Origin of the sequence: Aeribacillus sp. FSL K6-8394 (assembly GCF_038008865.1) — a bacterium.
Lineage (GTDB): Bacteria > Bacillota > Bacilli > Bacillales > Aeribacillaceae > Aeribacillus > Aeribacillus composti.
The window spans coordinates 115,344-173,014 of sequence record NZ_JBBPAA010000001.1 but is presented as its reverse complement, the minus strand read 5'-3'; the positions used below and the strand labels follow the sequence as shown (position 1 = coordinate 173,014).

At 39.1% G+C, this 57,671-nt stretch carries 61 protein-coding genes, 1 pseudogene, 1 riboswitch and 1 other annotated feature (1 of these 64 only partly in view); of the genes and pseudogenes, 19 read left to right on the top strand and 43 right to left on the bottom strand.

Going from position 1 to position 57,671, the window contains the following annotated elements; all coding sequences use genetic code 11:
• Nucleotides 1-18: 18 nt before the first annotated feature.
• From NSR00_RS00800 to NSR00_RS00780, 5 genes are all read right to left on the bottom strand, one after another.
• Nucleotides 19-276, bottom strand: a complete 258-nt coding sequence (locus tag NSR00_RS00800; protein ID WP_340786258.1) for a stage VI sporulation protein F — start codon at nt 274-276, stop codon at nt 19-21.
• Between the two features lie 169 nt (nt 277-445).
• Nucleotides 446-577, bottom strand: coding sequence for a YjcZ family sporulation protein (locus NSR00_RS00795; protein ID WP_340786255.1), 132 nt, complete (start codon nt 575-577; stop codon nt 446-448).
• A gap of 136 nt (nt 578-713) precedes the next feature.
• On the bottom strand, nt 714-920 hold the full coding sequence (locus tag NSR00_RS00790) for a hypothetical protein (protein ID WP_340786252.1): 207 nt from the start codon (nt 918-920) through the stop codon (nt 714-716).
• The gene (locus tag NSR00_RS00785) at nt 901-1,053 is read right to left on the bottom strand and encodes a hypothetical protein (RefSeq protein ID WP_186439289.1); all 153 of its coding nucleotides are present in this window, start codon (nt 1,051-1,053) and stop codon (nt 901-903) included. The genes NSR00_RS00790 and NSR00_RS00785 overlap by 20 nt, the downstream gene beginning before the upstream one ends.
• A gap of 73 nt (nt 1,054-1,126) precedes the next feature.
• The gene (locus NSR00_RS00780; protein ID WP_340786248.1) at nt 1,127-1,594 is read right to left on the bottom strand and encodes a hypothetical protein; all 468 of its coding nucleotides are present in this window, start codon (nt 1,592-1,594) and stop codon (nt 1,127-1,129) included.
• Between the two features lie 272 nt (nt 1,595-1,866).
• Between NSR00_RS00780 and NSR00_RS00775 the strand changes: the two genes are divergently transcribed.
• The 4 genes from NSR00_RS00775 (at nt 1,867) to NSR00_RS00760 (ending at nt 5,841) form a co-directional block, all read left to right on the top strand.
• Nucleotides 1,867-2,586, top strand: a complete 720-nt coding sequence (locus tag NSR00_RS00775) for a hypothetical protein (protein WP_340786245.1) — start codon at nt 1,867-1,869, stop codon at nt 2,584-2,586.
• A 397-nt stretch (nt 2,587-2,983) separates the two neighbouring features.
• Nucleotides 2,984-4,021, top strand: coding sequence for a hypothetical protein (locus tag NSR00_RS00770; RefSeq protein WP_340786243.1), 1,038 nt, complete (start codon nt 2,984-2,986; stop codon nt 4,019-4,021).
• A gap of 17 nt (nt 4,022-4,038) precedes the next feature.
• The gene (locus NSR00_RS00765; protein WP_340786241.1) at nt 4,039-5,010 is read left to right on the top strand and encodes a CgeB family protein; all 972 of its coding nucleotides are present in this window, start codon (nt 4,039-4,041) and stop codon (nt 5,008-5,010) included.
• An 84-nt stretch (nt 5,011-5,094) separates the two neighbouring features.
• Nucleotides 5,095-5,841 (top strand): sulfotransferase family 2 domain-containing protein, encoded by a 747-nt coding sequence (locus NSR00_RS00760; RefSeq protein ID WP_339199232.1) that lies wholly within the window; start codon nt 5,095-5,097, stop codon nt 5,839-5,841.
• 130 nt (nt 5,842-5,971) lie between these two features.
• Here the strand turns inward: NSR00_RS00760 and rfbD are convergent, their stop codons facing one another.
• Genes rfbD through rfbC form a run of 3 tightly spaced genes read right to left on the bottom strand, consistent with a single transcriptional unit; the run spans nt 5,972 to nt 8,360 of the window.
• Nucleotides 5,972-6,823, bottom strand: a complete 852-nt coding sequence (gene rfbD, locus NSR00_RS00755) for a dTDP-4-dehydrorhamnose reductase (protein ID WP_340786237.1) — start codon at nt 6,821-6,823, stop codon at nt 5,972-5,974.
• Entirely contained in the window at nt 6,820-7,800 is a 981-nt protein-coding gene (gene rfbB / locus NSR00_RS00750) for a dTDP-glucose 4,6-dehydratase (RefSeq protein WP_327862833.1), read from the bottom strand. The genes rfbD and rfbB overlap by 4 nt, the downstream gene beginning before the upstream one ends.
• Complete coding sequence (rfbC, locus tag NSR00_RS00745; protein WP_327862832.1) at nt 7,797-8,360, bottom strand: dTDP-4-dehydrorhamnose 3,5-epimerase; 564 nt, start codon at nt 8,358-8,360, stop codon at nt 7,797-7,799. The genes rfbB and rfbC overlap by 4 nt, the downstream gene beginning before the upstream one ends.
• A 179-nt stretch (nt 8,361-8,539) precedes the next feature.
• Here rfbC and NSR00_RS00740 point away from each other — a divergent pair, with 179 nt between their 5' ends.
• On the top strand, nt 8,540-9,313 hold the full coding sequence (locus NSR00_RS00740; protein WP_340786235.1) for a sulfotransferase family 2 domain-containing protein: 774 nt from the start codon (nt 8,540-8,542) through the stop codon (nt 9,311-9,313).
• Nucleotides 9,314-9,360: 47 nt separating this feature from the next.
• On the opposite strand, the gene NSR00_RS00735 is transcribed toward NSR00_RS00740, so the two are convergent.
• Genes NSR00_RS00735 through gmd form a run of 8 tightly spaced genes read right to left on the bottom strand, consistent with a single transcriptional unit; the run spans nt 9,361 to nt 17,837 of the window.
• A complete protein-coding gene (locus NSR00_RS00735; RefSeq protein WP_340786232.1) occupies nt 9,361-11,097 on the bottom strand; it encodes a DUF4214 domain-containing protein in 1,737 nt (578 codons plus the stop codon).
• A gap of 26 nt (nt 11,098-11,123) precedes the next feature.
• On the bottom strand, nt 11,124-11,828 hold the full coding sequence (locus NSR00_RS00730) for a sulfotransferase family 2 domain-containing protein (protein WP_327862829.1): 705 nt from the start codon (nt 11,826-11,828) through the stop codon (nt 11,124-11,126).
• A gap of 21 nt (nt 11,829-11,849) precedes the next feature.
• Nucleotides 11,850-13,484, bottom strand: a complete 1,635-nt coding sequence (locus tag NSR00_RS00725) for a hypothetical protein (RefSeq protein WP_340786226.1) — start codon at nt 13,482-13,484, stop codon at nt 11,850-11,852.
• A gap of 34 nt (nt 13,485-13,518) precedes the next feature.
• Complete coding sequence (locus NSR00_RS00720) at nt 13,519-14,019, bottom strand: hypothetical protein (protein ID WP_340786223.1); 501 nt, start codon at nt 14,017-14,019, stop codon at nt 13,519-13,521.
• Entirely contained in the window at nt 14,016-15,053 is a 1,038-nt protein-coding gene (locus NSR00_RS00715) for a glycosyltransferase family 4 protein (protein WP_327862826.1), read from the bottom strand. Before NSR00_RS00715 ends, NSR00_RS00720 begins: the two co-directional genes overlap by 4 nt.
• A 6-nt stretch (nt 15,054-15,059) precedes the next feature.
• On the bottom strand, nt 15,060-16,175 hold the full coding sequence (locus tag NSR00_RS00710) for a DegT/DnrJ/EryC1/StrS family aminotransferase (protein ID WP_327862825.1): 1,116 nt from the start codon (nt 16,173-16,175) through the stop codon (nt 15,060-15,062).
• 37 nt (nt 16,176-16,212) lie between these two features.
• Entirely contained in the window at nt 16,213-16,851 is a 639-nt protein-coding gene (locus NSR00_RS00705) for an acetyltransferase (RefSeq protein WP_340786218.1), read from the bottom strand.
• Nucleotides 16,852-16,856: 5 nt separating this feature from the next.
• Nucleotides 16,857-17,837 carry a GDP-mannose 4,6-dehydratase gene (gene gmd, locus NSR00_RS00700; protein WP_327862823.1) on the bottom strand — a complete coding sequence of 327 codons (981 nt, stop codon included), beginning with the start codon at nt 17,835-17,837 and terminating at the stop codon, nt 16,857-16,859.
• Between the two features lie 246 nt (nt 17,838-18,083).
• On the opposite strand from gmd, the pseudogene NSR00_RS00695 reads away from it, so the two are divergent.
• The 3 genes and pseudogenes from NSR00_RS00695 to NSR00_RS00685 form a co-directional block, all read left to right on the top strand.
• Nucleotides 18,084-18,460, top strand: a pseudogene (locus NSR00_RS00695) (transposase); the annotation flags it as partial.
• Between the two features lie 560 nt (nt 18,461-19,020).
• The gene (locus NSR00_RS00690) at nt 19,021-20,244 is read left to right on the top strand and encodes a glycosyltransferase family 2 protein (RefSeq protein ID WP_339199208.1); all 1,224 of its coding nucleotides are present in this window, start codon (nt 19,021-19,023) and stop codon (nt 20,242-20,244) included.
• The gene (locus NSR00_RS00685) at nt 20,241-21,188 is read left to right on the top strand and encodes a GDP-L-fucose synthase family protein (RefSeq protein WP_327862821.1); all 948 of its coding nucleotides are present in this window, start codon (nt 20,241-20,243) and stop codon (nt 21,186-21,188) included. The genes NSR00_RS00690 and NSR00_RS00685 overlap by 4 nt, the downstream gene beginning before the upstream one ends.
• Here NSR00_RS00685 and NSR00_RS00680 read toward each other — a convergent pair.
• Both NSR00_RS00680 and NSR00_RS00675 read right to left on the bottom strand, forming a co-directional pair.
• On the bottom strand, nt 21,182-22,297 hold the full coding sequence (locus NSR00_RS00680) for a glycosyltransferase family 4 protein (RefSeq protein WP_339199204.1): 1,116 nt from the start codon (nt 22,295-22,297) through the stop codon (nt 21,182-21,184). The two genes, NSR00_RS00685 and NSR00_RS00680, sit on opposite strands and share 7 nt — an antisense overlap.
• Nucleotides 22,294-23,298 carry a mannose-1-phosphate guanylyltransferase gene (locus NSR00_RS00675; RefSeq protein ID WP_340789098.1) on the bottom strand — a complete coding sequence of 335 codons (1,005 nt, stop codon included), beginning with the start codon at nt 23,296-23,298 and terminating at the stop codon, nt 22,294-22,296. Before NSR00_RS00675 ends, NSR00_RS00680 begins: the two co-directional genes overlap by 4 nt.
• 258 nt (nt 23,299-23,556) lie before the next feature.
• On the opposite strand from NSR00_RS00675, the gene NSR00_RS00670 reads away from it, so the two are divergent.
• The 3 genes from NSR00_RS00670 to NSR00_RS00660 all read left to right on the top strand — a co-directional run bounded on the left by NSR00_RS00670 (nt 23,557) and on the right by NSR00_RS00660 (nt 25,151).
• Nucleotides 23,557-24,636 carry a glycosyltransferase family 4 protein gene (locus tag NSR00_RS00670; RefSeq protein WP_340786213.1) on the top strand — a complete coding sequence of 360 codons (1,080 nt, stop codon included), beginning with the start codon at nt 23,557-23,559 and terminating at the stop codon, nt 24,634-24,636.
• 125 nt (nt 24,637-24,761) lie between these two features.
• Nucleotides 24,762-24,926, top strand: coding sequence for a hypothetical protein (locus NSR00_RS00665; protein ID WP_327863314.1), 165 nt, complete (start codon nt 24,762-24,764; stop codon nt 24,924-24,926).
• Nucleotides 24,927-24,953: 27 nt separating this feature from the next.
• Nucleotides 24,954-25,151 carry a hypothetical protein gene (locus NSR00_RS00660; RefSeq protein ID WP_339199195.1) on the top strand — a complete coding sequence of 66 codons (198 nt, stop codon included), beginning with the start codon at nt 24,954-24,956 and terminating at the stop codon, nt 25,149-25,151.
• A 415-nt stretch (nt 25,152-25,566) separates the two neighbouring features.
• Here NSR00_RS00660 and NSR00_RS00655 read toward each other — a convergent pair whose 3' ends face one another.
• The 5 genes from NSR00_RS00655 to NSR00_RS00635 all read right to left on the bottom strand — a co-directional run bounded on the left by NSR00_RS00655 (nt 25,567) and on the right by NSR00_RS00635 (nt 29,999).
• On the bottom strand, nt 25,567-26,787 hold the full coding sequence (locus NSR00_RS00655) for an IS110 family transposase (protein ID WP_340786205.1): 1,221 nt from the start codon (nt 26,785-26,787) through the stop codon (nt 25,567-25,569).
• A 289-nt stretch (nt 26,788-27,076) separates the two neighbouring features.
• Nucleotides 27,077-28,372 (bottom strand): glycosyltransferase family 2 protein, encoded by a 1,296-nt coding sequence (locus NSR00_RS00650; RefSeq protein WP_340786202.1) that lies wholly within the window; start codon nt 28,370-28,372, stop codon nt 27,077-27,079.
• Between the two features lie 14 nt (nt 28,373-28,386).
• A complete protein-coding gene (locus NSR00_RS00645) occupies nt 28,387-29,109 on the bottom strand; it encodes a sugar nucleotidyltransferase (protein WP_340786200.1) in 723 nt (240 codons plus the stop codon).
• A 67-nt stretch (nt 29,110-29,176) separates the two neighbouring features.
• Entirely contained in the window at nt 29,177-29,518 is a 342-nt protein-coding gene (locus NSR00_RS00640) for a DUF1360 domain-containing protein (protein ID WP_327863316.1), read from the bottom strand.
• A 94-nt stretch (nt 29,519-29,612) separates the two neighbouring features.
• A complete protein-coding gene (locus tag NSR00_RS00635; protein ID WP_063387508.1) occupies nt 29,613-29,999 on the bottom strand; it encodes a CotO family spore coat protein in 387 nt (128 codons plus the stop codon).
• A 485-nt stretch (nt 30,000-30,484) separates the two neighbouring features.
• Between NSR00_RS00635 and NSR00_RS00630 the strand changes: the two genes are divergently transcribed.
• A complete protein-coding gene (locus NSR00_RS00630; protein ID WP_339199994.1) occupies nt 30,485-31,612 on the top strand; it encodes an IS110 family transposase in 1,128 nt (375 codons plus the stop codon).
• A gap of 208 nt (nt 31,613-31,820) precedes the next feature.
• Here the strand turns inward: NSR00_RS00630 and fabI are convergent, their stop codons facing one another.
• The 13 genes from fabI to NSR00_RS00565 form a co-directional block, all read right to left on the bottom strand.
• On the bottom strand, nt 31,821-32,597 hold the full coding sequence (fabI, locus tag NSR00_RS00625) for an enoyl-ACP reductase FabI (RefSeq protein WP_063387507.1): 777 nt from the start codon (nt 32,595-32,597) through the stop codon (nt 31,821-31,823).
• A 98-nt stretch (nt 32,598-32,695) separates the two neighbouring features.
• Nucleotides 32,696-33,508: a bifunctional hydroxymethylpyrimidine kinase/phosphomethylpyrimidine kinase gene (gene thiD, locus NSR00_RS00620; RefSeq protein ID WP_340786195.1), complete on the bottom strand. Its 813-nt coding sequence runs from the start codon at nt 33,506-33,508 to the stop codon at nt 32,696-32,698.
• Nucleotides 33,509-33,522: 14 nt separating this feature from the next.
• Nucleotides 33,523-34,536: a ThiF family adenylyltransferase gene (locus NSR00_RS00615; RefSeq protein ID WP_311067326.1), complete on the bottom strand. Its 1,014-nt coding sequence runs from the start codon at nt 34,534-34,536 to the stop codon at nt 33,523-33,525.
• Nucleotides 34,533-35,300, bottom strand: coding sequence for a thiazole synthase (locus tag NSR00_RS00610; RefSeq protein WP_063387504.1), 768 nt, complete (start codon nt 35,298-35,300; stop codon nt 34,533-34,535). The genes NSR00_RS00615 and NSR00_RS00610 overlap by 4 nt, the downstream gene beginning before the upstream one ends.
• A 6-nt stretch (nt 35,301-35,306) precedes the next feature.
• A complete protein-coding gene (thiS, locus tag NSR00_RS00605) occupies nt 35,307-35,510 on the bottom strand; it encodes a sulfur carrier protein ThiS (RefSeq protein WP_094245355.1) in 204 nt (67 codons plus the stop codon).
• 7 nt (nt 35,511-35,517) lie between these two features.
• Nucleotides 35,518-36,630, bottom strand: a complete 1,113-nt coding sequence (thiO, locus tag NSR00_RS00600) for a glycine oxidase ThiO (protein ID WP_340786191.1) — start codon at nt 36,628-36,630, stop codon at nt 35,518-35,520.
• A gap of 1 nt (nt 36,631) precedes the next feature.
• Nucleotides 36,632-37,246 (bottom strand): thiazole tautomerase TenI, encoded by a 615-nt coding sequence (gene tenI, locus NSR00_RS00595; protein WP_340786188.1) that lies wholly within the window; start codon nt 37,244-37,246, stop codon nt 36,632-36,634.
• Nucleotides 37,247-37,369: 123 nt separating this feature from the next.
• Nucleotides 37,370-37,478, bottom strand: a riboswitch (TPP riboswitch).
• Between the two features lie 54 nt (nt 37,479-37,532).
• A complete protein-coding gene (locus NSR00_RS00590; RefSeq protein WP_340786186.1) occupies nt 37,533-39,386 on the bottom strand; it encodes a monovalent cation:proton antiporter family protein in 1,854 nt (617 codons plus the stop codon).
• A 25-nt stretch (nt 39,387-39,411) separates the two neighbouring features.
• Entirely contained in the window at nt 39,412-40,776 is a 1,365-nt protein-coding gene (mgtE, locus tag NSR00_RS00585; protein WP_063387499.1) for a magnesium transporter, read from the bottom strand.
• Between the two features lie 104 nt (nt 40,777-40,880).
• Nucleotides 40,881-41,780 carry an RluA family pseudouridine synthase gene (locus tag NSR00_RS00580; protein WP_340786180.1) on the bottom strand — a complete coding sequence of 300 codons (900 nt, stop codon included), beginning with the start codon at nt 41,778-41,780 and terminating at the stop codon, nt 40,881-40,883.
• Nucleotides 41,781-41,794: 14 nt separating this feature from the next.
• Nucleotides 41,795-42,589, bottom strand: coding sequence for an NAD kinase (locus NSR00_RS00575; protein ID WP_063387497.1), 795 nt, complete (start codon nt 42,587-42,589; stop codon nt 41,795-41,797).
• Nucleotides 42,590-42,609: 20 nt separating this feature from the next.
• A complete protein-coding gene (locus NSR00_RS00570) occupies nt 42,610-43,239 on the bottom strand; it encodes a GTP pyrophosphokinase (protein WP_063387496.1) in 630 nt (209 codons plus the stop codon).
• Nucleotides 43,240-43,251: 12 nt separating this feature from the next.
• Entirely contained in the window at nt 43,252-43,620 is a 369-nt protein-coding gene (locus tag NSR00_RS00565; protein ID WP_130157355.1) for a UPF0738 family protein, read from the bottom strand.
• 112 nt (nt 43,621-43,732) lie between these two features.
• Between NSR00_RS00565 and NSR00_RS00560 the strand changes: the two genes are divergently transcribed.
• The 5 genes from NSR00_RS00560 to NSR00_RS00540 all read left to right on the top strand — a co-directional run bounded on the left by NSR00_RS00560 (nt 43,733) and on the right by NSR00_RS00540 (nt 47,051).
• Entirely contained in the window at nt 43,733-44,323 is a 591-nt protein-coding gene (locus NSR00_RS00560; RefSeq protein WP_340786176.1) for a CYTH domain-containing protein, read from the top strand.
• Nucleotides 44,323-44,925 carry a lytic transglycosylase domain-containing protein gene (locus NSR00_RS00555; protein ID WP_082830278.1) on the top strand — a complete coding sequence of 201 codons (603 nt, stop codon included), beginning with the start codon at nt 44,323-44,325 and terminating at the stop codon, nt 44,923-44,925. The genes NSR00_RS00560 and NSR00_RS00555 overlap by 1 nt, the downstream gene beginning before the upstream one ends.
• Before the next feature lie 297 nt (nt 44,926-45,222).
• A complete protein-coding gene (locus NSR00_RS00550) occupies nt 45,223-45,633 on the top strand; it encodes a globin domain-containing protein (RefSeq protein ID WP_063387493.1) in 411 nt (136 codons plus the stop codon).
• Nucleotides 45,623-46,507, top strand: coding sequence for a ClpXP adapter SpxH family protein (locus NSR00_RS00545; RefSeq protein WP_063387492.1), 885 nt, complete (start codon nt 45,623-45,625; stop codon nt 46,505-46,507). The genes NSR00_RS00550 and NSR00_RS00545 overlap by 11 nt, the downstream gene beginning before the upstream one ends.
• Nucleotides 46,508-46,877: 370 nt before the next feature.
• Nucleotides 46,878-47,051, top strand: a complete 174-nt coding sequence (locus NSR00_RS00540) for a hypothetical protein (RefSeq protein WP_162536160.1) — start codon at nt 46,878-46,880, stop codon at nt 47,049-47,051.
• A 170-nt stretch (nt 47,052-47,221) separates the two neighbouring features.
• On the opposite strand, the gene pepF is transcribed toward NSR00_RS00540, so the two are convergent.
• From pepF to mecA, 4 genes are all read right to left on the bottom strand, one after another.
• Nucleotides 47,222-49,039 carry an oligoendopeptidase F gene (gene pepF / locus NSR00_RS00535; protein ID WP_063386997.1) on the bottom strand — a complete coding sequence of 606 codons (1,818 nt, stop codon included), beginning with the start codon at nt 49,037-49,039 and terminating at the stop codon, nt 47,222-47,224.
• Nucleotides 49,040-49,123: 84 nt separating this feature from the next.
• Complete coding sequence (locus NSR00_RS00530) at nt 49,124-50,317, bottom strand: competence protein CoiA (protein ID WP_340786173.1); 1,194 nt, start codon at nt 50,315-50,317, stop codon at nt 49,124-49,126.
• A gap of 290 nt (nt 50,318-50,607) precedes the next feature.
• A complete protein-coding gene (gene cls / locus NSR00_RS00525; protein WP_339211161.1) occupies nt 50,608-52,113 on the bottom strand; it encodes a cardiolipin synthase in 1,506 nt (501 codons plus the stop codon).
• Between the two features lie 118 nt (nt 52,114-52,231).
• Entirely contained in the window at nt 52,232-52,894 is a 663-nt protein-coding gene (mecA, locus tag NSR00_RS00520; RefSeq protein WP_340786169.1) for an adaptor protein MecA, read from the bottom strand.
• A gap of 268 nt (nt 52,895-53,162) precedes the next feature.
• Between mecA and NSR00_RS00515 the strand changes: the two genes are divergently transcribed.
• The gene (locus tag NSR00_RS00515) at nt 53,163-53,819 is read left to right on the top strand and encodes a TerC family protein (protein WP_063387001.1); all 657 of its coding nucleotides are present in this window, start codon (nt 53,163-53,165) and stop codon (nt 53,817-53,819) included.
• Between the two features lie 50 nt (nt 53,820-53,869).
• Here NSR00_RS00515 and spxA read toward each other — a convergent pair whose 3' ends face one another.
• Entirely contained in the window at nt 53,870-54,265 is a 396-nt protein-coding gene (gene spxA, locus NSR00_RS00510) for a transcriptional regulator SpxA (protein ID WP_063387002.1), read from the bottom strand.
• 340 nt (nt 54,266-54,605) lie between these two features.
• Nucleotides 54,606-54,824, top strand: a binding site (T-box leader).
• 47 nt (nt 54,825-54,871) lie between these two features.
• Between spxA and trpS the strand changes: the two genes are divergently transcribed.
• Nucleotides 54,872-55,864, top strand: coding sequence for a tryptophan--tRNA ligase (trpS, locus tag NSR00_RS00505; protein ID WP_066248353.1), 993 nt, complete (start codon nt 54,872-54,874; stop codon nt 55,862-55,864).
• Between the two features lie 114 nt (nt 55,865-55,978).
• On the opposite strand, the gene NSR00_RS00500 is transcribed toward trpS, so the two are convergent.
• On the bottom strand, nt 55,979-56,731 hold the full coding sequence (locus NSR00_RS00500) for a YjbA family protein (RefSeq protein ID WP_340786162.1): 753 nt from the start codon (nt 56,729-56,731) through the stop codon (nt 55,979-55,981).
• Nucleotides 56,732-56,867: 136 nt separating this feature from the next.
• Nucleotides 56,868-57,671: the 3' end of a peptide-binding protein gene (locus NSR00_RS00495; RefSeq protein WP_340786161.1), read on the bottom strand. 843 nt of this gene lie beyond the right edge of the window; the window shows 804 of its 1,647 coding nt (coding positions 844-1,647); its start codon lies beyond the right edge, outside the window; the stop codon is at nt 56,868-56,870.

The window sequence follows — 57,671 nt, the reverse complement described above, 5'->3', positions numbered from 1 at the left end:
AGCACACCCGCTGACGCGCTATTTTTTCTTATTGTCCAACATATTGGCAATGGTGTTAAAATCCATATTTTCTTTTCCGTTTACAATCGCATTGACAATTTTATTTTCTAATTCTCTTGAAACCGGCCGATTTGCCAATTGCGCAACCCGCTTGATCACTTTTCTGACAGTTTCTTCATCATTGAAATTGGCATTTTGCAAAGAATTGGCCAGTTCGAGTACATCCTTCATATTGACGCCGGTTTTTTTCTCAATATTTTTAAAAATATGATCCATTCTGAAATTCGTCCCCTCCTAAATTGTCGAAATGACCTGTATAACAGGCCTTAATATTTTATGAAAATGAAATGAAAACGTGATGAAGAAAAAGTACAGTCCGCCTTCTAAAAGGCGGACATCCATCCGTGACCAGCACTCACCATTAGTATTGTAAAAGAATTACAGATTAGTATTTAAAACAGGAAAAACCAACGATAATCAACAAGATGAATAAAATGACGATTAGCACAAAGCTGTTATTATGAAAACCGCCGCTATAAGGATAGCTGTATCCACCATATCCGTAACCAAAGCCCATTTTTCTGCACCTCCTCCTTTATTCATCACTATACTGTATGAAGCAATTCCTCATTTGGAGTGGACACATAAGATGGGCAAGTGCGGATTTTTTAGGTGGGGTTTCAACCTGTTTTGATTCCCTTTTCATTTCCCTATCAAATTTGTTTTTCAATCTTTTCGATCTCTTTTTCAAATTTTGCCGCCGTTTTTTCAAGGTCTAAAAGCTCCCTGTCTTTTTTCATCATCCAGCTTGAACATTTTTGCTGCACTTTGTCATGTTCTTTGTACATACCTTCGATCCATTTGACGAATTCCTTTTCGAGCTTGTTCGTATATCCAATTTTAAAATCCTTTTTTCCCACAGCCGCAGCCACCAGAAGTCGTTGAATTGTAAATTTTTATTCCGGAAGGATGCATTTTCTTTTTCATCATCTTCTTTTTGATCGCATTTTCTTTCGTCGATGAACCGGAAAAAACTTTTATGTTTTCTTTCAAGAGGTTTCTCCCCTTTCCCTCAAAATAAGAACCTTATTCATCGTATGAAGAATAAGGTTAATCTGTGTTCTTTCTAATCGTTTTTGACCACATCGTCCATCATCAAAAAATGAAATTCTCTTTGGTTGTTCTTTTCGTTTTTTTCTTTTATAAAATATTCTTTCCACTCATGAGGCTCAACTCTTCCTTGAATAGCTTTCGTTTCTTTTAAATTTCGGAAAAACCAATCTCCCTGCTTCTTTTCATCAGCCTTTTTTTCATATTCATACGGATGGTGATTTTTTTCAGCTAATTGCTTTTTTAACGCCTCGATTTTTTCTAAAAGTTTTTTTTGTTCCTCCCACTCATGATTTCGATCATTGCTTTGGCGGTGCTGTTCGATCGTTTCCTTTAGCTTCTCGTTTTCTTTGATGATTTTTTCAAGTTCCCGTTCTTTTTCCTGCAATAATATTTCTAATTCTATCGATTCTTTTGCTTTTTCTTTATAAAACGCAAGCTCCGCTCTCATCCGCTGCAAAAATTCTTTATTTATTTGCGCCATCTTCCTCACCTCTTACTGTAAATGTATGAGCTCAAATGAAAAATGTTGACAAAAGCCCAAGAAAAAGATGCATATGACTTTTGTATATTGACTTGTGCGTATAGGCAAATATAGAGATTCTCTCTCATTGCTTCAAAGAAAGGGATTTTTTTAGCAAAACAAATTCAAAATTTCCGCTCCTGTCACTGCACATTTAACCAGTTTGCTCATAATATACAGTAGTCCGACACCTAAGAAGGTTTTGGAAATCAGAATGATTAGGAGGTAACAGCATGAGCCATTTGGGACATGATACAGAAAGATTATGTATTCGCGTTCCGAAAGTTTATGACTGGGTGAGCCGTCAAATTGATCTTCCTCAGTTAAGCTTTAGAGATTTATCATCCATCGGTTTTGATTGCGAAGGAGTGACAGGTACATCGGAAGATCCGTGTGCGCTGTATGATGATGGGCCTGTAAATGTCAATTGCTACTTGTCAGACAGTTTAGGAAATCCCGTTGATCCAAATTCTCCAAACGCTATATCAGTGACAGAAATTGTTCAGCCGCAAGGTCGTCAATCAGTAGTCGTTCATTTGCCAAGGGATGGAAAAATTACCCTTCAAAAAGTAAAAGTGCTCATCAGAGGGTATATTGTCGTTGCGATCTCCGATTTGCAAGGATCTGTCACTTGTGTGTCAGATGCTATTCCATTTGCAACGGTTCAAACCTTCTTCCTTTGCGCACCACCCGGCACAACATTAAACAGCCATGTTTCCTTTTTTGAAAGCGACGCGAACATGATTTGTGATAATACATCATTCAGCCAACTAGATATTTCCATCATGATTTGTCTAGATGTGCAAATGGAAGCCCAAGTGAAGCTTGAGGTGGAAGGGAAATTTTGCAAACCCCGTCGCGATCTGCCTACAACTCTTACATGTTCGGCCGTGCAAGTTCCGCCGCAATGTCCGGAAATTTTCCCTGGTGACGACTACGACTTGGATGACTAAATCAACTGGAAAAGGGGATGTCCTCCCCTTTTTATTTTTCCTCTCATTTTTCCGGGAAAGTGTTTAAAGAAGTAAACATACATATGTATAGAAAAACTGTTCTTTCAAAGATGGTTTTGTTGAAACTTAAACGAGAACAGCGCTTTCGAAAGTTTTCGTCCCTTTATACGGATTTTGAACCGCTTATGCGCCAAATTCCGTATACATATGGGATTTAAACCAATGATCAGAATCAACTGCAGGCTTGGTCAAAATCAGATAGAATGACTAATTTCTTCCATTTATATCCTGTTACAATTATGTTTTAAAAGCGCTTCTTTTTGAAAGAAATGGCTAATAACTGTTTTCTATTTTCAAGAAAAAAGCAAAATATTTATTTGTCCGAGGAGGCGATTCAATGAACAAAACAAAACGGGGCAAACAGGATTATTTACAACTTCAGCAGCAGCTTATCCACTATAAGTCCGAAATTTCGAAATACAAACACGAATTGGCAAGCGTTCAGAATAAACTTCTTCAAGAACGGGAGAAAACAGATTATTACAAAGCAGTCATCCGAACCGGCGAACAATATCGCATCGCAAAAGAACAATTTGAACAAGAAATCCAATACGTTCAATCCAAATTGAAAGAAGCTGAAAAAAATGCTGAGAAGATGAACATGCAGCTTTCCATTGTTGAAGAGGAACGAAACGACCTATTAAAACTGTTAAAAGCAGCAGTTACTAACCTATTAAAAGAAAAGCAATCTTCTGACGAAAAGATCAATCAACTATTGTTGGAAAAAGAACGATTGATTACACAACTAGATAAAAGGCTTGAAAAAGAACAATTTCGCATCGATTTATTGACAGCTGAACGAAATGAACTTTTAAATACTTCTCAATTTTTATTCCAATCACTATACGAGAAACACGTTGAACAAAAAGAGGTTGATGCGGTAGGAAAGGAAAACACCGCCTTTATGGACGATCCGATTCGCGCTCGTTTTATACACTCGATTGTTCTTCCTCATGAAAACGGTGATCCGGTAACGATTCTTGGCCATGCCGAGATAGAAAACATTACAGAACAAACTTTGCACCATCCTGTATTATGCATTAAAATCCACCCTCATCAACATGTTCAATTCAGCGGAAAAATTATTACAACAAAAAAACAAAACGAAAATGATTTCAACTATAAAACTGATTCTTCCATGGAATGGAAGTATTTGCACCCTGATTGGCGAAAACAAATTCAAGAAAAAGGGGAATACTGGCTAAAACCTAGTGAAAAAATGGCGATCGAACCATACGAAAAAATTTCCTTTGAAGGATTTCACATTGTTTTCCCTTTAGATGATTTCGATGAAGCGCTAGTCATTGAAGGTTTTGTATATTGCCAGGAAAAGAAAAACGGCATTCCATTTGAAAACAAAATTATTATAAATTAAAAGGCGGTCATGTTTTAATGAAAATTCTCTACATTCCATCTGGCCATAAAGGAATTTACACGTTTTTTGACCGATCCCTTTTTCGCGCCTTTAACAAACTGTCCATTCCATTTGTCGTTCACCACCCTTTAGAGCCGATTCAAAAGCTTACAGAATTGCTACTTAAATTTCAGCCAGACCTTGCTTTAACAATGATTGGCGACAAAATTCCGCTGCAAAAACTAAAACTTATGAAAAAAAGAAACGTTCTTGCCGCAGTTTGGCTGACAGAAGATCCTTACTATTTAAAAAAAACAATACAATATGCTTTTTGGTTTGACTTTGTTTTTACTGTTGATCGATTTAGCGCCGGCTGGTATCAAAAACAGGGAATTCAAAACGCCTTTTATTTGCCGCTTGGAACAGATTTTTCTACATTTTATCCAAAACAAGCGGCACCTCTTTTTAAAAGCGATATTTGCATCATCGGCTACCCGTATGAGAACCGAAAAAAACTCGCGGAGCTTCTGATCAAGGAAACGCCTTACCGAGTAAAACTAGTTGGATTATGGAAATTAAATCTTTCGAAACATCAACAAAAACGGGTATCTGTCCATTACGGTTGGGTTTCTCCCGGCATCGCTTCATCCTATTACAACAGCGCGGAGATCAATGTCAACACTTTAAGGCCCATCAACGATTCCCATAATGACACGCTTGACTTCATACCATTTCGATCATTGAACAATCGGACGTTTGATCTTGCAGCGTGCGGAGCTTTTCAAATTGCTGAAAAAAGCGATGACTTGGAAGATTTTTTTATGGAGGAAGAAGAAATTTGCATTTTTTCTGACTTTCAAGAAGCCGTACAAAAAATAGATCGTTATATGAAAAACAAGCAGAAACGGGAACGAATCGGCCGAAATGCACAAAAAACCGCCAAAAGCCGTGATTCATTTGAAAACAGATTGAAACAAATGATTGACTCGATTTCTGGAAAAAATGAGTAATTGATGTATTTTTTTTCTAAGAAACACATTCACTCTTCAAATGCATAAAACATAAAGTATAGATACTTTAAGGAGAGTGAGCAAATGTATAAAAAACACATGAGGCTTCCGCTCGTTATTTTCATGCATATTCCAAAAACCGGAGGACTTACTATTAGAAAACTGATGGAACAACAATACCGTCTGAAAGAAATTATGCTTATTCGATCTGATCTCGATCTTAATCAACAAATGAAACAGGCGGATAACACACAAATAAAGGCTCTCTATGGACACAATCGGTTTGGAATTCATCAGCATATACAAAAGCGGTCCTTTACGTATATCTCCATGCTAAGAGATCCTGTTGAACGGGTTATTTCCACTTATTATTTTATCTTAGAACGCCCGCAAAATCGATTGCACCAATTGGCGAAAAAAGTCACCTTCGAACAGTTTGTCCAAGAAAAACATCCTGAATTTCATGTTCCGGTAAACAACCACCAAACGAGATTTATGTCCGGTAAAAAAATTCCTGACTTAAAGCTTGCGCTAAAAAATATGGAGCAGTTTTTTTCAGTTGTCGGCGTTACGGAAAAATTTAACGAATCGATTTTTTTAATGAAAAAACATTTAGGTTGGAAAAATATTTCTTATCAAAAGGTAAATCAAACTAATAACAGACCGAAAAAAAGTGATCTTGACGATTCTTTGATCCAGCTCATTGAGTCAAAAAATCAGTTGGATCTTGCCCTTTATAGTAAAGCAAAAGAAAAATTGGAGAAGATGCTGGATGAGCTTACAGCTAAAGAAAAACAAGAATTGAACAAATATTTGAAGAAACAAACTTGAGGGGGTGTCTAATAAGTCATTTTTACGGCTTATTGATGCCCCCTTTAATGTATTAGAAACGTTGATATATCGGTGTTATGATTTTTTGTTTTCAATGGGGATTTGACTTTCTGGACAGCCCCTTGTTTCGTTAATGTCCCCTATTGTTCACCATATACTCCTTCAAAGCCTCTTCCCACGAACGCAGGCCGGCAAATCCATTTAGTCTTAAAGCAAAATTGTCAAGGACGGAATAATGCGGACGTTTTGCTTGTCTATTTATTTCTTTTGTTGTGCAAGGGATGATTTTGATATCTGTGTAGCCTGCTTTGTTTAAAATTTGGTTGGCAAATTGAAACCATGAACATTCTCCGGCATTGGAAATATGGTACACCCCGTATTTTTCCGTAACCATAAGCTCGATCAATTTTTCGGAAAGATCTTTCGTGTATGTTGGCGAACCGATTTGGTCATTTACAACTTGAATGTTTTTCTTTTCTTTCGCCAATTTGATCATCGTCTTGACAAAATTTAACCCTTTTTCGCCAAACAGCCATGACGTTCGGACAATAAACCATTTTGAATGGAACTGTTTGACAAATGTTTCTGCCAGCAGTTTTGAATGTCCGTATATATTGAGCGGTTTTGGAACATCGAATTCGTTGTAAGGGCGATTCTTTTCCCCATCAAAAACGTAATCTGTGCTGATCAACATCAGCTTCGCTCCGACTTTTTCGCTCAATACCGCAACGTTTCGCGTACCTATTCCGTTGATCAAATAAGCTAGATCCTGCTCTCTTTCCGCCAAATCTACATTCGTGAAGGCAGCCGCATGAATGACAACATCAGGTTCAGCCTCTTGAAATGCTTTATAAACTTTGTCAAAATTCGTAACATCTAGTTCTGCTTTGCCAAAAGAAAAAACTTCATACCCTTTCTGTTTTATAATTTGTGTCAAGTCTGTCCCTAACAGCCCTTTGCCTCCCGTAACAACAATTTTCATCCCTTCTCACCTTTTTTTAGCGGCTTCCACCACGATTCATGCTCCACATACCATTGAATCGTTTTCTTTAAACCATCCCTGAATAAGCGGTTCGGCCTCCATCCAAGCTCTTTCTCAATTTTCTCAGGATTGACCGCGTATCTGAAATCGTGCCCCGGACGATCCTGCACATATTCGATCCATTCATCAGATAAATTCAATTGCTCCAAAATTAGCTTGGCGATTTCATTATTTGTACGTTCATTTCGGCCGCCGACATTATATATTTCTCCCGGCTTTCCTTTATGAAGGATCAAATCAATAGCTGCAACATGATCTTCTACATATATCCAGTCCCGGATGTTTTCTCCGGTTCCATAAATCGGCAGCCTCTTTCCCTCCAATGCGTTTGTAATAATTAGCGGAATCAGCTTTTCTGGATATTGAAAAGGGCCGTAGTTGTTGGATGATCTTGAAATATTAACGTTTAACCCGTACGTTTTATAATAGGATCGCACAAGAAGATCAGCCCCTGCTTTGCTTGCAGAATACGGGTTGTTCGGTTTCAGCGGCGAATCTTCCGTAAAACAGCCGAATTTAGTAAGGGATCCGTATACTTCGTCGGTAGATATTTGGACAAACTTTTGTATACTGAAATCTTTTGCAGCTTCCAGAAGAGTTTGCGTTCCAAGCACATTTGTACGGACGAAAACTTCCGGCTCGCGAATGCTTAAGTCTACATGGGATTCGGCGGCAAAGTTGACAATGGCGTCAATTTGTTCAGATTCAATGATTTGTCGGACGAGCTTCCGATCCTGAATATCGCCTTGAATAAACATATAGTTTTGATGCGCTTTTATATTTCCTAAGTTTTCCAAATTCCCCGCATAAGTCAATAAATCAAGATTCACCAGCTTATAATCGGCATATCGCGCGATCATCCGGCGAATAAAATGACTTCCGATGAAGCCGCATCCGCCTGTAACAAGAATGTTCACGGCCAACTCCTCCAGACAAAATCGTTTTCTGCCTCACGAAGCGGAGGAAGACTTGCATCTTTTACCGAAAGAATCGGTTTTTGAACAGGCCAGCTGATTTGAAGTTCATCATCATTCCAACAAATTCCGCGGTCGAATTCCGGTGAATAAAATTCATCCACTTTATAGATTACTTCTGTTTCTTTGACGATGGTGCAAAAACCGTGGGCAAAGCCTTTCGGTACAAGAAGCTGTCTTTTGTTATTCTCTGATAAAATAAATCCTTCCCACTTTTTGAAAGTCGGCGATCCTTTTCTAAGATCAACGACCACATCCCAAATAGCTCCCTTTATGACGCGAATCAGCTTTGTTTGCGCTTTTTCAGAAAGCTGATAGTGCAGACCACGCAAAACTCCAGAAGAGTTGGAAAAAGAATGGTTATCTTGGACAAATTTGAAAGAAAATCCAAGCTTTTGCAGCGTTTTTTCGTTAAATGCTTCCATAAAATATCCGCGTTCATCCAGAAAAACGTCTGGTTCAAACAGAAAGACATCCGGGAACATCGTGTTTATGACATTCATTGCGCGTTCCTCCCCATATCTTCATTTTATGAACGCATCAACGGTTTCATGAACTGCATCCGCCTCTTAAAAGAGAAAGAAATTAAAGGAACAACCTAGAACTTTCATACATTGCTAAAAATATTGTAATTATATATAAAACAGCAAATGATAAAAAATTGTAAAAAAGGCGGATGAAAATGGGAACAATGATTCATATTCAAAAAAAAGCCCCTTTAGTAATTCATCTTCATATGCCGAAAACCGGCGGAACAACATTAAAAAAAATCATCAAAAAAAATTACCCGAGAAGTAATGTTTTCGACGTATACTTAGACCATCAACAATTGGAAACACGGCTTCAGGAGATAGCTGAAAAAGATGTCAAATGCTTGCAAGGTCACATGCCTTTCGGAGTTCATCATGTTTTCAAGCAGCCAAGCACTTATATTACACTGTTAAGAGATCCGGTTGATCGGATCATTTCAGAGTATTATTTTATCCGAAGCATTCCCTGGCATAATTCTCATTTAAAAGTTTCAAAGATGAGTTTGGAAGAATATCAGGAATCACCAATGAATCAAAATTTGCAAACTCATTACATTTTAGGGGGAAAGTTTGGTTCTCCTCTATCAGAAGAAGATTTTGAACAGGCAAAAAAAAATATAGAAACATATTTTTCTGTTGTCGGCATTACGGACATGTTTGATGAATCTTTATTTTTGTTGATGAAACAATTTCAATGGGCGAACACGCTTTATACGAAAGCAAATGTCACAAAAAAAAGACCCGCAAAACATGAAATTTCCCAGGAAACAATTGAAAAAATCAAAGAAAACAATAGAACAGATATAAAACTTTATGAATTTGCCAAACAGCGATTAACCGATCGAATTTCCTCTTTAGATTTTTTGACAAAAAAACATTTGAAAATTTTTAAGAAAAAAATAAACGAGTATAAACAATTACATTAATATAGCAGAGGGAAACGGAGATGAGAGTTCAGAGAAATTAGCGAGCTTTAACCTATGAGCTCATGCATCAATGCCAAATATTCGCTTGATACATCTGACCACGTTCGCTCCAAAGTTGAGCGAAAGGCCGCCAATTGTTTTGGCAGGAGATGATTGTGCTGTTTCCACAAGTTGAAGAGCGCCCGTTCAATCTCTTCTATTTGATAAGGATTAAATGGGACAAAAACGTTCAAATCATGAACTATCTCTTTTACCACTTCCATATTGCTGACAGCAACAGGAGTCCCCATAAGTAATGATTCCAGCATTTGAAACGGGCAGCTGCCTTCAAAAAGCGTTGGAACAACTGTGCCAATGGCATATTTATATAGAAGGGAAATATCAGCCCACGGCAGCCTCCCTAAAAAAATAATCCGGTTTCTGAAGCCCGCTACTTGCTCCTTCTGCAAAATATCTTTTATCTTTCCAGCTAAAGGGCTGTTTACATAATGATCAGTGAAAACAAATTTCAGATCTGCTTCTGGATAATTTTTACTAAATCGCAAAAACGCTTCAATAAGCCTTTCTATATTTTTATGCCAGCGAAACACTGTTGGATATGTCATATAATTTCCATACAGTTTATATTTGTTCCTAAATGCTTCTTCCGTTGTTACAGCGGATGAGCTGTACTCCTCCCTCGGCGCAGCAAGTCTGATTACGCACGTTTTCTCAATAGGCAGTTTTAGCACACGCAGCCCTTCATGATTTCTGATAAATTCGGAATGAAATACAATTTTTTTAGCTTTCTCTGCTACCTTTTTTACAGTTTCATGAAATTGATCGTAAAAGATTTTATTTTGTTTATACATGCCTTGAAAATGTGTGTAAACAAGATCATGCAGACAGAGAATCATCGGCTGTTTTAAATCAGCTGCCTGTTTCATCCCGGCGTATGGGACGATCCAGCCATCAACCATTACGTTTTCGTTCAGCCAGCCAATTGTTTCAAATTGAATCAACTTTATTTGTGCAGGAAATACTTTTAACAAAGTTTGAAACGCCTGTTGGATTACGCCATAATTAAGCGCCTCTATTGCTATTATTGTTTTAATACGGCCGTTGTTTTTTAACATTCCTTCAAGAAGTCTTATGACAAAACGCCCAATCCCTTCGCCGTCAAAATTGTGAATCTTTATAGAGTAACAGAGAAATACTCCTATTGTTACATTGTTCGAAAATGATTTTTCCACCTTGCTCCTTCCTTTATGAAGATGTTCTCTTTCTGGCTGGACTTTGGAAGCGAAAGCAAGAGCCATTAAAAGCTTTCGAAATTCTTCTGAATAGATGAGACGAAAGATGATTTTGATTCGGGAAATGCCTTGTTGAAGCCGCTGAATTTGATCATTCCATTCTTCTTGTCTTGGCTTGCGAAGAAGAAAATGTTCATAGATTTTAAGTATGAAGTCTTCATTTTGGGTACACAGACACTCTCTGATAAATTTTAATACTGTTTGTTCGTTGTTTTTCAATTGATTGTTTGCATATAATTTTTTAGCCTCTTTGCTTTGCATCATTTTTAGAATTATTGCAAACTTTTTGCGACTACTAGAAGCCTGTGTAGCAAGAGCCTGCAAACTATCTTTTTCCGGCTCCCGCTCAAGTATTTGTCTGTATAGCTCCCAAACGAAGTCATTTCCATCCAGCTGAAGCACTTTTGACAAAAAATGCACAATCGTCTTGTCGCAATGGCCATACATTTTTTGTAATTGTTTGTTTCTTTTTCGCAATTCGGCAAAATTCATTTGAAGGCATCTCCTTCCATCCAAATTCAAATGGATGCAAAATTTCTTTTAAATTGATTGAGCTCACGCTTCGTTTGATCATCTAGCCCTGCTATTTTTTTTAAAAGCTTATTTTTAGCAAAATTATACACTTTTAAATCAATTTCATTTTTTTTACATATTATTTCAATCGTCGATTTTGGCAAGTGTTCTCTTAAAGGCCGATTGCGGTTGACATTACTTTTTTCCACAAAGACTTCTTGCCAATGAAACTTCTTTTTCATAAAAAACAGTGACTCGGCAAAAAGTTCCGTAATGCCCACGACAGAAAAATAAGTTGTTAAAATCATTTTCGCTTTTTCAAAACTTGGAGGATCATCCCCACAAATAAAACGGGTTTGCAAATTGCTATAGGTCAAATTGAATATGTCATCGTTTAAATAATCTTCAAAACTGCCGTCATAAGGGTCGAAGTAGGGGCTTTTATAGCGGTAATAAAACCATGAAGTAACGTGTTCAACCGGTTCTCTCAACATTGTGATATAAGTGCATTTTTTAGATACATAACGATGCGCGCCAAAAGGCAGATGACCTAAAATTGTCTCAGCTCGTTCCAGATCCATTTTTAGTTTAGATAAATCCCCTTTTTCATAATGAAAATTGTTTTGATATTGTTGTTCGATCACTTTTGTTAAAGTCGTACCGCCTGTTTTTGGGATGTGAAGAAAAATGAGAAGTTCATTTCCATTCACTTTGCTCACCCTTTTCTCAGATTAATCCAGTTTTTCGACGATTAAATTCTTTAACTCAAACGTATGATTTCCATTCCAGACAAACCTAATTTCCTTCAATAGTTCAGCTGTTTGTTGCGATATTTCCGCAGAAAACGCAACAATATTTTTTCCTTGCTTTAAATTGGAAACAGCAGTTGATCTAATCAATTGAAACTCTGGATTCCAAACTCCGATCGAAAAAACTCCAACAGATGAAGGAAACGATTGTCCACTGATCAATTCAAGAGAAAAAGAATACCGGCCAGGGGACATCTTCTGAATATATTGTCCTATCAACATTCCTACCGGATCTGAACCTTTTTCAGCCCTCTTCGCAATAAATTCGCCCTTGTGGTCGTAAATCATTTTTCCCGTTGTTCCGCTGATGTTCTCCATACTGAAAACTGTCCGTTGCCCCATTATGACCGGCAAATCCGTTTGAATATCAGGGCTTCGGAATAAGGTATTTTTTGATAGATTTGTAATCGTTGTTTGTGCACGCTCTTCTTTTCGACGTTCCCGAATGTACGGCCTTATGCGGCGGAAAAATATTTTCGTTCTAGTTAATGCTGCTTGGCGGCTGAATATTTTTCCAAATACGTTCGATTGATCGTTCGCAAGGTTTTGCAAAGCTTGAATATTGTTCATTTTGCTCAAGACAAACTGTTTTATTTCTTTTGGATTTGCACACATGCCGATTTTTTTCAGTTCATTGTCGTTTATACCGTGATCGCGTGCTTCTTGAGCCAGACCTGATTTTTCAAGAAAAACGACTGGCACTCCCATTTCAATCGCTTCAATCGGAGTGTAATGCAAATGGTAGTTGGAGCCTAAACCGAAATAAACGAAAATCCGGCTTTCTGTAATTTTCGAATAAAATGACAAATCGTCCAAATGGCCAAGAATTTTGTCGGATATGCCTTTAACTGCATTTTTAGAATTTTTTCCAAGAACAACGAATGGAATCTCTTGAAATTCATTTATAAAATTTTCGAAAATCCCCCTTGCTGCAGGATTACTGTCCAAATAGGAAATCGTCGTGCTTACATATGGTTTGGAAAATGGACCTTTCCATGCAAATTCAAGCCTTTCTTTTGATACAAATGCATTTAAATAAAATTTATTTTTGATGATTCTCTTATCTTCCCGATCATCTAAAGAATGTAATATCGGGCACCAAACATATCGTTCGGATGCAGTGATTTGACCGATATCTACATGAAGACGGTTCATTTGCTCCGTATAAGTTGTATAATCTCCATGGCCAAAAACACGGAATACAATGTATCCATGAAACCATTTGCTAATATTTTGCAAAATTTCTGGGTAGTTTGAAACAAATATGCAATCGATCCATTGATTGATCAGTTTTGCTTCTTCTGTTGACAAATTTCCTTTTTTTCCTAATATGTTTATTCTTCTAATCTGTTCCACAATATTGGTGGGAAGCGTGCATGACTTCCTCCAATGCGGATAAAGCCGGTCTGTTTCATCATCGTAGCGGCTGTCAAATTTTAACCAAAACCGGTCTCCCAAACATGGAATGACTTCGGCGCCGGCCTCAATTAACAACGGAATTTCCTCATATCGCAGCGTTTGATGAGTGCAAAGCCAATAAATCCTTGGTGCAATCATTCTGACACCTCCAAAATTCGGTCTTTTCTTCACATCAACAGATGAGTTTCTCGATGACTTTGTCCCAGCATTTATGTTCAGATAAAGGATGGGACAATATTTCACAGTCTTTCTTCCAATGTCTCTGGATGAATTCACGATCTTTAATCGACGGTGTATAAATGGCTGAAACATCAGCAATTGATCTTGCTCCAAAGTGAATCACTTTATCGATCATACGCGGCTTTAAATTCTTTTTTTCCAACTCCTGAAAAAAAGAACTGGTGTTCATAAGCCACCATGTTTTGCTCGAATGATCGACGAAACAGGCCGGAATTTCAAGTGCAATAATTTGATCAAAAAAACATTGAAGATGAAGCAGCCTGATCGACTTCACGTGGTCAATCAAAGCTTTTGAATCTGTCCAATCAAAAGGGATGTGGATAATTTCCGTTTGATGTCCGAATTGACTTATTTTGTTTACTAACTTCCTGGCTAATTCTTCTATACAATCTTTTTGGAAAGGTATAAAGTTTTTCACAACAGCGATTCTCAACTCAATAACCTCCGAACAACATGGTTCCAAGAAATGTCCATTGATTTCAATTTTTCATATCCTGCTTCACCGAGCTTTTTAGCCAGTTTCCTGCTGAAATAAAGTCTATCAAAACATTTGGCAAGTTCTTTCGGATCCGGTTGTGACACGAGTCCGTTTTCTTCATGTTCAATCAGTTCGAGTGTGCCGCCGGAATCAGTACAAGTAATAACAGGTTTTCGAGAGTAATAGGCTTCTAAAGAGGGATATCCGTAAGAATCCTCTTGATATGGGATATATAAGCAGGAGAGCGCTTTTGCCATTAATGCAATTTTCTCCTGTTCCGTGATCCATCTATTTAGAATCCAAACTTTGTTTGCTAAGCCATTCTTTTCGATCATTTGTTCTAAAAGAAATGCCATTTCTTTTGATTCGGTTTTTCCTGCAATAATGAGCTTTACACCTGACCTAGTGTATTTCATGGCTTTTATAGCTAATTGCTGCCTTTTATGATGAACGATTCGGCTCGGATAAAAAAGAAAATCACCGTACTTATCGCAATAAAATGCATCAGGATCATATAAAGGAGGATAGAGCACTTCAGCATCAATATGATTAAATGTTTTTAAGCGGTTCTTGACGGTATGCGAGTTAGCAAAGATTTTTTTTGCTTCCGAAAAGGCCAAATTGTCCGCTTCTATCATTCTGTTTCTAATATTCCTTCCGCTATCAGTATTCGGAATATCTTGATAGCGGGTTCCCCAAAAATCGTAAGCCCCTCGATGATGATGGATAAACCAGATCACTTTCTGCGGATGCTTCACCAAATAGCTTGGGGGTCTGATGGCAATGAACCGATCTATATTTTCGCTTATTGGAAAAGAACGAATTGCTTTCATTTGCTGAAGCATCGTCGGGTAGTAAGAGAGAAAAGGTATTTTTAACATTTCCGTTTGATGGCCATACTCTTCTAGCTTTGCCTTTAGCCAATCAGCTATGAACGTAGCGCCGCCCCTCACATAAGGTACATACGTGCTTCCGATTAATATCTTCATCATCTTTTATCCTTTGCAATGGTATAAAATACGTTCTGCTATATATTGAATTTCTTCTTCTGTTAAGAGAGCATGAGTTGGCAAATTCACTCCCCGCCGCGCAATGTTTTCAGCAATTGGAAAACGGCCTTCCGTCTCTTGATATGGCGGCAATGTATGCATTGGATAAAAAATTGGCCTCGTCTCGATTCCATCATTTCTCAAGAGATTCATAAACTGGTCTCGATCTACTTTTGCGCGGTTTTTCAGCAAAATCGAATACATCCAAAATGAATGACGGGCCCAACTTTGTTCCTTTGGAGTTTCAATAAATTTTCCCAGCGGTTTTAAATAGTGGTCATATAAAGTGGCAACGGTGCGGCGTTTCTTTAAATGAAATTGAATGTTCTCAAGCTGCCCGAGGCCGACAGCGGCTTGAAGATTTGTCATGCGGTAGTTGTAGCCGATGACAGGAAACCAATATTTTTTTGTTGGATCCATTCCTTGATTTCGAAGCAATCGGATTTTCTCATCCAACTTATTATCATTTGTCGTAATCATGCCTCCTTCTCCCGTTGTAATTATTTTATTGCCAAAAAAACTGAAACAGCCTATATGTCCGATTGCTCCAACTTTCTCTCCCTTGTATTCGGCACCATGTGCTTCAGCTGCATCTTCGATAACATACAAATTATATTTTTCAGCAAGTTTCATTACTTGCTCCATATTAACCGGGTGTCCGTATAAGTGAACGACCATAATTGCTTTCGTGCGATCGGTAATTTTTTCTTCCATTTTTTCCGGATCGATATTCCATGTTTTCTCCTCGCTGTCAACGAATACAGGGGAGGCTCCGCAATATGAAACAGCATTGGCTGATGCGATATACGTTAATGTCGGAACAATCACCTCATCTCCTGGTTTTATGCCGCATGCCAGTAAAGCAAGGTGCAGGGCAACAGTCCCGTTGGCACATGTGATGGCGTATTTTGTTCCGCAAAATTCAGCGAATTTCTTTTCAAATTCATCGACATATTTTCCAACCGAAGAAATCCATGTTGATTCAAGGCAGTCCAATACGTATTTTTTTTCATTCCCGTTCAAAAGCGGGTGTGCTAACGAAATGTTATAACGATTGCTCATGTTGTTCACCTTTCTACATTCATCCCTGATTTTTGTGTCAAGGCTTGTTTTCTTTGAATATCCTTGCCGGAACGCCGGCAGCCTTTTTATAATCAGGTATATGCCGAATGACCACAGCTCCGGCTCCAATAACCGACCATCTTCCAATTTTTACATTTGGAATCACTTTGCTTCCAGTTCCGATGAACGCCCCTTCTCCAACATGTACATTTCCAGCAACATTCGATCCAGGTGCTATATGGGTGTGGCTTTCGATGACAGCATCGTGATCAACTGTTGCACCAGTATTGATAATGGCATTATCACCGATAACTGCATCTGCATTTATCACCGCCCCAGGCATTACCGCAACCCCTTTGCCCATCTTGACAGTCGGAGCTATATAAGAAAACGGGCTGATGACATTCAGGTGCTGAAATCCTAATAAGGATAGCTGTTCGAATGCTTCTCTCCTCTTTTTATTGTCTCCGATGGCAACAAACGCATTCTGGATGCCTTTTTTAAGGAGTCCGGGAAGGATGCTGTCATCACCTATTACGGGCACTCCTTGCACGTTGGACTCTGTTTTCGATGGGGCTGTGCAGCCGGCTATCTCAAATTGGCTGCTGCTTTTTAGCATATCAATAATGACCTTCGCATGACCTCCGGCACCAATGATCACGATTTTTGTTTTCATGGACTTCACCTATTAACTTTTTTTAACTGTGATGAATATTTTTCTAAATCATAGTCAACCATCATTTTCACCAGCTCTTCAAAAGATACTCTCGGTTTCCAGTTGAGCTTTTTCTTCGCTTTTGTCGCATCGCCAAGCAGCAAATCGACTTCAGCAGGCCGGAAAAATTTTGGATCTTGGATGACAAATTCTCGCCAATCAAGACCGACATGATTGAAGGCAATATTGACAAATTCTTTTACTGTATGGGTTTCTCCGGTGGCGATGACATAGTCATCAGGTTTTTCCTGCTGAAGCATCAGCCACATTGCTTCCACATAGTCACCGGCAAATCCCCAGTCCCTTTTGGACTCCAAATTCCCAAGCCTTAGTTCTTTTTCCAAGCCCAGTTTAATTTTCGCCACCCCATCTGATATTTTTCGTGTAACAAATTCAAGGCCTCTCCTTGGCGACTCGTGATTAAATAAAATGCCTGAACAGGCAAAAAGAGAATAGCTTTCCCGATAATTAACAGTAATCCAATGACCGTATGCTTTTGCAGCAGCATAAGGACTCCTTGGATAAAAAGGGGTTGTTTCCGTTTGCGGTACTTCAGCCACTTTCCCATACATTTCGCTGCTTGAGGCTTGATAAAATTTTGCGTTTGGGTTTACGTTCCTTACAGCTTCGAGCATGTTGACGACACCCAGTGCAGTCACACTGCCTGTAAAAAACGGCTGGTGCCATGAATCGCCGACAAATGATTGAGCAGCTAAATTGTAGACTTCATCAGGCCGGGCAATCTTCATTGCATGAATAAGAGAATATAAGTCTTGTACATCACCGGGAATCATGTCAATTTCTTTTTCGATATGTTCAATATTTTGGTGATTTGGCGTTGCACTTCTCCTTTTTAATCCATATACTTTATATCCTTTCTTCAGCAAAAACTCGGCTAAATAAGATCCGTCCTGCCCAGTTATACCGGTAATCAACGCTTTTTTCAAGTTATCATCCCCATCCATATCAAAAGCCATTTCTACGTGCTAACAATATATGTTTTAAAAAGAAAAGCGTATAAATGATCAGCCTATTTTCAGTTATGTCCATATAATTGTGTAAAAAGGAAATAGAAAAAGAGCCATGTTGTTTCCCCTTTGGTAGAATAAACTGTGGACAAAACACTACACATAAGGAGGAATACAACAATGGCTCAAAATCATATTACTGAAAATGATGAACTTTTGCACGGGGCATGGCTGCTATTGGAACAAGTGCTGGCCAAATGGGAGGAAAAAGTGCCAAAAGCCATGCAGATCCTCGAAGAAGGATTTGAAGACGCCACAGCTGCATTGGACTAACCGGACCGTTAGCGGCGGCGCCTGCGCACGACCAACTGGGTAGAACGGCTGACGAAGAAATCCGCCGTAGAGAACGGGTGATTCGCATCTTTCCGAACTGGGAATCGGTGTACCTCCTCGTTGGTGCCGTGTTGATCGTTATTGACGAAAAATGGATGTCCGGACGTAAATACTTGGATATGTCCGAATATTGGCAGTGGCGGAAAATGAAAGAGCAAGAAGCTCGATCGGTGAATCAGAAGGCTTCGGCGATCAAGAGAGTAGGATAACCCCTTCGCTGTGTCAAGGAGAACATGGAATATCGGAGCGAAGCGAGATATGCCGCAAAACTCCTTGGCACGTCTGTTCCTTGACAACATGATCGTTTGTCCGGGAAGGCGACCGGCTGGGAGACTTGCCGGACTTACCTTCTATACGTCAAGCCATCAGGTCCATGTTTTCTATCAAAGGTGTTTTCTGCAAGAAAAAAAATACAGAGTGTTGCAGTATATCTTTATCAAAATTTTGAATAAATATACATATATGTGATCTATCCATCAAGGGCTTGACATGGATCCTCTGTAACCATGATTCTTTAGCCAAGCGCCAGCTTCAACAGTTTTGGCAAAACCAAAAAAGGTTATCATGGCTCCTCCATGTAAAGCACCATTGCATATCACTGCATAAGGATTTTGCAATTCTCTGCACTTTTATTTTGCAAAAAACATCAAAGGGGAATTTACACAATAATTTGGACTTGACCCTATTTCCATCTCTCACATATGAAGAAGTTCACCCATATATATAGATAGGCTTTTTATGATCTTAAATTTTTTTGAGGAGGTACATGATGCAAACAGTTCCCCATGTTACCATTATCACTCCATCTCTCAATCAAGCTCATTTTATCGAAGACACAATACAAAGCGTGCTGTCTCAAGATTATTTCTCATTGGAACACATTGTCATTGATGGCGGTTCAACGGATGGAACTCTTGACATTTTAGAAAAATACCGCCAAACAGACTTGCGATTTCGGTATATTTCTGAGCCGGATAATGGACAGTCAGAGGCAATCAATAAAGGGCTGAATTTGGCTAAAGGGGACATCATCGGCTGGCTGAATTCCGATGACACGTATTGCCAGAATGCTGTTTCAAACGCAGTGAAAGCATTTGAGCAACATCCAGAGTGGACAGTTGTGTATGGAAAAGCGTTTATTATAAATGAAAAAAACGAAATCATCCGCTCCTATCCTGTTCGTCCTTTTACTATGAATCAATTATTTCATTCTTGTTTCATATGCCAGCCGGCAGCATTTATCAAAAAAACAGCTTTCGATCGTGCCGGCGGGGTCAATGAACATCTTGATTTTTGCATGGATTACGATTTATGGATTCGAATGGCAAAAAGGAAAGAAACGTTTGGGTTTCTAAATAAATATTTAGCAAACACCCGATTTTATGCAAACAGCAAAACAGGTGCGAAACTATTTGATGCCGGCTTTCCTGAAATTATCGAAACGCTCAAACAGCATTTCGGGGCAGTGTCCAAACAATGGATTCTTTTTTTTCTCAACCATTTCCGGCACAAAGGGTCTTACCAATTTCTGTATTTATTCAAAAAATATTCGCTGCTTGGAAAAAGTTCAAAAGTACATTTGTCAAAGAAGGTAGATTACCTTCCAAGTTTTTCCGCGACGATCAATTCCAATCCTTCAGAGCCTGTTCAAGCCATTTTATTTAAAGGTGAATTAAAAAAATTTCGCACATGCCGCATTGAGATTGTCCACAATGGAAAAACGGTTTATCATTCAACTATTCGAAAAGGATCTTTTGAACTTGTGATTCCTCTTTTCATAAAAAACAGGGAGATAATTGAAGTGAAATTGAAACGGCCTCATGACCAGTATTACGCAGGAGAAACAATTTTTCGGCTGGACCATCTCCTTCCTCTATCTAAAAAGGAATGGGAATTTTACCAAAATTTTGAAAAGGGAGCTCGTGAAATAACGAAGTGGGTTCATCAACATTTTCCTGATGCACACTTTCAAGAAAAGGATGAAAATACATGAACATAAAAGAATTAAAGATCATTGTGACTGGAGGATCTGGTTTTCTTGGAAAACATGTTGTCAGCTGCCTGAAAGAACGAGGATGCCAAAATATCTTTATTCCAAGAAGCCGCGACTACGATTTACGAAAAGAAAGCGACATTATCAATATGTTCAAAGATTTCAAAACAGACATTGTCATTCATTTAGCAGCTGTTGTCGGCGGCATTGGAGCCAATCAAAAAAAACCGGCAACGTTTTTTTATGACAATTTAATTATGGGTGTTCAATTAATGGAACAAGCAAGAAGGTTCGGCGTAAAAAAGTTTGTCACTGTCGGCACAGTCTGTTCTTATCCTAGGCTTGCACCCGTTCCCTTTCAAGAAAAAGACTTATGGAACGGCTATCCTGAAGAGACAAATGCACCTTACGGCATAGCGAAGAAAGCACTGCTTGTACAAGCTCAAAGTTACCGAAAGCAATTTGGTTTTAATTCCATCTTTTTAATCCCTGTCAATTTATACGGTCCATGGGACAATTTCGATTTAGAAACATCCCACGTCATTCCCGCAATCATCCGCAAATGTTTGGATGCAAAAGAACTAGGAAGCGAACACATTGTTTTATGGGGCTCCGGCCATGCAACGAGAGAATTTCTTTATGTGAAAGATGCTGCATGTGCAATTGTATTGGCGACGGAACTTTATGACGAGGGACTGCCTGTCAATATCGGAACAGGGAAAGAAATATCTATTAAAGCGCTCGCTCATTTAATTAAAGAGTTGACGGAGTTTGAAGGAGACATCTTATGGGATGAAACGAAACCGGACGGACAGCCCCGCAGGAAGTTGGATATCCGTTTGGCAAAAGAAAAATTTGGCTTTTCAGCCAAAACCGATTTAAAAACAGGTTTGCAGCAAACGATTGAATGGTACCGAAAACATAGGGACTTCACCAATCAATGATTTTTTATTTGATGAAAGATTTCAAGCAATTTTTGTCCGCTTTTATCCCATGAAAAATTTTTTGAGCGGACTTTTCCTTTCGCAATCACCTTTTTTCTTATCTTTACATCCATTATTTTCACGAGTTTATCTGCTATATCGTTCGGATCATACGGATTGAACAAAAGTCCCGCTGATTGGACGATTTCCGGTATGCTCCCGGCGTTTGCTGCGGCGATGGGGGTACCGGTTTTCATCGCTTCAACTAACGGAATGCCAAATCCTTCAAAAAGAGAAGGATAGATGAGGAAGCTAGCGAGATGATACATGTACGGTATATCTTTTTTCGGCACATATCCTAAAAAGGAGATTTGTTCGTCTAATTGCAGCTTTTGAACGAGACTTTGGATTTTGTCAAACTGTTGAAGATCAGCTTTTTCATAACCTGTAAAAACAATGGATATTGAATAGTTGTGGTATTTTTTTGCAACGGATAACGCCTTCAGCAGATTCAGATGGTTTTTATGAGGCCAGAAATTGGCTGGATATAGACCGAATTCAACCGGAAGCTGATATTTTTTTTTGATGCGTTCGATTTTTTGTTTCCTGATAGGCTGCTGAAACTCTTTCGGAGCATCTCCATAAATGACATCTATTTCTTTTTTATTTACTTCGAATTTTTCGATTATTGTCCGTTTAGAAAAATCTGAAATCGTTATAATGCGGTCGGCATGTTCGAGGGCATCTTTTATATCGCGATTGCGTTTTTCCCTTTCACTTTGTTGAAAAAACTCCGGAAAATATTCATGCTGAACATCGGGAATTAAAACACAAACCGGAATGTGAACAACTTTTGGAAACCTTGTAAACAATGGGCACAATAAAACATCAATGTTTAATTGATCAATCCAAGTCTTCAACTGTTTTTCCGTAGAATTGTTCATGGAAACGCTCAATTTTTTTACATTACATCCTTCGATGTTGAACAAATGCATCTGAAATTCGTTCAGAAACAGATAAAATTCATGCTCAGATGTTCTAGACATTCCCTCTATTAAATTGGCAGCAAACTGCTCCATCCCGCCCATTTTTCCTGACCAAAATTGAATCATGTTTACCGCAATTTTCATGTTCCGTCATCTCGTTCCTTTAACAACCTTTTGATTTCATGTTCTTTTGATTTATGACAAATTAAGAGACCATCTTTTGTTGAAGCGACAATCAAATCTTGAATTCCAATCAATAACGCATGCTTTTGATCGACTTTTACAAGACAATTTTTTACATCACTGGCCGTGACTTGCCCTATCAAAATGTTTTCTTCCTCTGATGAGGAGTAAAAATGTTCCAATGAACTCCATTTCCCTACATCATTCCACTGTAAGTCAACAGAAATTGTGTAAATGTTGTCCGCTTTCTCTAAAATGGCATAATCAACTGAAATTTTCGGCAAGGACTTATACACTTTTTGGACATGCTCATCGTCTTTCGTAAACGGCTCCCACAATTCAGGTTGAAACTTTTCCAAATAGTACGCAATGGTCGATGGTTTCCAAATAAAAATGCCGCTGTTCCAAAAAACATGATCCATTTGATACAACGTTTTTGCCAGAGCGTAGGAAGGTTTTTCAATAAATGCTTTCGCCCTGAATACCGAATCCTCTTTCTTCACGCATTGAATGTAGCCATAACCCGTTTCCGGCCTATCCGGTTTTATGCCAAGCGTCACGATCGTATTAGACCTGCAAGCTATTTTTTCGGCAGCTTTCAAAACCTTTAACAGCTCATTAGCATCTGGAATATAGTGATCTGCAGGTACAGCAGCAAATACTTCATCATCCTGTTTTTTTAAAAATGTTCGAGCGCAAAAAGCCATGCATGGTCCAGTATCTCTTTGGGCGGGTTCGATGAGGATCTGTTCATCAGAGATGCCCAATTGATCTTTTATCAAATTTTTATATTGTGCTGTAGTAATAATATATATATTTTCAACCGGCATCTGCCCGGAAAAACGTTTATATGTTTGCTCTAGCATCGTTTCATCCTGTTTGGTGAGCGGAAGAAATTGCTTAGGTTTTTCCTTTGTACTCCAAGGCCAAAATCTTGTACCTTGTCCTCCAGCCATTATCACGACTTTCAAAAAGCAACACCTCGTTTCGAGTTTCACAGTATTTTACGCAAGGCATAGATTTTTGTTTGAATAAACCGCCTTGAATAAACAGATTTAGGCGCTGAAAGAAGGAATCCTTAAAGTGATAGAGCAAGTATCATGCCGTTTTTCATAAAATTATATATAAGAACAGACATTGGCGATGGAGAACAGCGGATTTTTAAATATTTACATTTTCTTTTTTTAAGAATTTTATGAAATAGAAAGGGCGTATCTCGCATGAAAATATTGTTTACTTTTTATATTGCGGGAAGCGGCGTCGAAACGTTGAATCGTCAACGTTTTGCCGCTTTAAAAAAATACGGGGTCGAAAGCCATGTATTATATTTAACAAAAGGTTCCGGATGGAAAAATATAGAGGCAAGCGGAATGACAGCGTTTGTCACCAATGATGAACAAGAGATTAAGCGGATATTTGAAATAGAAAAATACGACTTGATTTTTGTTTGTGCAGACTACCTTTTTTTGTCAAAAATTAGAAAACTAGGCTTTAACGGCAAGATCGTATATGACATTCAAGGGTTTGGAACAGAAATCGATCAACTGTTAAAAAAAGCTAAACCGTTCGTTGAAGAACATGCCACTGCCATTTTATCCCCCAACACATCCCACTTAATTACAAAAATAAAGAAAGCTTTTCCGGATAAACAGCTTTATAGCTTTCATAACGGCATCGATACGAAGTTATTCTCCAAAAAAGAAGTGGAAGCTCCTCAAAAAAGGATTATAGGGTGGGTAGGCAGAATAGAGGAGAACAAAAATTGGAAACTTTTTCTCCGCCTTGGGAGACATTTGTTAAATCAACAATTTGACATTGAATTATGGATGTTTGAGGACCCCACTTTAAGCATGGATGAACAAAGAAAACAGTTCGCAAGGTGGCTGAAACGTCTCGAGCTAACAGAGCATGTAAAAATGTTCGCAAATATCCCCCATGGTGAAATGCCAATCTATTACTCTAAAATCGCAAAATCAGGAGGCTTTTTTTGCTCAACATCGCTGTTAGAAGGATTCGGATATGCTCCGTTGGAAGCGATGAGCTGCCAATGTCCCGTTTTATGTACAGATTCAGACGGAGTGAAAAGCTTTGTCATTCATAATCGGACAGGAAAAATCATCCCAAAAAACCGCCTTCAAAAAGCGGTTTTAGAAGCAAAGGATATGTTAACTAATGCACCTCTCCGTTCAAAATTGGTTCAAAACGGTCTGAATTTAATTCAACACGAATTTTCACTTGAAAAATATGGTGAATCTTTTATCAAAATGCTTAAACATCTCGGATATAAACAAAAAGAATAGGCTTGTGAAAATTAATTAATAATTATAAATGACTATACTTTTTGATCGACTTTGAATATACGTATAGTATTAGGAAGTTCCATCTGAGCAGCACTTCCTAATTTTATAAATAGGAGGGGTATGCTTTGCCACAAACTGTAGAAGAGTGCCGGGAAAAATTAGAACAAACACGTTTATCGCAGCAGCAAACAAGAAATAAACTACTTGAATGCCGGCAAAAGCTAATCGATTGTAGAGAAGAATTAGCACAGTGTAGAGAAGAATTACGAGAATGCAGAGAAGAAATTTAAACTATTTTAAATAGGAGGGTGAAAGAATTGCCGAGTCCTGAACTGATTCAATGCCGAAATGAATTACGGCAGGAAAGAGCAACGTTAAGGGAGATCAGAAACGAACTGCGCCAATGCAGGGAACCATTAAGCATCTGTCGAAGCGAACGGCGCGAGTGTAGAGAAGCGCTTAGAGAATGCCGAAATCCATACACCATTGCTGCAATTGAAAGCATGCATCTATAAGAAAGGCGCTGACCAAGTCTTTCAGGTGTAAGAAACCAAAAAAAACAAGCTGATCCTGTCAAAAATTCCGGTTTCTTACACAATTTTTGGATAAAGAATGCCGAAATATTTTTCCTTAAAATTAAACACAGGGGCTGTCTAATAAGTCGATTTTCCGGCTTATAGACGCCCCTTTAATGTTTTAGAAACGTTGATATATCAATGCTTATGTCGTTTTCAATGGATTTTGACTTTCTGGACAGCCCCTATTTCTTACCTCTAGTCAAGTGTTTTTTATTAAATAATTTGGTTAATATAGATTTTATTTTGGAAGGAAGGGGTACCCCTTCCTTCCAAAATAAATTTTCGCATGACAAATAGACCTCACGATTTCCATTTTTTTCGCCAGGTCTTTGTGATATAATCTTACTTACGATTACTGATGCATTGTTGCCTTTTCGTAATCGTATTTCAGATTATGTGTGATAAGGTGATAAGCCGATTTCAAGAACTTATTCACGCATGCTATGGACGCAACTTTATGAGGTTTCCTCTGGGGTTGCGTTTTTAATTTATCATAATAATCTACAATATGATTTTGTGTATTTTTCCGTAGTTGGATCATGGTCTGGATCATGTAAAATAGAATTTTTCTAAGTTTGTTATTTCCTCTTTTATTAATCTTGTCTTTATAAAAGGTATTCCCAGATTGATATCTCATGATATCAATACCGACGTAAGCATTCAGTTGTTTATGGTTTTTGAATCGTCGAATATCTCCTAGTTCTCCAATTAAACGAACTGCAGTCGTTTCTCCGATTCCTGGAAATGAAATTAAAATCTGATACGCTTGTTTATCTTTCGATAATTTAACCATCTTTTGGACAAGTTGTTCTCTTTTCTCCTTCAAGTCTGCAATCCGTTTGGCATAATCCCGCACTTGTTCACAGCGAATATCATCTTTTGAAATTGCTGGATACGCTTCTTTTGCTGCTTCGATTAAAGCGATCCCTTTTTCTTCAGCACGTGCCAATGATAAGTTTTTTCTTGTGTTGGCTTTTAAACGATTACGAATCACTGTTTTTGAACAAACTAACACATGATCCGGATGAGGGTATAATTGAACGACATTCAAAAATAAAGCAGAACGTTTACTGAATAGCTTTTCTAACTCGGGAAAACTCAATTGTAGAATCGCGTGTAAACGACTATATAAATGCGTCATTTCACTACTTAATTCATCATAATATCTCGTCATTGCACGCATTTGTTTATAATAATCCTCTTCTTGATAAGTTTGTTCACGTTCAACTCTAAAGTGAGTTTTCGCAAGTTCATGAGCGTCGCTTTTATCTGTTTTTTGTCTCCTCATTGAAGCCATTTGAATATTCGCTTCGAGTGGGTTAACTCGATAATACATATAACCTTGATCACCTAAGAATCGTTCTAGTGGTTTTGAATATACGCCTGTTGCTTCAAAGACAATATCAGGTGCCTGTCCATCTTTTTGTGTTAAAGTTATAAGGGTTTTGTTTAATTTCTCGAAAGAGTAACGGTTATGGGTTATTTCACCCTCATATTCGCATTGACGATAACGGTCGTAAATGACCATTGTGCTTTTCCCCATACTGACATCAAATGCCACTACGTGTTTCATATTTTCTGCCTCTCCTTTTTAGCCAAACATAGAAGGTCTTCACATTGCCTTATCGATTCCATTTTCTTATACACGGTCTCTTCGGACCCAACATACTAAACTGATTCAAATAAGGGTGTGAAGTTGGTCTGTTTTTAATACGGACTCTATTTGGTCCCAGGAGCTGTTCGACCTTCCTTCACTTCTACTATAAAAAAATAGTAGCACAAACCTTGGCCTAGGTCTGTACTACTAATGTTAGTATGTTTTTAATGTTTGTAACTATAAACATTTTAGTTCAAATTGCTTCTCAATTCTTATCTTTCCAGCGGACAACTTCCCATTTTAATGATTCGCCTTTGGGAAATGAAGCAAATTCATATTTGCTTAATGGAATGGCAAGCGATTTGTCGTATTTTAATTTACGGAGGACCTTTGCTTCCATTGGTTTAAGTTCACCATTTCCACTAACAAAAAAATGCCGTTTATACAAAAACAATTTTCCTTCCGGAATCGGGTTTTTTTGATCAAATGTTCTCGAAATAGGCTTGCCAATTTGAAAATCTTCCAACATTTCAGGCGCTACAAGAATGAAATCTTTTAAGTCTGCCTTTAATCTCCGCAAAGCATCGGCCGACTCAATCGGCCTGGCGCATCCCCCTTCTGTATAAAATATACTTTTCCCACATTTAATGAAACGATAATTTGGAAACAATTTGGCATTGGAAAAAACAGATTTTTCAATAGGGGCCCCTTCACGATATTGATAAAGCAATGGATCATGTACTTTTACCAGCTGTTTTCGATCATATTTTAACATTCGAAAGGCTGCCTCATCGATTTTCCGCCTTATGTTTCCGTCAATTAAAAATGTGTTTTCATTTGTTGAGAGGACAACCAGCCCAGTCGGCAATTCTTTCGGCATGAATGCGTTCAATTCTTGAAATGAATCAGGTGTTTTTAAACATATATCCAAAACTTTTGGAATAGGATAAAATGGTGACCATTCTGCCAAACGGGCCCAAAAAGCAGCATCACCGTTATGCCAATATTCAGGCGAATCGTCCCAATATGAACCGTATTTCGCCAGTATGAGCGGCAACAGTGAAGCTCGATGCATCACCGAACAATGATCAACAAGATTTTGAGGTTTTGTTAATATCCCGTTTGTTTCCCGTACTTTTTCATACACGGTTCTTCCGCTTTGATCAATTTTTCGGACAAGCTGTTTTGAATAGACAACACCATAAGATGGACTGTTATTTAAAATAGTTGTCATTTCAGAAAGCCGTTCCGGCAAATATATGTCGTCATCCGTCAAATAAGAAATGTAGTCGCCGGATACTTTTTCCAACGCCTCATTAATCAATGTTGCGTAACGTGTTGTTTTATGTCGATCCTCATCTCGAATGCCGCTGTCAAAATATTGAATTCGTGAATCTTGCAAAAAGCCTTTTATAATTCTTTTTGTCTTATCATTGGAATGATCGTCCATGATCAATAGCTCCCAATTGTCATATTTTTGGGCAAGCACGCTTTCAATCGCTAGATGAACCGTATCCGGCTTGTTATAGCTCGTTAAAATGATGGAAACCTTCGGCTTCATCATCTCACACCTTGCTATTTATTTTGATGAAAAGCAAATAGATTGGCATCCACCCATGATTCATACGTGCCAGCATCTGACCAAAACCCTTCCACATAGGAAAAACCGATCGTTCCCTTTTCCAAAAATTTTCGGTTTACATCTGTAATTTCATATTCTCCTCTTAAAGACGGCTTGATCTCGTTGAGCACGTGAAAAACAACCGGTTTATACAAGTAAATGCCTGTAATGCATAAATTGGACTTGCTGTAGGTCGGTTTTTCGACTAAATCCGTGATTTCCTTTTTTTCTTTATCCAAAAAAGCAACGCCATATCTCGACGGCTCATCCACTTCTTTTAAAAAGAGCTGAGCTTCATTCCCGCTCTTTTCAAAAGATTTCAAAAATGAGCTTAAATTCATTTCAAAAATGTTATCCCCCAGCAAAAGCACAAATGGATCGCCATTCGTAAAAAATTCAGCCTTTCTAACACCATCTCCAATTCCATTTGGCTCCTTTTGAATCGTATATTGGATATTTACATTTAAACTTTCTCCATTTCCAATAATTTTGAAAAACTGTGGTAGATGTTCTTCATTAGTAACAATTAAAATATCTTTAATTCCTGCTTCTTTCAACCTTGAAATCGGCCAGCATATCATTGGGAATTTTCCAACCGGAAGTAAATGTTTATTGATTACATTCGTAAATGGTTTCAATCTCGTCCCTTTTCCTCCTGCCAAAATGACGCCTTTCAAAACCTTTCACTTCCTTTACGATGCAATTCCCGGAGATATTCCGGTAAACAGTTCATTTCAAATGGCGCTAATCAAGCAAATGTTCAATAATTCCAGCCAAACCTGAGATCGCTAATATGACCGTAATTGGATGGAAAATGGCGTATAAATATTCATTTCCAAAAAATAAAATGGCGGCACACCATATTCCTGTGCACCAATAACAGCTTAAAAGCTCACCGATCCACAGTCGAATCCCTTTTCCTTTCGGTTTTAAATAAGAAATGGTTTCTCCGTCCTCCCCTTTTTCCTCCACAATTGTTAAAAAAGGAGCCCGCAAAAATGAAGCGATTTTATCAAACACTATAATTCTCGTTAATCGAAAAGATGCCAATGCAGTGAGAACAAATGAAAACCAATACCACTCCATGGAATCAATTCTCCTTTCCTTCACCAACATATGTTTTGAATATTTAAAGCGTTCAAATAAAATAAAAAAACCCGGCATAACCGAGTTCTCCATTTTAATTCCCTAACACTTTTATGTCTAAAATACTTTTCGATTTTATTTTCAAAGGTTCATTTTGATCAAATGTACGGATTTGAACGACATCGTTTTCCTTTGACAAAATAATTCCTTTGTATGTTTTCTCTACTGTTTTAATTTCACATACGTTTTTATACACATGCTCCGGAAGACTTGAAAAGAAATCGATCTTTTCATGAACCGTCATATTTGCCAATTCTCTTCTTCTTTTATAAATCTCTTCTTTCGTCCATGTACTCTTTACCGCTTGCTTAGAATTATTGGCAATTTTTTTTAATAACGTCGACTGCATGGTCACTTCAGGTTTTTTTATATTCGGCTGGACAATATACATCAAAGGTTCTAATTTTTCTTTTTTAATCAAGTTTGATCGCCACCCTCAAATATGATTTCTCTCATTATTTTATGACACGATAGAATGAAATCATGACGGAAATCTAACTTTTTCTTATGACAAAAGAGCATTTGAAAATCGCTGCACATTGAGACAAAAAGTCGTAACAGAACATCAACAATAAATCCAAGCTTCACGGCTTGAAATAGTGGCACCTTGAAGCTGACAGCAAAATTTCATTTTATCCTGCCATAAAAACATCCATGAGTAATTTTACTCCCCACCCATGCATGAAAATCCATCATTCCTTCCCATAATGGATATGAACGCAAACAGTTTTGAAAGACGTTCTCTTTAATGGTGGTTCGACCCTGTAATAAAAACTGTTTGAGTCCATTTGGTGTTCCACCCATTGTCAGCCCTTTTCGTGTGAAAAGGTGACTACGAACAGAAAAATGCCTAACGTGCAAATGGACTCCCTGTTTGCGAATTTATCGATGGAAGGAGTAAGAATCATGGATGTTCTTTATCATCGTTGTGCAGGATTAGATGTCCATGCCGAAACAATTGTCGTTTGTGCTCTTCTTGGAGAGGAAGAACACGTTCAAAAGGAAGTTGAAACATTTCCTACTTTCACGAAAGACTTGTTTCGTCTTCTGAAATGGTTAGAAGATCGTGGTGTCACTCATATTGCGATGGAGAGTACGGGCGTTTACTGGAAACCTGTGTTCAATATTTTGGAAGATTACTTTGACATTACACTTGCCAACGCTCAGCGAATCAAAAATGTACCGGGGAGAAAAACCGATGTTTCCGATGCAGAATGGATCGCCAAATTGTTGCGTTACGGATTGATCGAGAAGAGTTTTGTACCTCCTGAGAACATTCGAGAATTACGGGATTTAACTCGCTTGCGCAAAAAATGGATCGGGCAGTTAACCGCGGAGAAAAACCGCATTCAAAAAGTGTTGGAATGTTCCAATATCAAGTTAAGTTCCGTGATTTCGGATGTATTTGGTGTATCTGGGCGAAAGCTACTGGAACGTTTAATGAAACAGGGATACATCGAAGAAACCGAAGTCGATGCTTGCATTCACAGGAGTATGAAGAGGAAAAAACAACAAATTCAGGATTCTCTCTTTGGTACATTGACCAACCATCAACTGTTCATGATTCGCCAATCGTGGAAGCACATCGAATCGTTGGAAAGTTTACTTCGAGACATCGAAGAACGAATCGACCAACTCTTACAAGTATACAAACAAGAGATGGAGCTTCTTGTGACCATACCGGGGATCAAGAAGGAAACCGCTGCCGTGATTATCGCTGAAATCGGAGTCGATATGGGACAATTTCCAACGTCTCAACACCTCGCTTCATGGGCGGGAGTCGCGCCGGGAAATCATGAAAGTGCTGGAAAACGAAAAAGTACCCGAACGACGAAGGGGAATCCGCATATCAAATCGGCGTTATGTGAGGCGGCTTGGGCTTTGTCTCGATGTAGGAATCAACGTTTGGCAGCGAAATATTGGTCATTGGCGGCACGCAGGGGAAAGAAAAAAGCACTCGTTGCGATCGCGCACCGAATGCTTACCATCATTTACTGCATCATTTCTCGAAAAGAACCGTTTCGAGAGCAGTAAATAAATTAGTATAACCAAAAAGGTTCAGAAATATACGAGATACCTAAAAATAAGGTAGCTCTGCTTTCCTATTGCCTTTTTTTGGTCGTTAATAGGGTATCCAATTTGATTGTGGGGTATACCGCTTCAGCCATGGTTAATTGATTTTCACAGAAAAAAGATTAATCTTGTGCGAGTAACGCACACAGATTAATCTTTTTCAGCTAACTTAATAACCTAAAATATGAAAACCTGAATCAACATGAATCGTTTCCCCTGTAATGCCGCGGGAAAGATCGCTGAACAGGAACAACGCCGTGTCTCCAACTTCTTCTTGTGTTGTGGTTCGGCGCAGCGGAGCACGTTCTTCTATTTCCTTCAGAATTGAATTAAAATCACTGATACCTTTTGCCGAAAGCGTACGAATCGGACCAGCGGAAATGGCATTGACGCGAATATTTTCTTTACCTAGATCGTTCGCCAAATATTTCACGCTAGCATCCAATGACGCTTTCGCAACTCCCATTACGTTGTAGTTTTGAACGACTCGCTCACCGCCCAAGTAAGTTAATGTAACAATGCTTCCACCTTCTGTCATCAAAGGACGGGCTGTTTTCGCAACCGCCGTTAAAGAATAAGAACTGATGTTGTGGGCCAACAGGAAGCCGTCTCTTGTTGTGTTCAAATATTCACCGCTCAGCTCTTCCTTATTCGCAAAGGCGATACAATGAGCGATACCGTGAATCACACCAACCTCGCTTTTAATTTTTTCAAAACACTGCTCGATTTCTTCATCCTTTGTTACATCACAAGGAAGCACGAGATAATCTTCCCGTCCTAACGAATCTACAAGCTCTCGAACCGATTTCTCCATTCTTTCGCCCACATATGTAAAGATCAATCTTGCTCCTGCTTCATGCAAAGAGCGGGCAATTCCCCAAGCAATGCTTCGCTTGTTTGCAACACCCATGACCACAATGTTTCGGCCTTCCAAATTCAATTTCATGGAAAATCCTCCTAAACATTATTACAAGTTATTAATACCTGATCATAATTATAAAGGACAAAAGAGAAAAAAGCCAGAACATATATGTCCGGCTTATGTTATTTCGAAGCAGCTAAATTTCTTTTATATGCCCAATGATTGGTAGGACCGTGGCCGCCTCCAATGCCTAGTGCATTTTCTACAGCAAGATGGATGAACTCTTTTGCGGTTTTTACGGCTTCGATAACGTCTTTACCTTTGGCGAGCTCAGCTGTCAGCGCAGCAGAAAAAGTGCAGCCTGTTCCGTGCGTATGCTTTGTGTTTACATAGTTGCCTTTAAATTCATAAAAATCATGCCCGTCAAACAACAAATCAATGATTTCGCTGCCCGACGGCTGATGTCCTCCCTTTATGATCACATGCTTTGCTCCCATTTGGCAAATTTTTTTCGCAGCTTCTTTCCGATCATCAAACGATTTTATCTCGATGCCCGTGATCGCTTCCGCTTCCGGGATGTTCGGCGTCACAATAAACGAAAGCGGAATTAAGTCGTTAATGAGCGCGTTGATGGCAGACTCTTCAAGTAATGGATGTCCGCCTTTTGCAATCATTACTGGATCAACGACAATTTTTTCCCATCCATGCTTTTGAACTTTATTTGAGACGGTTTGGATGATTTCTTGATTAAAAAGCATTCCTGTTTTGACCGCATCTGGCGATAAATCTTCAGCAATTGCATCAAGCTGACTGATCACCCCTTCAATCGGAACAGGGTAGACGCCATGAACACCTAATGTGTTTTGAGACGTAACGGCCGTGATCACGCTCATTCCGTATACATCCAACTCCTGAAAAGTTTTCAAATCTGCCTGAATTCCCGCGCCTCCTCCTGAATCGGACCCGGCAATCGTCAACGCTTTTCCAATGGCCATAAACACACCTCCATTTAAGCTCCGAAGTAACGTTGATAAATAGCTTTTGCTTTCTCTTCTTCCTTAGTGCCGTGAATTAATGCTCTTCCGTCTTGAAAAAGCACAACGCGGAAATCATCCGCCTGAAAGGAAATTAAATAAGCATTTCCTTTTAAGTCTTTCACGATCGGACGCAAACGATTGGTAATTTCTGATAGCGAAATCTTCTGTTTTTGCTGCGGACGTATTTGTACGGTATTCCTTCCGCACAAAACCGCTGTTTTTAATCCATTTTCAACCGACAAATATGGATATGTCGGGTGATGTCCGCACGATGGGCAGTCGGCCTTTTTTAATTTTGTCATGTCCACTGCAGAATGCTCCCTTGTCCAAACATCAAATGAAACTAACTGCTTGGACACCTCTCCGCTGACTAAATATTTCAGTGCCTCTGCAGTTTGATAAGAGGCGACGATTTGCACCGCCGGGCTGATCACGCCAACTGTATCGCACGTCATTCCGTCAGACGGAATCGCTTGGAGCATACAATGGAGGCATGGTGTTTGTTTCGGAACGATGGAAACGGTCATTCCATAACTTCTCACTACTGCCCCATAGATCCAAGGTATTTCGTGCTTCATCGCTAAATCATTGATGAAAAATCTCGTTTCAAAATTGTCAGTCCCATCGATGATAAGGTCGACATCCTTTACATGTTCAATAAAATCAATTGAGAAATCGCCCACAATCGCTTCAATCGAAATGTTCGAATTGATTTCCTGCAAATGTTTTTTGGCAGCAACCGCTTTTGGCAGCTTTTGTTTCGCATCCTCTTCCGTATACAGCTGTTGACGCCCGAGATTGCTCCAATCGACATAATCACGGTCAATGATGGTTATTTTACCGATTCCAGCACGGGCTAACATTTCAGCGCTTGCACAGCCGAGTGCTCCAGCTCCAACAATGAGCACATGGCTTTTCAGCAATTTTTTTTGTCCCTCTTCTCCAATAGGAGAAAACAAGATTTGGCGAGAATATCGTTCCATTATGTCGTTAACATTCCTTCCGTTGGACTGCTTGCTTGTGCATACCGTTTTTTCGGAATGCGTCCTGCTTCATATCCAAGTCTGCCTGCTTCAATCGCCAGCTTCATTGCCTTCGCCATTTTCACAGGATCCTTTGCACCGGAAACAGCTGTATTTAATAAGATTCCATCTGCTCCCATCTCCATGGCGAGTGCGCAATCTGCCGGCGAACCGATTCCGGCATCAACAATGACTGGAATATTTGCTTGCTCAATAATAAATGATAAATTGAGAGGATTGACAATTCCTTGGCCTGATCCGATCGGAGATGCTCCCGGCATGATGGCATGAACCCCTAATTCTTCAAGCTTCTTCGCCAGAACAACATCGTCTGAAGTGTATGGAAGAACAATAAACCCTTCTTCCAATAACATCTCTGATGCCTTCAATGTTTCAATCGGATCAGGGAGAAGCGTTTTATCATCTCCAATTACTTCCACCTTAATCATATCACATAATCCTGATGCCTTCGCAAGCTTGGCGATTCTGACTGCTTCCTCCGCAGTTTTTGCTCCGGCCGTGTTCGGCAGAAGCGTATATTTTGATAAATCCAACATCTCCAAAAAATTTGGCTGTGAAGGCTCGTAAATATTCATTCTTCTGACGGCAAATGTCAAAATTTCAGCACCTGAGGCTTCCACCGCTTCTTTTTGTATCTCAAAAGACGGATATTTTCCAGTTCCTAACATCAATCTCGACTGAAATGTTTTATCACCTATTTTTAACATGAATCATCATCCCCCTCCAACAAAATGGACAATTTCAATTTGATCACCATCATGTAATGTCTGGATACTGTATTGTTCTTTTGAAACAATTTCACCATTTCGTTCAACGACAACAATTCTTTCCTGTAATTGAAAAAAGTTCAGCAAATCTTCTATGTTCCGAACACTATTCTCCACTTCCATCTGCTGGCCGTTGATGCGAAGTTTCACTGTTTAATCACCTCCCTTTCGCATCAGAAAGCAATCGGTTTAAAGAAAAGCTATGAACATAACGCTCATATTGATTCGTTTTCAAAATCATGTCTTTTACGATCAAGCTTGTAATCGGCGCTAGAAGAATGCCGTTTCGATAATGGCCGGTCGCAAAAAAGATTCCCTCATGCTCCGGGTGCTCGGCAAAATACGGCCAGCCGTCAGCTGTTTGCGGCCTGAGCGACGACCAAGCACTAACGACCGGTTCAGACCCGATTTCTGGCATCATTTTCTGAACCTTTATCATTAATTCGGATACTCCTTTGACTGTCGGATGCGTATCCCAGTCGTTTTCATAAGAAGTTGCTCCAATAATAACGGTGCCGTCTTTTTTCGGTACGATATAACAGTGCTCGTAAAACACTGTTTTGTTGATCACCAGTTTTTTCGGTTTTATGGCTAAGCATTCTCCTTTAACGGGCTTCATTGGATTTCTCAGCCCCAGCTTTTCAAAGAAAAAGCCACTCCAAACTCCGCTTGAAACGACGACTTTTCCACATATCAAAACTCCTTGGGAAGTGACAAGCTTGTATGCTTTTCCCTCTTTAATCACGTCGAAAACAGGACATTGTTCAAAAATAGATGCACCATATTTTCTAGCGCCTTTCGCATATGCGCGGCAAACAGATGAACCTTTCACTTGGCCGTCATGTTTAAGCCAAAGAGCTCCTGCAATGTCTTTAGAAACATGCGGCTCATTTGCCAGTACGTTCTCCCTTGAATGCCATTCTAGCTCATCCTCATCTGCAAGCGATTGCAGGGAGCGGCCTTCTTCCTCAGTAAATGCAAGCCGGTACATGCCTTCCTGCACAAGCTCGATATCTACACCGGATTGTTCCAACAGTTCGTTTGCAAGGCTCGGGTATAAATTTCGGCTCTCTAAGCATAACTCAAAAAATATGTCTCTTTTTTCATTTTCCGAATGGGCCCCCAGCATTCCGGCTGCAGCAGATGTCGCTTTACCTCCGATTTCGCCGCTTTCAAACACGGCGGTTTTCAGCCCTGCTTTCGAAAGCTCATAGGCAATCCCTTGACCGATGACCCCTCCCCCGATGATTCCAACATCAAAAACGTTCATTTTAAAAAGCTTCTCCTTTCCTGAAAAGTTTGGCAGCGCTCTCTGGGTCTTTGGAAGAAAAGATATAGGACATAACGGCAATACCGCTTGCTTTTTTTTCTAAAACTTTTTGCATATTATCAGGCGTGATCCCACCAATGGCGATAATGGGAATATTGACGTGTCCAACGATTTTTCCGAGCAAATCTGTTCCCTTTGCCGGAAGTCCTTTTTTACTGTTCGTTTCAAAAACGTTTCCGAAGAAACAATAGTCTGCTCCGTCTTTTTCTGCTTTTACTGCTTCTTCTAATGAATGGACGCTGACTCCGGCTTTTATTTGCGGAAAAGCACTTTTCACTTTTTTTACCGGCAGGCCGGTTCCCGGAAGATGAACATTTTGAACGCCTGTTAGGAGCGCAACATCGAGCCGATCGTTGATAACAAGCTGTTCTCTCCTTATCCCGTTTGCCAAAAGCTGTTCTACAAGATGAATGATCTCACATGGTCTTTTATTTTTTTCTCGTATATGAACGTAATCAACATGATCTGATATGGACAAAATTATGCGTATTAGCTCGTTGACTGGTTTTGTTCCGTCTGTTACGGCATGAAGCTCCAACATGTACATTCCTTTCATGAGAAAGACGCCCACACTCGTCTTTCAAGGTTCAAAACTGGAAAGCAGCTGTCCAAGGGTGAGACTGGAAACAATAAAAAACCACCTTCCTTGCTGGAAAGTGGTAATGGAATATCAGACATATGTTTCAAATTCCCACTTCCCTACGCTGGCATCATCCAGATCAGGTTCAAAGGGTCTTAAAGTCAACACTTTAATCTCAGCCTTTCCAAAGGCTCCCCTAGTGGATGCTTATTAAATTTTCATACTAATTTCATGCTATCACAATTTGTTTTGTTTGCAAATATTATTTACTAAATTCCAGCTCATCTTTTAACTCATTTACATATTTGCGGGAACCCGTTACAATCAAGCGGTCCCCTTTTTTCAATTCGGTATCGCCGTGAGGCACAATGGAATCTTCACCTCGAAAAATCCGGACAAAGATACAATCTCCTGTAAACGGAAAGTATCGAAGCTTCATTCCATCATATTTTCGGTTATTCATATTAATTTGATAAAGAGAGTTGTCTTGGTTTGTTAAGATCCGCATAACGCCAGGCGATTCGATCAAAGCCCTGAGCAGCGTTTTTGTTGACAGCATGACGGAAAATACGCTGATCCCCTTTTCTTTTAATATTTGATCCAACTCCGGGGAAGAAATAGAGGCGATGACCTGTTCTACGCCGCATTCTTTTGCATATGTCGCAATTTCCGCATTTCTTTCTTCATCCCCAGTAGCCACTACCACTATATCAGCTTCCATTATGTGGTGTTCATTCAATGATTCTATCGAATAGTCTTTCAATTCTTCAATTTTAAACACCGATTGAGCAGTCCCGTTTTCGATTTTGTCTTGCTGTGTATGATATACGGTTGCTTCATACAAATTTTTATCCAATTCTCTTGTGACTGGAAGGGTCATTTGATTTGCACCAATAAAAGCAATTTTCTTTTTTGGCTGCACCGCCATTTTTTTGGGGAATAATTTTTTAAATCCTATCGGCGTGATAATGCTTGTTAACACGGCAACTACTATTAATGCGTCAGCCATTTGCTTATCAATCAGTTCGATTCGCTGTCCAATTTCAGCTGCCGCAATAACTAATGATAAAGTGGCAGTCAACAAGAACGCCGCCGCAATCGTTGTATTCGTATCATACCATTTTCTCAGCACAAAAACGGGAATAAACTTCGAGATCAAGAGGGCGAGAAATAACAAAGGAATTAACAAAAGAAGGTTCGGATCTTTGATCAATTCCCATAAATCCAATTCCACCCCTACCATGACAAAAAAGATCGGGATTAAAAAACCGTAACCAAACGAATCTAGCTTTTGCACCAAGTCTGAATTAGGCGATAAAAGCGAGACTAAAACTCCCGCAAGGAAGGCGCCTAAAATATTTTCTGCCCCAAGCGTTTCCGATAAACTGACAAGCACTATTATTAACGTAAAAACCGCCCTTGTTCCAATTTGAACCGTTCCTTTTGACATCGATTTAATAAAGGATCGACTTTTAAACCTTTTGCCAATGAAGTAAAGCAGTACGCCTGCTGCAAACAAAAGAAGCAGAAGCCACGTATTGCTTTCTCCTTCGCTGTTTAAGGAGACAAAAACCGCCAGCAAAATCATGGTGACAAGGTCGGCTATGACAGCCACCAGCAAAATAATTTGGCCGATGTTTGTTTTCATAATTTGCTCGTCTTTCAGCGTCGGCACTACTACTCCTAAAGAAATCGTTGAAATCACTAACGTCATGAAAAAGGCATTGCGGATAAATCCCATCCACATTAACAAATACGATAAAAGTAATGAAACAACGAAAATGCCAAGAAAAACAATTGACGCAACCAAAAAAGTATGAGGAGCTTTTTTTCCGTTGGGCAGCTTTTCTTCTTTTTTCTTCTCTTTGGAGAAAATGGTGAAATCAATCTCAAGCCCGCTTAAAAACATGAGAAATATAAATCCCAGCGTTGAGAGAGTTGACAGCCATACATCTTCTTGCACTAAATTAAATCCCGTTTTCCCGATGATTAATCCGACAATAATTTCCGCAACGACGACAGGAATGAATGCCAGTTTGAACCGATGCAGCAAAATCGGGGTTAAAAAAGCGCCTACCAACACGATGACAAGAGAGGTTACTGCATGTGATTCCATATTACGCCTCCTTTAGCTAATTTTGTTAGAGCAAATAGTTCATAAATAGTGTCGCCATGCCAAAATAAATCAAAATGCTGATCATATCATTAATCGTTGTAATAAATGGACCGGAGGCCACAGCCGGGTCAATGCGAAGCCTGTGCATGACAAGAGGAACAAACGCCCCGGCAATTGTCGCAACAGTCAGCGTTGACAATATGGAAAGACCCACTAGCAGTCCTAAGAAAAATTTCTGCTTCCAAATAAAAATTGTCAGTGCAACAACAATTCCGCATACTGTTCCGGTAATCAAGCCGGTTCCAGCTTCTTTGAGAATAATTTTCCACACGCGTTCGGAAGTGCCTTCGCCTGTTGCAATTCTTCTTACGGCAACAGCGAGAGCTTGTGTTCCTGTATTTCCAGCCATCCCTGCAATTAATGGTATAAAGAGCGCTAAAGTTGCCACTTTGTTCAACGTTTCTTCAAACTGGCCGATTAGGCCGGCGGTGAACATTCCTAAAAATAGGAGAATAATAAGCCATGGCAATCTTTTTTTGGCAGCAGAAACAGCATTCGGATCATATGAATCTACATCCGAGACAGCGGCCAGTTTCGAATAATCGTCAGAAGCCTCTTCGTCCAGCACATCAATAATATCATCAACAGTTATAATTCCAACAAGACGATGTTGAAAATCAACAACCGGAAGAGCCAAAAAATTGTAGTCTTTCATCTTTCTTGCTACTTCTTCCTGATCATCCGCCACAGATACCGAGTAGACTTTCTTTTTCATAATGTCAGCAATCAAAGTATCGTCTTCATGAACAATTAAATCTCTTAACGACAGGACGCCAACAAGATGTTTCTCTTCGTCAATCACATATAAATAATATATTGTTTCCGCATCAGGAGCTTCTTTCCGCAGCAAGTCCATCGTTGACCGCACCGTATAATTGGCATTAATGGCAACGAACTCAGTTGTCATAATACTTCCTGCGGTAAATTGTTCATAATCAAGAAGCTCGCTTATGCTTTTGGCAGCTTGAGCATCCATGATGGTTAAATAGCTGGAAATTTTCTCTTTTGTCAGCTCACTTAATACATCTGCCGCATCATCGGCGTACATGTATTCCATCATTTTGGCGGCAAATGCAGGATGCATTTCCTCAAGCAGCGATTTGTAGCGGTTTTTATCATCCCTTATATTTTCAAAAACATTCGCCATTTCTTCCGGAGATAGAATTTGATATAAAAGCATTCTATCCGGCTGGTCAAGTTTTAGAAAAAATTTTGCCTGATCATATGGATGTAGCTCAAAAAACAGCGAACGGAATTCCTCTACATTGTTCTCTCTCAGCTTGTCAATCATCAACTGTCTGTATTCCGGTGCATCTGTTTTAGGCTGCATAAAATCTCCTCCTTTCCGGAAAAAAATCGAAAAGTTTTGTGTTTTACTATATTAACAAATCTATCTGATTTTGTCGTACATTTTTTCATAACAAAAGCATGCACTTACAGGCGCGCATGCTTTATTATTTTTTCCATATCAGGAGGAAGCTTGCAAGTATACGTCAAATTTTTATGCAAAACGGGATGATAGAAGGACAGCGACTGACTGTGGAGGGCATGGCGGTCAATTTCTTCTTTTTGTCCACCATAAAGCGAATCTCCTAAAAGCGGATGACCTATATAGGACATATGTAGACGAATTTGATGAGTTCTACCAGTTACAGGCTTTACCTCAACAACCGTTTTGTCAGAAAAGCGGCTTATGACCCGAAAATGCGTAATAGCTTTTTTTCCATCCTCCCTGACAGTTCTCTCGATGATGCTATCGTTCTTTCTTGCAATTGGCGCATCGATGGTGCCTTCGTCTTCGCTGATCCTTCCATGGACAATTGCGATGTATGTCCGTTTTACCGCTCCTTTTTGCTGTTCCTTTGAAAAAAGAAAATGGCTGTAGCGATGTTTGGCTACAAGAAGCAGCCCGGATGTATCCCGGTCAAGCCGATTGACGATATGCACCGTAAGATTTTGCCGCTGTTGATCATAATAGTGTAAAAGCCCGTTCGCAAGACTTCCTGACGGATGCTCTCTAGACGGAATGGTGGACAAAAACGCCGGTTTATTTACAATAAGGCAATAATCGTCTTCATAAACAATGTCCAATGGTATGTTCTCTGGAATGAGCGACTGGCTTCTCTTTTCTTCCGGAAAATGGACGGTTACTTGATCGCCTTCTTGTAAGACGTATCGGACATTTTTTTCGTTCCCGTTAACGACAATTTTTCCACCGTTAAATTTAATATCTGTTAAAGCGGATTTAGAAATATGATGCTCCCGCAAAAATTCTCTAAGCAGCCAGCCATGATGTTCTTTTTTGATGTCCCAATGAAGCTGAAATGTCCCCATGTTTTTTCTTTCCTTTATCTGTCGCCAATAAACGAGTCCCGGACCCGCTTCCAAAATGGGAAAGGCCGAAATCTCGCAAACCTTACCTTTTCCTGTGCGACCCGGCATTGGATGGACCTGACGTTTTTGTGAAGAAGTGTTAAATGATCGATTGTAATTTGAAAATCAACATCATTGACAGGCTTTAGCATACACGTATGGTGGTCAGGCAAAATTAACGGCGAGCCGATTGTCCGGAACACCCTGTTGTTTATGGAAGCCATTTCTGTTAATTGAATAGCCCGCAGTGAAGGATGAATGAGAGCACCGCCAAGCGCTTTATTGTAGGCGGTGCTTCCTGTCGGTGTTGAAATACACAACCCATCTCCTCGAAATGTTTCAAAGAGAAGCCCTTTAATTTCTATATTCATGACGAGAGTCCCTTCAATGCTTTTCACTGTGCATTCATTTAGCGCAAGGTAGGAGGCTTCACTCCCGCCATTATGCCGGACCACCACTTCAAGCAATGGATATTCAACGATCTGAAACGGTGTTTTAGCAATTGCAATCACCATTTTTTCAATTTCATTCGGGAGCCAGTCGGCATAAAATCCTAAATGCCCCGTATGAACTCCTATAAACGCTGTTTTATCCAATCGTTTATTATATCGATGAAATGCATAAAGCAATGTTCCGTCTCCCCCGACGGAAATCACGATATCCGGCTGATCTTCATCATATTGAAACTCGAAATCGAGCAAATAGGTTCTGATTTTTTGCGCCAAAGCATTAGATGTTTCATCACCTTTTGATGTGATCGAAAACTTCATTTAAGAATCATTCTCCTTTTTTATGTTGTTTCTGTTTTGCGTGAAAATATCGCGTGCGCTTCTTGAATTTCTCCCCGTATTTGCGACATTTCCTCGTCCAGCCGGTAAGCTGCTTCAGCTGCGCGCTGCAAGCGGATTTTAATCTGTTCCGGTATGTTTCCGCTATATTTGTAATTTAAAGAATGCTCAATCGTCGCCCAAAAATTCATGGCAAGCGTACGAATTTGAATTTCAACCAAAACCTTTTTCAATCCCTCGAACGATTGAACCGGGTAGCGGGCCACAACATGGTAAGAGCGGTAGCCGCTTTCTTTATTTCGGGTTATGTAGTCTCTTTCCTCCACGATTTCCAAATCATGCCGATCTCTTAGCATTTGAACAACCAATTGAATGTCGCCGACAAATTGGCACATCATTCGGAGACCGGCAATGTCCTGCATTTCTTCTTCTATTTTATCAAGTGGAATTTGTTTTCGCTTCGCTTTATCTAAAATGCTCGGCACAGGTTTTACCCTGCCTGTCACGAACTCAATTGGAGAATGCTCTCCTCTTAGTTCAAATTGGGAACGAATCCCTTTTAATTTGACCTTTAATTCTTCCACTGCCTGCTTATAAGGCGCTAAAAATTGCTCCCATTCCTTGTAGTTCATAAAGCCCTCCTCCTAATAAAACACGCTTTCGACCATTTTTTCCATCTCCTCGCCGTAATTTGCGTTTCCCTTTATATTTTCAAGCAAAAACTCGAGCTCCTCGTGAAATTGGGTAAGCAAAATTTCTTTTTCTCCCACTTTAGCATAAACAGGAAGCTCTTCATTTTTGGCTTCTTTTAAATGAGGCCAAATATCCGATGATAAATCTATGTAAAGAAAGTCTTCGCCATTATCCAATATGTATATAAAAGAAAATTGGTCTGAATCTACCAGCATCTGTCCTTTTGCTGCGAGATTCCCTGCATCATGGACATGCTCCGTTTCGAGCAGCAATTTGCCTTCCGTTTTGCTAACCGCCAGCACTTTAATTCTTTTTTTCATGCTGTTCACCCTTCCAATCAAACATTTCAAGTTCATCTCGTGTATATTTTATTGTATCATATTCATAACTACATTACCTTATTTTGATATTAATCATAGAGAGGAATGCCCGATGGTTCAAGAGCTTGAGATAGAATTTAAAAACCTGCTTACAAAAGAAGAATTCCACCGCTTAGCTGATTTTTTTCAATTGACCGAAAAAGATTTTGCCGAACAGGAAAACTATTATTTTGACACAAAATGTTTTGCGTTGAAAAATCATGGCGCCGCTTTAAGAATTCGCAAAAAGAAGGATCAATATGTTTTGACATTAAAGGAGCCTTATCATGTCGGATTGCTGGAAACACACCAGTTTTTAACCGATAAAGAAGCAGTTTCAGCCATTCATGAGTCAGTCTTTCCGAAGGAGGGATCAGTGGTCGAAAAAATCAAACAGCTTGAAATCAAGCCCGAAAGCCTTCTTTGTTTCGGTTCGCTCATTACAAGCCGGGCAACAAAAAAATATAAAAATGGTGAAATTGTTCTCGATCATAGCCGATATGAAAATAGAGAGGATTTTGAAATCGAATTTGAGGCAGAGGATGAAAAGGAAGGAAAGCAGCAATTTTTGGAGATTTTAAACAAACACAACATCCCGATCCGTCAAACAGAAAATAAAATAAAGCGGTTTTATTCCGCAAAATTTTCAAAGGAGAATTTGTGATGAATACAAACTATAATTTCAATGTTCTGTTTGAGCTTGAAGTCCTTCGTCTTTTGTCAGGCCAATCCGATGGGCCGCAAACAAAAGATGCAGCAATTTCGCTGAACTTTCAGGATGTTTTAAATGCCTTCATCGAACAAGATGTACAATCTGAAACGGCCAAAGAGAATATTTCACTGTCTTCCTCCCAATCTGCCAAAAAAACAAATGAACAGAAACAGGTTTCCGCTGATCTAAATGAAATCATTCAGAAGATGGCTCAAAAATACGGCGTCGATGCCAAATTAATCAGAGCTGTGATTCAACAGGAGTCAAGCTTCAAGGCAAATGCCGTCAGTCCTAAAGGAGCTGCCGGCTATATGCAGCTCATGCCTTCTACAGCAAAAGCGCTCGGTGTAAAAAATCCGTTTGATCCTGTGCAAAATATCGAGGGCGGCACAAAATATTTAAAACAGCTTTTAAACCGATATAACGGTAATGTAAAATTGGCGCTGGCTGCATACAACGCCGGTCCGGGAAATGTCGACAAATATGGAGGCATCCCGCCATTTAAAGAAACGCAAAACTATGTAAATAAAATTACTCAAAAATATTTTGCGTAAAAAGGTGCAAACAAACAGCACCTTTTTCTTTTTCATTAAAAGTAGTTGGAAACATTTGTTATCCAATCGATTTCGGCTAATCTTCGATAGCTGCGCTTCAAGCCGCAAGTCCTTCTATGTTCATTTCACAGCAAGCACAACATATTTGCGGAAATAGCTCCCGCTTTCGCTATTTATCCTTTTGTTTGCATTGCCTCAGCCAACTCCTTCAAAGCGATTCGTTTGAGATAAATAAGTTATGTTGATAAAATAAATGTAACATCATTATTAACGAATGATTCCAAAGGAGCTATCACCATGACAAAACCACCCTTAACTCCATATGACGCGATTGGAGAAAAGAAACTTCACGCTCTAATCGATGCTTTTTACAAAAATGTTAAAAAACATCCTCTTTTAAAACCTATTTTCCCCGAGGATTTAACGGAAACTGCCAGAAAGCAGAAACAATTTATGACACAGTTTTTAGGTGGTCCGCCACTTTACACAAAAGAACACGGACATCCGATGCTCAGAGCCCGCCATCTTCCATTCCCGATTACGCCGAGGAGAGCAGAAGCATGGCTCTCATGTATGAGAAAAGCAATGGACGAGGTCGGACTTGACGGAGAAATACGAGAGTTTTTCTACGATCGGCTTGTGGTGACCGCCCATCACATGATTAATTCGAAAGACGAAGATCAGGAGGAGTATTCAGTTGAAACCTGACAAAAAAGACGAAGTGAATGCTGCTCACTTCTTTTCTCATTGTCACAGCCATCCTAAAAAGCCGATCGAGATTTATATGTTTATTGATCCGCTATGCCCTGAATGCTGGGCGCTTGAACCGTTTATCAAAAAACTGCAAATCGAATACGGCAGGCTTTTCTCATTGCGCCATATTGTTTGCGGAAAGCTTGCTAATTTAAACTTAACAAAACGGCGGAAACCGAAAACAATTGCCCAATCATGGGAGAAGATAGCGAGCAGAACCGGCATGTCATGTGACGGCAACCTTTGGCTTGAAAACCCTATATCATCACCCTACAGAGCTTCCCTTGCTTTAAAAGCAGCGGAGCTTCAAGGGAGAAAAGCGGGCATCCGTTTCTTGCGGCACTTACAGGAAGTTGTTTTTTTAGAAAAGCAAAATGTCTCTGATCAAAACGTTCTCATACAAATTGCTAAAAATGTCGGCCTTGATGTCAATGAATTTGAGAGGGACTTATATTCCGAAAGTGCAAGAAAAGCACTTCAATGCGATTATAAAATTACAGAAGAAATGGACGTGCATGAAATTCCTTCCCTTGTCTTTTTTCATTGCCGTGAAGAGAAGGAAGGATTAAAAATTACCGGATTATATCCTTATGAAACATATGTTGATATTCTTTGCGAGCTTGTCGGAGATAAACCGAAGCCGTCTCAAGTGCCGCCAATAGAGATTTTTTTAAAGCATTATAAATTTGTCGCAACAAAAGAGATTTCTGTTGTGTATAATATGACTGATGAAGAAACGGAACGTGAAATGAAAAGACTGCTTTTAAAGCAACAAGTTGAGCGGGTGCCTGTAAAATATGGAACATTTTGGCGCTATATCGGGCAGTGAGATGAGGATTTAATTCAACGAAACGTTCCCCATCGGCTTCTATGCTGATGGGGAACGTTTTTAATCAAAAATGTAAGCGCTTTATCTTTATTAAACAATTAAAAAAAGAAACCACTAACAAACGTTTGTGGTTTCTTTTTTGTCTTATGACAACAAAGGGGATGGGAGAAATTTTTCACGGTCAAACAAAGGGGTAAATGTTTGTTTGTGATCAATTTCACGTTTTTAATATAACAAATTCCTTTTTCAGTTTGCAAGAGGGGAAAACAACAATTCACAAATTTGTCACAAAACATGAAGAACGGGCAAGCTGCATACAATATACAAAATCTTTTTCCTCGTTTTAGAACATGTGTAGGAGGGAAAAATCGTGAAAACATTTTGGCTCATAATCAGCCTGCTGCTCGTCATCTTCGCTTTTTTTTATAATCTGTTAGGATTGATGAATCTCGCACCGATTTTCGTTTCTGCCCCCCTGCTTTTTATTTCTCTTTTCATATCGTTTCTTCTGTTTAACCATCGAAAAACGTTCCGCGGATTTTAATATAAAAAAGAGGACGGGATGATGAACTGCATCTCAATTAGTAGATACAACTGACAATTGGAGGTGCAGTTTTTATATGACCGGAAACAAAAAAGGCATGAGTCCAGTTCCAGATCGAACTCATGCCACTAATTTTTTGGATTCAGATGATGCTCCTGTTTTCTTTCACTTTACTTTAACAGCAGCTCCTCCATCTCCGTCAGCTTTTCTTCAAATACTTTGCATGCATCTTCAATCGGCTTGGTTGATGTCATATCGACCCCTGCTTTTTTCAGCACATTAATCGGATAATCAGAGCTTCCCGCTTTCAAGAAATTAATGTACCTTTCAACGGCAGTTTCTCCTTCCGATAAAATCTGCTTGCTCAAGGCGCTTGCAGCACTAAAGCCTGTTGCGTATTGATAAACGTAAAAATTGTAATAAAAATGCGGAATTCTTGCCCATTCTAAGCCAATTTCTTCATCGACGACAATGTTGTCACCAAAATATTTTTTGTTTAACTCATAATACGTTTGCGTCAAAAATTCCGGTGTGAGCGGCTCTCCGTTTTGCGCCTTCAAATGGATATAATGTTCAAACTCAGCAAACATCGTTTGCCGGAATACCGTTCCTCTAAACCCTTCAAGGAAATGATTCAGCAAGTATAAACGTTTCTTTTCATCATCGATCGTGTTGAGCAAATATTCATTTAACAAGTTTTCATTGCATGTAGAAGCCACTTCCGCGACAAAAATAGAATAATCTCCGTACGGATACGGCTGTGTTTTTCTTGTATAGTAGCTGTGCACCGAATGGCCAAGCTCGTGAACAAGTGTGAATAAATTGTTCACATTATCTTGCCAATTCAGCAAAATATATGGATTTGTTCCATAGGCGCCAGAGGAGTAAGCTCCGCTTCGTTTCCCTTTATTCTCCTTTACGTCAATCCATCTGTTTTCAAAGCCTTCTTGTAAAATGCCGACATATTCTTCACCTAATGGAGCAAGCCCCTTCAATACGATGTCTTTCGCTTCTTCATACGTGATTTTCATATCGACGTTTTGTACAAGCGGCGTATAAAGATCATACATATGAAGTTCATCAAGCTTCAGCGCTTTTTTCCGCAAATCGACATAACGATGGAGCAGCGGCAAATGTTCATTGATCGTTTTCACTAAATTGTCGTAGACTTCCTCGGGAATGTTGTTGGCGCTTAGTGCAGCCTGGCGGGCATTCTCATATTTCCGCACCTTCGCATAAAAATTATTTTTCTTAACAGCTCCGCTTAATGTGCTGGCAAACGTATTTTTAAATTTTCCATATGTTGCGTATAATGCTTGGAACGCATCGCGACGGACTCGTCTATTTTCACTCTCCAAAAACTGAATATAACGGCCGTGAGTGATTTCCACTTCTTCTCCATTTTCATCCTTAATTGCTGGAAATTCCAAGTCCGCATTATTTAATTTTCCAAACGTATTGGAGGCAGTACTCAGGGCTTCCGCAGCTTGAGCTAAAATAGCCTCTTGCTCCGCATCGAGCACGTGCGGTCTTTGCCGGTTGATTTCGTCCAAGGCATGTGCATAAAGCTTCAATTGATCATTTTCTTTCAAAAATTGCTGAAGCTTTTCTTCTTCAATGGATAGTATTTCCGGAACGATATAGGATGAGAGGCTGGAAGCTTGTGTATAAAGATTTGCTGCCCGGTCATTCAATCCTTGATAAAAAGAATTAGTTGTATCTTGATCGTAGCGCATATGGGCATATGTATAAAGCTTTCCAAGCCTCTCCATCACGGAATCTTGATAAGAGAGCGCCTCATATAACAGATCGGAGGATTGACCTAATTTTCCTCTATATTCACCGATTTTTGGAATTAGCTGCTTTACTTCTTCAAATTCTTTTTCCCATTCATCATCAGAAGCAAAAATATCTTCTAGCCGCCAAGTATACTCAACAGGGATTTCTTCCCGTTTTGGCAGCCTTTTGACAGCTGTTTCATTGCCCATTCTCGATTTCCCCCTTTAAAAAAATCAGTCTGTTTCCATCATATTGAAATTTTTTTCAAAACGCAATAAATCACTATGCTTATATTATTCGACAGCAGAAAAAAACATACCTTCCTTGTCCAAATAATGTCCAAGACGTTGTTCACGCTTTTCCATCGACTCCAAATGAAAAGGAGATGATGTTTTTCGAAACGAATATGGACCGATTGGCTGCAAAAATTTTAAATGGGAAAGAGTCGTTAAATATTCAATAATCGGCTTTTTTAAATCCGTTTTTACGCTACAGCTTCTTTCTTTCATCCCTATTTTCTTAAGGTGCCAAACTAGCTTTTCTGCGTGAAATACTTCATCGGCGCGCAATGTTTCAATAAATAATAAAACTGAGCATTGCCAAATATAGACCGCCTCATCAACCATATAACCGCTTTTTAAAGGGATAAAAACTTCAACTGGCAGCTGCGATAAAGATAAGCCAACTGTTTCGTAAACCTTTTTTTGCAGCTTTCGCTCTTCGTTCGTCTTTTGAAACAGCGGCTTTAAGCGATATTGACTTATTTTCTTCAGCCAATGCTTCCATAAACCGTTTGCCGCTAGACTCTTTCCTTGTAAACAATCTCGAAAGAAAAACGACTCTGGGGAGATCATAGCAGATGCGGCAAAAATATTCTGTTTAGAAAACGGAATCAGATGGGAAAAAAAGATGAAGGTTTTCTTATCTGAGCAATAATTGATGATAAAAGGATGATCGTTTTGCGGGGAATGAAGAAACTGACAATGAAAAGGAGTCAGTCGATATTGATGTTCACCGACTTGCTTCATTTGTTTCCAGCCTAATATCCAAATCGGTTTAATTCGTTCTTTTTTGTAGCCATTTGTCCGTTTTATCACCTGATCAGGGGGAATATTAGAGCATTGGTATTCAATCGCATACCGTTTATGCTGAAAAGATACAAACAGATCCGCTCGTTGTGCAATAGAAGGTATAAATTTTTCCACTTCCGCAGCTAACCGCTGCCTTTTCAACCAAACATACAATTGCTTTTTTCCGTTCAAATGGTACGTGCTTTCCGCTTCCGAATCAGCCTGACAAGAGGCCGTTAAGTGGGCAAAATGAGGAATTTTGATTTTGCCTATTTTTAATTTTACCGGCTCCTTGCAAGCCGGACAAAAAAAGGCGTGCTCTTCTTTCAGTTTTAGAAGCCTTTCTGTCGACCAGTACGGGGCGGCGACATTTACTTTTTCGCCGTTTCGCAAAAGGGCAACAAGCATATAAATCATCACTTCCTTTCACAAATAGAAACATTCGACAAAAGGGAAAAAAATCCTTTCAAAAGCAGCGTTTTTCATAAGTTTTAAAAGATGCCAGAAACACTTCATGGAAAAATATACTTTTTTCAAAAACGCATGCTTGCCGCTAAAGAGGCGGAAGTTAGATGTTGCTTCATTCGTTTCAATAAAGGTTCGCCATTTTACATCGTGACGGTCGGCAATTCACCTGTGGTGTTGTGAAATCCGCTCAAATAGAGCTTTATCCTAAAAAAAAACACCGCTGTATCAAAAACGGTGTTTTATAATAAAGGAGACAAAAGCCGCGACGTTGATTCAAACAGCTTTATATATAGCGGGCGTTTTTTGAATTGTTCAAGGTCGATGACACTTGAATTTTCAATGTCTCGAATATAATCCTCTACAAGCGTTTCAATGCTGTCCGTTCGGTATAAAAAAGCATTTACTTCAAAATTCAAATGAAAACTTCTCATATCCATATTCGCCGTACCGATCGATGCCAGTTCGCCATCAACAATAATGATTTTGCTGTGCATAAACCCTTTTTCATATTCGTACACTTTAACCCCGGCTTCTAAAAGCTCCGGAAAATAAGATCGCGACGCATAAAATACAATCCGTTTGTCAGGCCTTTTCGGAACGAGGAGACGAACGTCAATGCCGCTCAGCGCAGCAATCTTTAAAGCGGATTTTATATCCTCGTCAGGAATAAAATACGGAGAGGCGATCCATATCGAATTTTTTGCGGAAACGATCATCGAAAAGAACAAGCTTTTAATGACCTCCCACTTATTATCAGGACCGCCGGCGATTAGCTGAACGCCTCCTTCTTTATCGTCCATTTGAAAATGAGGCAGCAAATATCGATCGGTAAGTAGCTTCTGCCCAGTCATATAATACCAATCCTGTAAAAAAATAAGATTGAGCGTCCGTACTCCTTCCCCTTCGAGCATCATATGCGTATCCCGCCAAAAGCCGAAATACGGATTTCTTCCCAAATATTCATCTCCTATATTTAAACCTCCGACAAAGCCGACTTTTCCGTCAATCACAATAATTTTACGATGATTGCGAAAGTTAATATTGTTAGACAAAAACGGAAGCTTTACAGGTAAAAATGGAACCATTTCCACCCCGGCATCAAGAAGCTCCTTCCTGTATTTTTTGGACAGCTTCCAGCTGCCGACTGCATCGTATAAAAATCGAACCTCTACACCGTTTTTCGCTTTTTCGATCAACAGCTTTTTTAATTTTTGCCCAATTACATCATGCCGAACAATATAGTATTCAAGATGAATATGATCTTCCGCCTTTTGAAGCTCTCGAAAAATATGGTCAAATGTTTCAATGCCGTTCGTCAGCACCTTTGTATTTGTCCGAAAAGAAATCGGACTGCGGCCAAGCTTATGGGCAAGCTTAAATAATAGGCGCTGGTGATTTCTCATGAATTTAATTTTATCTTCATATGTATGAAATTCAAATTGAGCATAAGCTTGCTCATCTATTAAAGCTTTTTTCTTAAATAGACGATGCTTCCGGACATTTCTTCCAAAAAATATATAAAAGAAGAAGCCTATTAATGGAAATCCTCCTAAAACAACAAGCCAAGTAAGCGTTTGAGTTGGGTGGCGGTTTTCCAAGAAAATAACAAATCCGATAAAAATGATGGATAACGTGAACAAAATGGAAACGGCTCCTAAAAACCATTCCTCCCAGATGTTCTTAGTTAAATACAAGATGATAGCTAGACCAATGGCAAAAACGATTACTTGCAGAAATTTTCTCATAAGCTTCCTCCAGGCAATCGATATTTCTTATCTCTCGATTTGGACATATTTGTTTGATCTGCGATATGAAAGCGTTCCTTAAGTAAAAAAGACCGATTTCGAACATGAAATCGGCAATTTAAGAAAAGTGCGTTTCGATTTGTTCCAAGGCATTGTCCTTCATAATCAGCTTTCCGTATTCTTCAAGACGGTGAATTGTCATCCTTGATTCCTGACCGTATTCAAGCATAATGCTGAGCAAATTTTCAATTTGTTCATCGTCTTTATCCGAAAATTCAACGAATAAATAATATTTTTGTTCAAATACATATAAGCTATTCAAAAATCCGTCCAAAAGATGGGATGCTAACGAAATAACGTCTTCAAAGTCCTGAAACTTTATGACAAATTGCAATTGCGCCGTTTCATCTTTCTCATCTGAGGAAGATCTTTCAGACATATTAAAATGTTTGTCCAACAAAGATTCTATATTCTCATCAACCGGGATTTCTCTTAATTTTTCATCGACTACCGGAAGCTCCAGCTTTTGTCCGTCTTTTGACAGCTGTGCTTTTGTGACAATGACTTCAAGCCCTTTGTCATTGGCATGAACTTGAATCCATAACGGACCTTCAAGCGGAAAGTCTTCTTCATCATTAATTTCATCCATCATTTCCCAAAACAGCTCTTCGCTTCTTTCTCTGTTATACCAGATTTCTTCTCGGTCAAATCCTCGTTCTTCTATGTCAACATATGAAATATAAAATTTTACTGTGTTTTCATTAATGCGTTCGATTTCCATTTGAACAACCTTCCCTTCTTTTTAAATTTTTGGAAGGGACAATAAACCCCCGAATTCGTTGCACTTTTCTTTCCTAATTTAAAAAATTTCCAAATTTTCATCGCGAGCACCAAGTTGTTCAATTCTAATTCTATTGTATGATAAATCACTTCATAAAGAAATAAAAAAAGCCTTGATTTTGAAAAAAACCGTTATTTACCTATTAAGCATAAAATATTTCGTTTTTCATATATATTGTACGAGCCATAATTTGAAAAGAGGTTGACTGATGGATGAACAATTTTTCACATCTTTATTCCTTATCATTGGCATTGACCTCATATTAGGAGGAGATAATGCCATTGTCATTGCGCTGGCATGCCGCAATTTGCCGGAAAATCAGCGGAGGAAAGGAATTTTATTTGGAACAATGCTCGCGATACTCAGCCGAATTTTGTTGACATTACTAGCTGTCCATTTATTGAACATTCCTTTTTTACAGTTTTTTGGCGGATTATTTTTAATGTATATTGCCTTTTTATTATTGACAGGAAATGAAGGTGAGCATACTTCCGTGAAAAGCCACCGCTCATTGTGGAAAGCCATCCAAACGATTGTTTTGGCTGACATTTTTATGGGATTTGACAATGTCATTGCGGTTGCTGGAGCAGCTGGAGGAAATATCTTTCTTGTCATAACAGGTCTTCTTATATCCATTCCGATCATTATTTGGGGAAGCAGATTTATCATGTCTGCCATGTCCCGATTTCCTTTGCTCATTTACGGGGGCGGAGGAATATTAGCTTATACAGCAGGTAAAATGATGGCAACGGATGAAAAAATGACCCCTCTGTTGAAAACTGAAGCTGTTGCACAAACTCTCCCTTATTTCACAGCTTGTCTCATCCTTTTCTTTGCCCTTCTGTACAATATAACAAAAAAATAACAGCCTTCCGCAATCTATTTTGCTTTGCGTACGGAAGGCATCATTCCCTTTTAATTTGCCATTCTCTGAGCTTCTCTCAGCTGGTAGGTGCGAATTTTTCTTGGCAGAAAGCGTCGTATTTCATCCTCGTTATAACCGACTTGAAGACGTTTTTCATCAATCAAAATCGGGCGGCGCAAAATTCCAGGGTTTTTCCGGATAATATCATACAGCTCCTGCAAAGGAAGCGATTCAACATCAACCTTCAATTTTTGAAAAACCTTTGAACGAGTGGAAATAATTTCATCTGTTCCGTCTTCTGTCATACGAAGAATTTCTTTAATTTCTTCGATCGTTAAAGGCTCGGAAAAAATGTTCCGCTCTCTATATTCAATCTGATGCTTTTCCAACCAAGATTTTGCTTTTCTACAAGATGTGCAGCTCGGAGATGTATACAATATTACCATGCCAATCACTCTCCTTTTCGAGAAAAATATAGGTGTATATATAAAAACTATGCCAATCTCACATTAAAATAAATTTAAAAAAGTAATTTATATTGATTATTATACTATAAAAAAGCAACTTCGCCTATATGTTTTTATTTCTCAAATTATAACAAAAATGTTACAACCGGTGAATGATGATCATTTTCAAGGCCATTTTCTCAATTAACACCTCTTTTCTTTCTCTACTCTTCTTTTCCCTTTTTTTGGTTCGATTAAACGTGAAAAAGAAATTTTTTCAGAAAGACGCTGAGAAGTTGCAAAGAATACACAATTTTTTTATAATCATTCGTAAATGAATACATAGGCGATGAGAAAGAGAAGTACATGCCGAAAACAGTTTTCAGAGAGTTTGTGGCTGGTGGAAACAAACACTGTCCGGTATGGAAATGGACTTTTGAGCTCTCAGCTGAAATCAGTAAGCTGCGGCGTTTTTGTCTTGCGTTAAAAGACGAAAAGTGATTTCACATGAAAGTTTGTGAAATAATTAGGGTGGCACCGCGGTCCATTCGTCCCTATACGGACGGATGGGCTTTTTTATATATAAAAATCAGGAGGAGTTTGCACATGAAAACGATCTTTTCAGGAATTCAGCCTAGCGGCACGTTAACACTCGGAAACTATATCGGAGCAATGAGACAATTTGTAGAGCTCCAGCATGAATATAAATGCTATTTTTGCATTGTCGATCAGCATGCCATAACTGTTCCGCAAGACAGACTTCAATTAAGAAAAAACATTAAGAGCCTTGCTGCATTATATTTAGCAGTCGGCATCGATCCGGAAAAATCCACCCTTTTCATTCAATCGGAGGTGCCCGCTCACGCGCAGGCAGGATGGATGCTTCAATGCGTTTCTTATATTGGCGAACTTGAAAGAATGACACAATTTAAAGATAAATCTAAAGGGAAAGAAGCTGTTTCAGCAGGACTGTTAACTTATCCGCCTTTAATGGCCGCCGATATTCTTTTGTACAACACGGACCTTGTTCCAGTCGGCGAGGATCAAAAACAACATTTGGAATTGACAAGGGATTTAGCCGAAAGATTCAACAAAAAATATGCAGACATTTTTAAAATTCCAGAAGTCCGCATTCCAAAAGTCGGTGCTCGGATTATGTCGCTTCAAGATCCGACGAAAAAAATGAGCAAATCCGATGCGAATGAAAAATCGTTTATTTCCCTGCTCGATGATCCAAAAAAAATTGAAAAGAAAATTAAAAGCGCTGTGACTGATTCAGACGGAGTGGTTCGTTATGATAAAGAGAACAAACCTGGCATCTCCAACCTTTTATCTATTTATTCAATTTTAGCTGGCGTGTCAATTGCCGAGCTGGAAACAAAATACGAAGGAAAAGGCTATGGTGAATTTAAAGCGGATTTGGCAGAAGTCGTCATTAACACTTTAAAGCCGATTCAGGAAAAATATTATGAGCTCATTGATTCTGATGAACTTGATGACATTTTAGACAGAGGCCGGGAGGAAGCAAACAAAGTAGCATCCAAAATGTTGAAAAAAATGGAGAATGCAATGGGATTGGGAAGAAAAAAACGAAAATAAAAGCGCTAGCGAACGAATGACGATTGATGATGGAGCTGATTAAACAAAACAAATATACTAGCTTAAAAAAATATGTTCGATAAAAAGAGGGCGGCTGATATAGTGCCCTCTTCCTTAATTTACTTTCGGTTCTTGCTCCATTTCCCAAAGCTTTTCAAAGAAAGGCTGCCCTTTTATTAATCGTTCGCATAATTGTTCATGCTTTTGGGACCATCCGACAATCGCTTCCTCATAAAGCATAGTCCAAATTTCCTCAAAACCGAGTGATTGAATTTGACCATACATGTACGGATTCCATTCCGTATACCAATATTTCATTTCCGCCGTATTTTTTGTCGATTGCAATTGATCAAGAGCCATAAACAAAAGCTGTTTCAGCTGTCTTTCTTTGCGGGTTAATCCGTGCATATATTCAGGTGCAAGAGATAAAAGATGATAATCTTTTTTGTCTTTGTCATTTGTTTGTGAGAACTCGTATGATTCCGGCTCTAAATCCTGCACCATGTCATATACAAGCTGCTCTTGTCTTGGGATAAGCCGGCTTTTGCGAATTGGCGTCGTATATCCGATCGTATCTACTGCTAAAATGCCGTTGCCATCCGAAACAACAAAGCAATAATCTAGCTGAATTCTCTCATGGTTTTTCCGGGCGTATGCCTTCTGGTAAACATCCTTTAAAAGTTTTTCAGGCAGTTCTTTTAAGTCATTTTCAATATAATCATAAAGTTCTTTACTCACTTTAATCAGCGGTACTTGGTCTAACAGTTCAACCTTATCATCCTTTCTCCATTCATGAAAATGACAAACATTATAACCATTTTCTTCTCCTTCAAACCAGTTTACCCAAACATCGTACAAATTCAGCATCATTAGCCCCCTTACTACAAGACTGTTTGTCATCATTATGGTCAGTGGAGAAGGTTTTTATTCCAAATTTTTCATTGCCCAAAAAACTTTTCATCATTACGTATTCCACTTTTGATCAATGCGGATTTCAGGCCTGTCAGCTTTCAGAAAAGGACCATTCATGCACTTTATAAAAATAATTTTTCGGATGAAAAATATAGCCGTTTAACCGTTCAGGCAACGCCCGAAATTCCTTCGGATAGTATAAAACTGTATATGGCTGTTCATCCTCGATAATTTGAAATATCTCCTTGTAAATTTGTTTTCGTTCGCTTTCGTCCATTATTTTTCTAGATTTAGACAACAGCAGGTCGGCCTGTTCGTTTTCCCACCAAACAAAGTTCAATCCATATTCTCTCTGACTGGAATGGAAAATATCAAAATGATTCGGAAATTTAGATAACGACCATTCTAAAATCAACGCATCGTAATCCCAATTCGGCGGTGAAATTTGCTTAATTAAATCTTCCCATTCCCAAAACTCCGTTTTCACGTCAATTCCGATCTCTTTCAATTGTTTTTGCACGAGCAACGCAACTTTTTCGCGAACAACATTTCCTTTGTTCGTTTTTAGCGTAAACGAGAAATCTTTTCCTTCTCGATCCAGTATGCCGTCCCTGTTCGTATCTTCCCATCCCGCTTCTTTCAGCAGTTTTTTTGCTTCTCTCCGGTTATACTTTAATGTTTGAATTTCGTCGGTAAAAATAGAAGCAATAGGCGTTTCTGGAATATGTGCTTCCTTTCCTTGTCTGTGCAAAATCTTGCAAACGATCGCTTTGCGGTTGATCGCCATCGTCAAGGCTTGCCTTACTTTTTTATCTTGAAAAAGTTCGTTTTTTTCATTCCAGCCGATAAACACATAAGAATGGGAAATGTTCGATTGAACGTCCAATCCTCTTAA

What these genes read in the sequence shown, in the direction of transcription:
- NSR00_RS00800 (WP_340786258.1), bottom strand. Translation starts at nt 276, where the DNA reads ATGGATCATATTTTTAAAAATATTGAGAAAAAAACCGGCGTCAATATG.
- NSR00_RS00795 (WP_340786255.1), bottom strand. Translation starts at nt 577, where the DNA reads ATGGGCTTTGGTTACGGATATGGTGGATACAGCTATCCTTATAGCGGC.
- NSR00_RS00780 (WP_340786248.1), bottom strand. Translation starts at nt 1,594, where the DNA reads ATGGCGCAAATAAATAAAGAATTTTTGCAGCGGATGAGAGCGGAGCTT.
- NSR00_RS00775 (WP_340786245.1), top strand. Translation starts at nt 1,867, where the DNA reads ATGAGCCATTTGGGACATGATACAGAAAGATTATGTATTCGCGTTCCG.
- NSR00_RS00770 (WP_340786243.1), top strand. Translation starts at nt 2,984, where the DNA reads ATGAACAAAACAAAACGGGGCAAACAGGATTATTTACAACTTCAGCAG.
- NSR00_RS00765 (WP_340786241.1), top strand. Translation starts at nt 4,039, where the DNA reads ATGAAAATTCTCTACATTCCATCTGGCCATAAAGGAATTTACACGTTT.
- NSR00_RS00760 (WP_339199232.1), top strand. Translation starts at nt 5,095, where the DNA reads ATGTATAAAAAACACATGAGGCTTCCGCTCGTTATTTTCATGCATATT.
- rfbD (WP_340786237.1), bottom strand. Translation starts at nt 6,823, where the DNA reads ATGAAAATTGTTGTTACGGGAGGCAAAGGGCTGTTAGGGACAGACTTG.
- rfbC (WP_327862832.1), bottom strand. Translation starts at nt 8,360, where the DNA reads ATGAATGTCATAAACACGATGTTCCCGGATGTCTTTCTGTTTGAACCA.
- NSR00_RS00740 (WP_340786235.1), top strand. Translation starts at nt 8,540, where the DNA reads ATGGGAACAATGATTCATATTCAAAAAAAAGCCCCTTTAGTAATTCAT.
- NSR00_RS00735 (WP_340786232.1), bottom strand. Translation starts at nt 11,097, where the DNA reads ATGAATTTTGCCGAATTGCGAAAAAGAAACAAACAATTACAAAAAATG.
- NSR00_RS00725 (WP_340786226.1), bottom strand. Translation starts at nt 13,484, where the DNA reads ATGATTGCACCAAGGATTTATTGGCTTTGCACTCATCAAACGCTGCGA.
- NSR00_RS00715 (WP_327862826.1), bottom strand. Translation starts at nt 15,053, where the DNA reads ATGAAGATATTAATCGGAAGCACGTATGTACCTTATGTGAGGGGCGGC.
- NSR00_RS00710 (WP_327862825.1), bottom strand. Translation starts at nt 16,175, where the DNA reads ATGAGCAATCGTTATAACATTTCGTTAGCACACCCGCTTTTGAACGGG.
- NSR00_RS00705 (WP_340786218.1), bottom strand. Translation starts at nt 16,851, where the DNA reads ATGAAAACAAAAATCGTGATCATTGGTGCCGGAGGTCATGCGAAGGTC.
- NSR00_RS00690 (WP_339199208.1), top strand. Translation starts at nt 19,021, where the DNA reads ATGCAAACAGTTCCCCATGTTACCATTATCACTCCATCTCTCAATCAA.
- NSR00_RS00685 (WP_327862821.1), top strand. Translation starts at nt 20,241, where the DNA reads ATGAACATAAAAGAATTAAAGATCATTGTGACTGGAGGATCTGGTTTT.
- NSR00_RS00680 (WP_339199204.1), bottom strand. Translation starts at nt 22,297, where the DNA reads ATGAAAATTGCGGTAAACATGATTCAATTTTGGTCAGGAAAAATGGGC.
- NSR00_RS00670 (WP_340786213.1), top strand. Translation starts at nt 23,557, where the DNA reads ATGAAAATATTGTTTACTTTTTATATTGCGGGAAGCGGCGTCGAAACG.
- NSR00_RS00655 (WP_340786205.1), bottom strand. Translation starts at nt 26,787, where the DNA reads ATGAAACACGTAGTGGCATTTGATGTCAGTATGGGGAAAAGCACAATG.
- NSR00_RS00650 (WP_340786202.1), bottom strand. Translation starts at nt 28,372, where the DNA reads ATGAAGCCGAAGGTTTCCATCATTTTAACGAGCTATAACAAGCCGGAT.
- NSR00_RS00640 (WP_327863316.1), bottom strand. Translation starts at nt 29,518, where the DNA reads ATGGAGTGGTATTGGTTTTCATTTGTTCTCACTGCATTGGCATCTTTT.
- NSR00_RS00630 (WP_339199994.1), top strand. Translation starts at nt 30,485, where the DNA reads ATGGATGTTCTTTATCATCGTTGTGCAGGATTAGATGTCCATGCCGAA.
- fabI (WP_063387507.1), bottom strand. Translation starts at nt 32,597, where the DNA reads ATGAAATTGAATTTGGAAGGCCGAAACATTGTGGTCATGGGTGTTGCA.
- thiD (WP_340786195.1), bottom strand. Translation starts at nt 33,508, where the DNA reads ATGGCCATTGGAAAAGCGTTGACGATTGCCGGGTCCGATTCAGGAGGA.
- NSR00_RS00610 (WP_063387504.1), bottom strand. Translation starts at nt 35,300, where the DNA reads ATGTTAAAAATAGGTGATAAAACATTTCAGTCGAGATTGATGTTAGGA.
- thiO (WP_340786191.1), bottom strand. Translation starts at nt 36,630, where the DNA reads ATGAACGTTTTTGATGTTGGAATCATCGGGGGAGGGGTCATCGGTCAA.
- tenI (WP_340786188.1), bottom strand. Translation starts at nt 37,246, where the DNA reads ATGAAAGGAATGTACATGTTGGAGCTTCATGCCGTAACAGACGGAACA.
- NSR00_RS00590 (WP_340786186.1), bottom strand. Translation starts at nt 39,386, where the DNA reads ATGGAATCACATGCAGTAACCTCTCTTGTCATCGTGTTGGTAGGCGCT.
- mgtE (WP_063387499.1), bottom strand. Translation starts at nt 40,776, where the DNA reads ATGCAGCCTAAAACAGATGCACCGGAATACAGACAGTTGATGATTGAC.
- NSR00_RS00580 (WP_340786180.1), bottom strand. Translation starts at nt 41,780, where the DNA reads ATGGGGACATTTCAGCTTCATTGGGACATCAAAAAAGAACATCATGGC.
- NSR00_RS00575 (WP_063387497.1), bottom strand. Translation starts at nt 42,589, where the DNA reads ATGAAGTTTTCGATCACATCAAAAGGTGATGAAACATCTAATGCTTTG.
- NSR00_RS00570 (WP_063387496.1), bottom strand. Translation starts at nt 43,239, where the DNA reads ATGAACTACAAGGAATGGGAGCAATTTTTAGCGCCTTATAAGCAGGCA.
- NSR00_RS00565 (WP_130157355.1), bottom strand. Translation starts at nt 43,620, where the DNA reads ATGAAAAAAAGAATTAAAGTGCTGGCGGTTAGCAAAACGGAAGGCAAA.
- NSR00_RS00560 (WP_340786176.1), top strand. Translation starts at nt 43,733, where the DNA reads ATGGTTCAAGAGCTTGAGATAGAATTTAAAAACCTGCTTACAAAAGAA.
- NSR00_RS00555 (WP_082830278.1), top strand. Translation starts at nt 44,323, where the DNA reads ATGAATACAAACTATAATTTCAATGTTCTGTTTGAGCTTGAAGTCCTT.
- NSR00_RS00550 (WP_063387493.1), top strand. Translation starts at nt 45,223, where the DNA reads ATGACAAAACCACCCTTAACTCCATATGACGCGATTGGAGAAAAGAAA.
- pepF (WP_063386997.1), bottom strand. Translation starts at nt 49,039, where the DNA reads ATGGGCAATGAAACAGCTGTCAAAAGGCTGCCAAAACGGGAAGAAATC.
- NSR00_RS00530 (WP_340786173.1), bottom strand. Translation starts at nt 50,317, where the DNA reads ATGATTTATATGCTTGTTGCCCTTTTGCGAAACGGCGAAAAAGTAAAT.
- cls (WP_339211161.1), bottom strand. Translation starts at nt 52,113, where the DNA reads ATGAGAAAATTTCTGCAAGTAATCGTTTTTGCCATTGGTCTAGCTATC.
- mecA (WP_340786169.1), bottom strand. Translation starts at nt 52,894, where the DNA reads ATGGAAATCGAACGCATTAATGAAAACACAGTAAAATTTTATATTTCA.
- NSR00_RS00515 (WP_063387001.1), top strand. Translation starts at nt 53,163, where the DNA reads ATGGATGAACAATTTTTCACATCTTTATTCCTTATCATTGGCATTGAC.
- spxA (WP_063387002.1), bottom strand. Translation starts at nt 54,265, where the DNA reads ATGGTAATATTGTATACATCTCCGAGCTGCACATCTTGTAGAAAAGCA.
- trpS (WP_066248353.1), top strand. Translation starts at nt 54,872, where the DNA reads ATGAAAACGATCTTTTCAGGAATTCAGCCTAGCGGCACGTTAACACTC.
- NSR00_RS00500 (WP_340786162.1), bottom strand. Translation starts at nt 56,731, where the DNA reads ATGCTGAATTTGTACGATGTTTGGGTAAACTGGTTTGAAGGAGAAGAA.